This window comes from Prevotella sp. ne3005 (genome assembly GCF_900110085.1).
Taxonomy (GTDB): Bacteria; Bacteroidota; Bacteroidia; order Bacteroidales; family Bacteroidaceae; genus Prevotella.
In genome coordinates this window covers 230,568-288,238 of record NZ_FOCK01000006.1, presented here as the reverse complement: position 1 = coordinate 288,238, position 57,671 = coordinate 230,568, and the positions used below count along the sequence as shown (strand labels likewise).

Annotated in this window: 53 protein-coding genes and 1 tRNA gene (2 of these 54 cut by a window edge); 34 read left to right on the top strand and 20 right to left on the bottom strand. The window is 48.7% G+C overall.

The annotated features are described in order from the left end of the window. Positions 1–986, bottom strand: partial view of a glucuronyl esterase domain-containing protein gene (locus BMY16_RS10990; RefSeq protein WP_091842482.1) — the 5' portion only. The gene continues 172 nt to the left of window position 1, outside the view; 986 of the gene's 1,158 nt are visible here — the first part of the coding sequence; its start codon is at positions 984–986; its stop codon lies beyond the left edge, outside the window. 101 nt (positions 987–1,087) lie between these two features. Here BMY16_RS10990 and BMY16_RS10985 point away from each other — a divergent pair, with 101 nt between their 5' ends. The 5 genes from BMY16_RS10985 to BMY16_RS10965 all read left to right on the top strand — a co-directional run bounded on the left by BMY16_RS10985 (position 1,088) and on the right by BMY16_RS10965 (position 6,167). Further along, positions 1,088–1,840 carry an exodeoxyribonuclease III gene (locus BMY16_RS10985; protein WP_091842415.1) on the top strand — a complete coding sequence of 251 codons (753 nt, stop codon included), beginning with the start codon at positions 1,088–1,090 and terminating at the stop codon, positions 1,838–1,840. A gap of 109 nt (positions 1,841–1,949) precedes the next feature. Then, positions 1,950–2,717 carry a polyphosphate polymerase domain-containing protein gene (locus tag BMY16_RS10980; RefSeq protein ID WP_244513034.1) on the top strand — a complete coding sequence of 256 codons (768 nt, stop codon included), beginning with the start codon at positions 1,950–1,952 and terminating at the stop codon, positions 2,715–2,717. 72 nt (positions 2,718–2,789) lie between these two features. Further along, positions 2,790–3,410 (top strand): DUF4956 domain-containing protein, encoded by a 621-nt coding sequence (locus BMY16_RS10975; protein ID WP_170836092.1) that lies wholly within the window; start codon positions 2,790–2,792, stop codon positions 3,408–3,410. 37 nt (positions 3,411–3,447) lie between these two features. Beyond that, the gene (locus tag BMY16_RS10970) at positions 3,448–4,263 is read left to right on the top strand and encodes a DUF2490 domain-containing protein (protein WP_091842411.1); all 816 of its coding nucleotides are present in this window, start codon (positions 3,448–3,450) and stop codon (positions 4,261–4,263) included. Between the two features lie 95 nt (positions 4,264–4,358). Beyond that, on the top strand, positions 4,359–6,167 hold the full coding sequence (locus BMY16_RS10965; RefSeq protein ID WP_091842410.1) for a sensor histidine kinase: 1,809 nt from the start codon (positions 4,359–4,361) through the stop codon (positions 6,165–6,167). A 15-nt stretch (positions 6,168–6,182) separates the two neighbouring features. On the opposite strand, the gene aldA is transcribed toward BMY16_RS10965, so the two are convergent. The 3 genes from aldA to BMY16_RS10950 all read right to left on the bottom strand — a co-directional run bounded on the left by aldA (position 6,183) and on the right by BMY16_RS10950 (position 9,186). Continuing rightward, entirely contained in the window at positions 6,183–7,625 is a 1,443-nt protein-coding gene (gene aldA, locus BMY16_RS10960) for an aldehyde dehydrogenase (protein ID WP_091842408.1), read from the bottom strand. Between the two features lie 80 nt (positions 7,626–7,705). Then, complete coding sequence (locus tag BMY16_RS10955; RefSeq protein WP_170836091.1) at positions 7,706–8,683, bottom strand: carbohydrate-binding domain-containing protein; 978 nt, start codon at positions 8,681–8,683, stop codon at positions 7,706–7,708. A gap of 5 nt (positions 8,684–8,688) precedes the next feature. Next, a complete protein-coding gene (locus BMY16_RS10950; protein WP_091842405.1) occupies positions 8,689–9,186 on the bottom strand; it encodes a hypothetical protein in 498 nt (165 codons plus the stop codon). A 135-nt stretch (positions 9,187–9,321) separates the two neighbouring features. Here BMY16_RS10950 and BMY16_RS10945 point away from each other — a divergent pair, with 135 nt between their 5' ends. Then, complete coding sequence (locus BMY16_RS10945; RefSeq protein ID WP_091842404.1) at positions 9,322–11,040, top strand: SulP family inorganic anion transporter; 1,719 nt, start codon at positions 9,322–9,324, stop codon at positions 11,038–11,040. Here BMY16_RS10945 and BMY16_RS10940 read toward each other — a convergent pair. From BMY16_RS10940 to nusB, 5 genes are read right to left on the bottom strand one after another with little or no spacing between them, the layout of a single operon-like run. After that, on the bottom strand, positions 11,021–11,461 hold the full coding sequence (locus tag BMY16_RS10940) for a DUF5606 family protein (RefSeq protein WP_091842402.1): 441 nt from the start codon (positions 11,459–11,461) through the stop codon (positions 11,021–11,023). The two genes, BMY16_RS10945 and BMY16_RS10940, sit on opposite strands and share 20 nt — an antisense overlap. Next, entirely contained in the window at positions 11,443–12,018 is a 576-nt protein-coding gene (gene coaE, locus BMY16_RS10935) for a dephospho-CoA kinase (protein ID WP_091842401.1), read from the bottom strand. The genes BMY16_RS10940 and coaE overlap by 19 nt, the downstream gene beginning before the upstream one ends. Then, positions 12,015–12,992, bottom strand: a complete 978-nt coding sequence (locus BMY16_RS10930; protein ID WP_091842479.1) for a CdaR family protein — start codon at positions 12,990–12,992, stop codon at positions 12,015–12,017. Before BMY16_RS10930 ends, coaE begins: the two co-directional genes overlap by 4 nt. A gap of 9 nt (positions 12,993–13,001) precedes the next feature. Next, on the bottom strand, positions 13,002–13,316 hold the full coding sequence (gene yajC, locus BMY16_RS10925) for a preprotein translocase subunit YajC (RefSeq protein WP_091842399.1): 315 nt from the start codon (positions 13,314–13,316) through the stop codon (positions 13,002–13,004). 17 nt (positions 13,317–13,333) lie between these two features. Next, on the bottom strand, positions 13,334–14,332 hold the full coding sequence (gene nusB / locus BMY16_RS10920) for a transcription antitermination factor NusB (RefSeq protein ID WP_091842398.1): 999 nt from the start codon (positions 14,330–14,332) through the stop codon (positions 13,334–13,336). Between the two features lie 257 nt (positions 14,333–14,589). Between nusB and BMY16_RS10915 the strand changes: the two genes are divergently transcribed. From BMY16_RS10915 to BMY16_RS10900, 4 genes are read left to right on the top strand one after another with little or no spacing between them, the layout of a single operon-like run. Next, complete coding sequence (locus tag BMY16_RS10915; RefSeq protein WP_091842396.1) at positions 14,590–15,192, top strand: 50S ribosomal protein L25/general stress protein Ctc; 603 nt, start codon at positions 14,590–14,592, stop codon at positions 15,190–15,192. 28 nt (positions 15,193–15,220) lie between these two features. Next, complete coding sequence (pth, locus tag BMY16_RS10910; protein ID WP_091842394.1) at positions 15,221–15,793, top strand: aminoacyl-tRNA hydrolase; 573 nt, start codon at positions 15,221–15,223, stop codon at positions 15,791–15,793. Then, on the top strand, positions 15,794–16,174 hold the full coding sequence (locus BMY16_RS10905) for an RNA-binding S4 domain-containing protein (RefSeq protein ID WP_091842392.1): 381 nt from the start codon (positions 15,794–15,796) through the stop codon (positions 16,172–16,174). A 24-nt stretch (positions 16,175–16,198) separates the two neighbouring features. Beyond that, positions 16,199–17,191: a calcium/sodium antiporter gene (locus tag BMY16_RS10900; protein ID WP_091842477.1), complete on the top strand. Its 993-nt coding sequence runs from the start codon at positions 16,199–16,201 to the stop codon at positions 17,189–17,191. A 24-nt stretch (positions 17,192–17,215) separates the two neighbouring features. Here the strand turns inward: BMY16_RS10900 and queF are convergent, their stop codons facing one another. Both queF and BMY16_RS10890 read right to left on the bottom strand, forming a co-directional pair. Then, a complete protein-coding gene (gene queF / locus BMY16_RS10895) occupies positions 17,216–17,677 on the bottom strand; it encodes a preQ(1) synthase (RefSeq protein WP_091842390.1) in 462 nt (153 codons plus the stop codon). Further along, positions 17,674–18,366, bottom strand: a complete 693-nt coding sequence (locus BMY16_RS10890) for a queuosine precursor transporter (protein WP_091842388.1) — start codon at positions 18,364–18,366, stop codon at positions 17,674–17,676. Before BMY16_RS10890 ends, queF begins: the two co-directional genes overlap by 4 nt. A gap of 208 nt (positions 18,367–18,574) precedes the next feature. Between BMY16_RS10890 and BMY16_RS10885 the strand changes: the two genes are divergently transcribed. The 4 genes from BMY16_RS10885 (at position 18,575) to BMY16_RS10870 (ending at position 26,131) form a co-directional block, all read left to right on the top strand. Beyond that, the gene (locus tag BMY16_RS10885; RefSeq protein WP_091842386.1) at positions 18,575–20,359 is read left to right on the top strand and encodes an oxaloacetate decarboxylase; all 1,785 of its coding nucleotides are present in this window, start codon (positions 18,575–18,577) and stop codon (positions 20,357–20,359) included. Beyond that, positions 20,359–20,895 (top strand): HDIG domain-containing metalloprotein, encoded by a 537-nt coding sequence (locus tag BMY16_RS10880; RefSeq protein WP_091842475.1) that lies wholly within the window; start codon positions 20,359–20,361, stop codon positions 20,893–20,895. The genes BMY16_RS10885 and BMY16_RS10880 overlap by 1 nt, the downstream gene beginning before the upstream one ends. A 70-nt stretch (positions 20,896–20,965) precedes the next feature. Further along, on the top strand, positions 20,966–23,839 hold the full coding sequence (locus BMY16_RS10875) for a putative LPS assembly protein LptD (RefSeq protein WP_091842384.1): 2,874 nt from the start codon (positions 20,966–20,968) through the stop codon (positions 23,837–23,839). Positions 23,840–23,869: 30 nt separating this feature from the next. Next, complete coding sequence (locus BMY16_RS10870; protein WP_091842382.1) at positions 23,870–26,131, top strand: cation:proton antiporter; 2,262 nt, start codon at positions 23,870–23,872, stop codon at positions 26,129–26,131. On the opposite strand, the gene pepT is transcribed toward BMY16_RS10870, so the two are convergent. Continuing rightward, positions 26,128–27,351 carry a peptidase T gene (pepT, locus tag BMY16_RS10865; RefSeq protein WP_091842381.1) on the bottom strand — a complete coding sequence of 408 codons (1,224 nt, stop codon included), beginning with the start codon at positions 27,349–27,351 and terminating at the stop codon, positions 26,128–26,130. The genes BMY16_RS10870 and pepT overlap by 4 nt on opposite strands. Before the next feature lie 987 nt (positions 27,352–28,338). On the opposite strand from pepT, the gene BMY16_RS10855 reads away from it, so the two are divergent. The 8 genes from BMY16_RS10855 (at position 28,339) to BMY16_RS10815 (ending at position 36,040) form a co-directional block, all read left to right on the top strand. Continuing rightward, complete coding sequence (locus tag BMY16_RS10855; RefSeq protein WP_091842377.1) at positions 28,339–29,688, top strand: DUF389 domain-containing protein; 1,350 nt, start codon at positions 28,339–28,341, stop codon at positions 29,686–29,688. A gap of 230 nt (positions 29,689–29,918) precedes the next feature. Then, positions 29,919–30,344, top strand: a complete 426-nt coding sequence (locus BMY16_RS10850) for an Hsp20/alpha crystallin family protein (RefSeq protein ID WP_091842375.1) — start codon at positions 29,919–29,921, stop codon at positions 30,342–30,344. Positions 30,345–30,945: 601 nt separating this feature from the next. After that, positions 30,946–31,164: a DUF6633 family protein gene (locus BMY16_RS10840; protein WP_139207207.1), complete on the top strand. Its 219-nt coding sequence runs from the start codon at positions 30,946–30,948 to the stop codon at positions 31,162–31,164. A gap of 89 nt (positions 31,165–31,253) precedes the next feature. After that, positions 31,254–32,633 (top strand): sel1 repeat family protein, encoded by a 1,380-nt coding sequence (locus tag BMY16_RS10835; protein ID WP_170836090.1) that lies wholly within the window; start codon positions 31,254–31,256, stop codon positions 32,631–32,633. 5 nt (positions 32,634–32,638) lie between these two features. Beyond that, entirely contained in the window at positions 32,639–33,421 is a 783-nt protein-coding gene (locus BMY16_RS10830; RefSeq protein WP_139207206.1) for a DUF2971 domain-containing protein, read from the top strand. A gap of 32 nt (positions 33,422–33,453) precedes the next feature. After that, positions 33,454–34,326 carry a leucine-rich repeat protein gene (locus BMY16_RS10825; RefSeq protein WP_091842367.1) on the top strand — a complete coding sequence of 291 codons (873 nt, stop codon included), beginning with the start codon at positions 33,454–33,456 and terminating at the stop codon, positions 34,324–34,326. 470 nt (positions 34,327–34,796) lie between these two features. Further along, positions 34,797–35,198: a DUF3127 domain-containing protein gene (locus BMY16_RS10820; RefSeq protein WP_091842366.1), complete on the top strand. Its 402-nt coding sequence runs from the start codon at positions 34,797–34,799 to the stop codon at positions 35,196–35,198. Positions 35,199–35,209: 11 nt separating this feature from the next. Further along, positions 35,210–36,040, top strand: coding sequence for a tetratricopeptide repeat protein (locus tag BMY16_RS10815; RefSeq protein WP_091842364.1), 831 nt, complete (start codon positions 35,210–35,212; stop codon positions 36,038–36,040). Positions 36,041–36,551: 511 nt separating this feature from the next. On the opposite strand, the gene BMY16_RS10810 is transcribed toward BMY16_RS10815, so the two are convergent. From BMY16_RS10810 to BMY16_RS10800, 4 genes are all read right to left on the bottom strand, one after another. Continuing rightward, entirely contained in the window at positions 36,552–37,241 is a 690-nt protein-coding gene (locus BMY16_RS10810) for an Abi family protein (RefSeq protein ID WP_091842363.1), read from the bottom strand. A 230-nt stretch (positions 37,242–37,471) separates the two neighbouring features. Beyond that, positions 37,472–37,621, bottom strand: a complete 150-nt coding sequence (locus BMY16_RS15550; protein ID WP_170836089.1) for a hypothetical protein — start codon at positions 37,619–37,621, stop codon at positions 37,472–37,474. 6 nt (positions 37,622–37,627) lie between these two features. Beyond that, the gene (locus BMY16_RS10805) at positions 37,628–38,386 is read right to left on the bottom strand and encodes a site-specific integrase (RefSeq protein WP_091842361.1); all 759 of its coding nucleotides are present in this window, start codon (positions 38,384–38,386) and stop codon (positions 37,628–37,630) included. 208 nt (positions 38,387–38,594) lie between these two features. Then, positions 38,595–38,668: transfer RNA gene (locus BMY16_RS10800), tRNA-Arg, on the bottom strand. A 222-nt stretch (positions 38,669–38,890) separates the two neighbouring features. Here BMY16_RS10800 and asnA point away from each other — a divergent pair. The 11 genes from asnA to rodA all read left to right on the top strand — a co-directional run bounded on the left by asnA (position 38,891) and on the right by rodA (position 53,531). Beyond that, a complete protein-coding gene (gene asnA, locus BMY16_RS10795) occupies positions 38,891–39,928 on the top strand; it encodes an aspartate--ammonia ligase (protein ID WP_091842360.1) in 1,038 nt (345 codons plus the stop codon). Between the two features lie 183 nt (positions 39,929–40,111). Next, positions 40,112–43,252, top strand: a complete 3,141-nt coding sequence (locus BMY16_RS10790; protein ID WP_091842358.1) for a SusC/RagA family TonB-linked outer membrane protein — start codon at positions 40,112–40,114, stop codon at positions 43,250–43,252. A gap of 42 nt (positions 43,253–43,294) precedes the next feature. Continuing rightward, entirely contained in the window at positions 43,295–45,436 is a 2,142-nt protein-coding gene (locus BMY16_RS10785; RefSeq protein WP_091842357.1) for a RagB/SusD family nutrient uptake outer membrane protein, read from the top strand. Positions 45,437–45,523: 87 nt separating this feature from the next. Further along, a complete protein-coding gene (locus BMY16_RS10780) occupies positions 45,524–46,708 on the top strand; it encodes a rhamnogalacturonan acetylesterase (RefSeq protein ID WP_091842355.1) in 1,185 nt (394 codons plus the stop codon). 23 nt (positions 46,709–46,731) lie between these two features. After that, a complete protein-coding gene (gene rhaM, locus BMY16_RS10775; RefSeq protein ID WP_091842354.1) occupies positions 46,732–47,049 on the top strand; it encodes an L-rhamnose mutarotase in 318 nt (105 codons plus the stop codon). A gap of 137 nt (positions 47,050–47,186) precedes the next feature. After that, positions 47,187–47,783, top strand: coding sequence for an IMP cyclohydrolase (locus BMY16_RS10770; protein ID WP_091842352.1), 597 nt, complete (start codon positions 47,187–47,189; stop codon positions 47,781–47,783). Positions 47,784–47,819: 36 nt separating this feature from the next. Continuing rightward, positions 47,820–48,842 carry a rod shape-determining protein gene (locus tag BMY16_RS10765; protein ID WP_091842351.1) on the top strand — a complete coding sequence of 341 codons (1,023 nt, stop codon included), beginning with the start codon at positions 47,820–47,822 and terminating at the stop codon, positions 48,840–48,842. 10 nt (positions 48,843–48,852) lie between these two features. Beyond that, positions 48,853–49,722, top strand: a complete 870-nt coding sequence (gene mreC / locus BMY16_RS10760) for a rod shape-determining protein MreC (protein WP_091842349.1) — start codon at positions 48,853–48,855, stop codon at positions 49,720–49,722. Between the two features lie 8 nt (positions 49,723–49,730). Then, a complete protein-coding gene (gene mreD, locus BMY16_RS10755; RefSeq protein ID WP_091842348.1) occupies positions 49,731–50,231 on the top strand; it encodes a rod shape-determining protein MreD in 501 nt (166 codons plus the stop codon). Then, positions 50,228–52,081, top strand: coding sequence for a penicillin-binding protein 2 (gene mrdA / locus BMY16_RS10750; RefSeq protein ID WP_091842346.1), 1,854 nt, complete (start codon positions 50,228–50,230; stop codon positions 52,079–52,081). Before mreD ends, mrdA begins: the two co-directional genes overlap by 4 nt. Next, positions 52,062–53,531 (top strand): rod shape-determining protein RodA, encoded by a 1,470-nt coding sequence (rodA, locus tag BMY16_RS10745; RefSeq protein WP_091842345.1) that lies wholly within the window; start codon positions 52,062–52,064, stop codon positions 53,529–53,531. The genes mrdA and rodA overlap by 20 nt, the downstream gene beginning before the upstream one ends. Here the strand turns inward: rodA and BMY16_RS10740 are convergent. The 4 genes from BMY16_RS10740 to metF are packed head-to-tail and all read right to left on the bottom strand — an operon-like array spanning position 53,517 to position 57,246. After that, positions 53,517–53,999 carry a gliding motility lipoprotein GldH gene (locus BMY16_RS10740; RefSeq protein WP_244513033.1) on the bottom strand — a complete coding sequence of 161 codons (483 nt, stop codon included), beginning with the start codon at positions 53,997–53,999 and terminating at the stop codon, positions 53,517–53,519. The two genes, rodA and BMY16_RS10740, sit on opposite strands and share 15 nt — an antisense overlap. Next, complete coding sequence (locus tag BMY16_RS10735) at positions 53,968–55,119, bottom strand: PSP1 domain-containing protein (protein ID WP_091842341.1); 1,152 nt, start codon at positions 55,117–55,119, stop codon at positions 53,968–53,970. Before BMY16_RS10735 ends, BMY16_RS10740 begins: the two co-directional genes overlap by 32 nt. A 45-nt stretch (positions 55,120–55,164) precedes the next feature. After that, positions 55,165–56,277, bottom strand: coding sequence for a DNA polymerase III subunit (locus BMY16_RS10730; protein ID WP_091842339.1), 1,113 nt, complete (start codon positions 56,275–56,277; stop codon positions 55,165–55,167). Positions 56,278–56,289: 12 nt separating this feature from the next. Further along, on the bottom strand, positions 56,290–57,246 hold the full coding sequence (metF, locus tag BMY16_RS10725; RefSeq protein ID WP_091842337.1) for a methylenetetrahydrofolate reductase [NAD(P)H]: 957 nt from the start codon (positions 57,244–57,246) through the stop codon (positions 56,290–56,292). A 92-nt stretch (positions 57,247–57,338) separates the two neighbouring features. Here metF and BMY16_RS10720 point away from each other — a divergent pair, with 92 nt between their 5' ends. Next, positions 57,339–57,671, top strand: the start of a protein-coding gene (locus tag BMY16_RS10720; RefSeq protein WP_091842335.1) for a bile acid:sodium symporter. The gene runs 621 nt beyond the window's last position; the window shows 333 of its 954 coding nt (coding positions 1–333); its start codon is at positions 57,339–57,341; the stop codon falls past the right edge of the window.

Below are 57,671 nucleotides of genomic sequence, written 5' to 3'. Positions count from 1 at the left end.
TAGCCGATGCGGTCGGCGATGCCCAGCTGCTGCCATACCTTACGGGCTGCGTTCATCGAGACGTAGGCAGCCTCGTCGGCCAGCCAGCGATAGTCGGTGTTGCCCAGCATCAGCAGGGCACGGGGGCAGACCATGGAGACGAGCTCGTGGTGGTCGTAGGGCATGAGGTAGACGCTGTCGCCATGAAACTGCTCAAGCTGTGACTCGAGGAACCAGTGGTAGTCGGTGCGGTCGAGATTCTCCACGCTGTCGACATGACAGTTGTATCGCCACGAGGCCGCACCGCCTCCGCCCGGCTCCTGGGCGATGGTGAGGGCTATGCGCTCGTCGAAGGCTCCACAGAAGAGGGCCATCTTACCAGCATAGGAACAGCCAGAGACGCCGATGCGCTTGACGTCGATCTTCGTCTGTTCGGGGCCCAGCTGCTCCAGTCCGTCGATGAGGCGGCTCATGCCCCATGCCCACTCGCTATAGGCACCATTGGCTTTGAGCTCTGGATAAAGACGGTCGAAGGGGTGCTCGCCACGCTCGTGGTGAGGGCGCCACTGAGAGTAGTCGTTGACCTGGTCTTCGTGGAAGTTCATCACGGCGATGGGGCGATTCTCGAAGAGGGCCTTGGGCAGTGAGAGGCGGCTGGTGCCGATCATGAGGGCATAGGGAGGCTGACCAACGGTAGGGTAGTGGAGGCATGACTTCAGGGTGAGCGACTCGCCATGGACGGTGACGTCGACGATGAGGGTGTCGCCCTTCATGCGGGCTTTGACGGCCTCGGGGGCCACCTCGGGCTTCTGGCCTATGCCGTATTGCTGGATCATCTGGCTGATCTCCTGGCGGCGCACCGTCCATTGGCTGAGGTCGGAGACCAGCGTCAGGCCGTCGTTCATCAGCAGGGGATTGGGCAGGTCGGTCTGAGGTTTCGACAACTGGGCTGAGGCTGAAAGCGAACAGCCGAGAAGGAGTAGCGATAATAAGTGGCTTCTGTTCATTATAATAATGGTTTTTGTTTGTTTATGATACATTTCTGCTGCAAAGATACAAAAAATAAAAATAAATTCGTAACTTTGCGCCCAAAATATGAGGAAAGCGTATGAAATTTGTGAGTTGGAACGTGAATGGCCTGAGGGCTTGTGAAGGCAAGGGGTTTAGTGACATCTTCCGTGAACTGGATGCCGACTTCTTCTGCTTGCAGGAGACGAAGATGCAGGCCGGACAGCTTGACCTGCAGTTTGAGGGCTATCAGAGCTACTGGAACTATGCCGAGAAGAAAGGCTACTCGGGTACGGCCATCTTCACGAAGCACCAACCCCTGAGCGTGGCGTATGGCATCGGCATCGATGTGCACGACCATGAGGGGCGCGTGGTGACGCTCGAGATGGAGGATTTTTTCCTTGTCTGCTGTTATACGCCTAACTCGCAGGACGGACTGAAGCGCCTGGAGTATCGCATGTCGTGGGAGGATGACTTCCGCAGTTACCTGAAGCGCCTCGACGCCAAGAAACCCGTGATCCTCTGTGGCGACCTGAACGTGGCCCACGAGGAGATCGACCTGAAGAACCCCAAGAGCAACCGCATGAATGCCGGCTTTACCGACGAGGAGCGCGAGAAGTTCAGCGACCTGCTGGCCTGTGGCTTTACGGATACGTTCCGATGGAAGTATCCTGAACAGGTGACGTATTCGTGGTGGAGCTACCGTTTCCAGGCGCGCCAGAAGAACGCAGGGTGGCGCATCGACTATTTCGTGGTGAGCAATCGACTGCAGGAGCGCGTGGTGGATTCGAAGATCCATACGGAGATCATGGGCAGTGACCACTGTCCAGTGGAGCTGATTATTGAAGATTGAAGATTGAAAATTGAAGATTGAAGGGTTTGACTGAATGAAGAGGGCTGTTCGCTGAAAGAATTTGGCTGCCATCAGGAAAGATACTACCTTTGCCGCAAAAATCAAAACAATGACGGATATACTGAATCAATTTGACCCCATTACGCTGGATGAGATGAAAGCCATCCGACTGATGAACAGAATCGACACCAAGTTTGTGACGACGGTGCCGATGCTGCGGAGGCTGCTGAGTCTGGCCAAGGATCAGTATTTCGTGCAGGAGCAAGGCGGACTGCGGATTTCACCTTATTATACGCTCTATTTCGACACAGAGGATTGTAAGATGTATAATCGCCATGAGGCAGGCCATCTGGCCCGTCAGAAGGTGAGGGTGCGCTCTTACCTGAACGCTGGGCTGAATTTCCTCGAGGTGAAGACGAAGAACAACCACGGGCGCACGAAGAAGAAACGCATCGAGGCACAGGGCTTCAACCCGGAGAATATTTCTATTTTCAATGTTCATTCTTCCATGTTCACCGACTTCCTGCAGACCTATCTGAAGTACGACCAACAGGCGCTTGTAAGTCAGGTGGAGAACCGCTTCGACCGTATCACGCTGGTGAACAAGGCCAAGACCGAGCGTCTGACCATCGACACCAACCTGCGATTCCACAATATCGCTACGGGGCTGTCGCGAGAGATGGACAACCTCGTGGTGATAGAACTGAAACGCGACGGTCTGCAGCCTTCGCCCGTATTGCCGATGCTCTCGGAACTGAGGATCTTCCCTCACGGTTTTTCGAAGTATTGCATAGGATCGGCTTTGACCAACGAGGCCCTGCGACGCAATCGCATCAAGCCGAGGCTGCACAGTGTGGAGAAAATGATGAGAAAGTAAAAAAGGTAAAAAGGTAAAAAAGTAAAAAGGTAATAGAATATGGAGTTTTTTGAATTATCGAATGATTTTGCGATGATGTTTGTCAGACTGCTGATCAACATTGTGTTCACATGGCTCATCATCGACAGGTTGTATTTCAAGAAGAGTCAGCGACGTGATTTCTACTTCACGTTCATGCTCATCGCGATGGCCATCTTCTTCATCGTGTTCTTCATGATCTTCGTGCTCGAGGATATGAAGGGTAAGACCTCGATGGGTGTGGGTATCGGACTGTTTGGTATCTTCTCGATCATGCGTTATCGTACGGACACGATGCCTGTGCGCGAGATGACCTATCTCTTCGTGATCATCGCCCTCTCGCTGGTGAATGCCGTCTCCGTGAATGTGCCCCTGTTTGAGGTGCTGCTCACGAACGTGATCATGGTGATTGCCGTATGGCTCTGTGAGATGCATCTGAAGTCGCGCCCCTCGAAACTGATCCAGTACGACCGTATCGAGCTGATCACCCCTGAGCGCAGGCCAGAGCTGATTGCCGACCTCGAGAAGCGTCTGGGTGTGAAGGTGAAGAATGTGGAGATTGGCTCCATCGACTTCCTGCGCGATATGGCGATGCTGCGCGTGAGCTATGAGGGAACGTCGAATAGTGTAGACGAGATTCCCAAGTTTTCAAAGGATCAACTGAAAGAGTTTTGATGAAAGGTAAAAAGGTGAAAAGGTAAAAAAGTAAAGGATGATGGATTATATATGGAATAAGGTAATGGTAATGGGGAAAAGGTTTTTGCCTTTCTTCCTTTTTACCCTTTTACCTTTAACAGCAGCAGCGCAAAAGGATGATTTCGGTCTGGACTTCTCGCTCGAGGCGCAGAAGAAACTCTCGAAGGAGTGGAGCCTCAGTCTTGAGGGCGAATACCGTAGTCGTAACAATGCCAAGACCAACGACCGTTGGAGCATAGGACTCGGCGTAGACTATAAGGTGGCCAAGTGGTTGAAGGCTTCGGCTGGCTATACGCTGCTCTACGACAACAATGAGAAGACCTCGTATTACGAGGCTACCGACGACGATGTCATCGATGGTGATGCAGAGGTGGGTGATCCCAAGAAGTGCGCCCAGTACTGGGCTACGCGCCATCGTTTCAACGTCTCGCTGACGGCGAGTCAGAAGTGGGGCAACTGGAAGTTCTCACTCCGTGAGCGCTGGCAGTACACCTACCGTCCGGAGTATACCGTCGACAAGCGCTGGAGTTATCTGAATCAGGCCTACGACGGCAAGGAACATACGTATGCGGGCAAGGGTAAGAACGTGCTCCGCAGTCGACTGCAGGTGGAGTTCGACAAGAAGGGCTGGGCTGTGACACCTTATGCCAACGTGGAGTTCTTTAATGCCTGGAGTCTGCAGAAGACGCGCTATACGGCTGGCATCGACTGGAAACTCTCCAAGCAGCACGCCATTGGCGCCTTCTATCGCTATCAGAGCGTGCGCAACGACGATGACGACAACGAGCCTAATATCCACTTGATAGGCTTAGGTTATCAGTTCAAGTTCTAAGGGTGCCGATTGGCACCCTTTATTCATAATTAGTGTTAATTCTGTTGCTGATTTCTTGTAAAATCTCCAATTAATATATAAATTTGCCACTAATTATGAATAAGATATTGACCTTACCCTTCCGAATGTTGTTGATCGTGGCCTTTTTTGCGTTAAGTTTCGTGGCTTACGCTGAAAAGACCGTGGCCGACCTGACTGGTAAGGACATGGAACAGTACGACAAGTTTCGTTATCTCCTGATGAAGGGTTCGCCTGCCGAGTTCTATGACTATACTGAAAAATATGGCCGCGACCTGAAAGAGAAGGGCTATATGATGCTGTATTACAAACTTCTGAGCAACAAGGGGTTCTTTGCGCTCAGGCATAATCAGGTGTTTCGCGCCATCCAGTTTGCTGAGGCTCTCGACAAGGAGGTAAGAAACGACAAGGCGACTGAATACTACTATCTGGCTACGGGACTTTACGGCGATATCTACAGCAGTAGCCATGACATGACGCGAGGCGAGAAATACTTCATGCAGGCTCTGCAGGAGGTGGGAGATGCCGATGTGAAGTTCACGATGCGCGTCTATCTGAGACTGGCCGAGATGCTGTGTCTGAAGGAACCGCAGAAAGCCCTCCAGTGGGTTGAAAAATCCATCACGACCTCCAAACGGGCTGACAATACTGACTATCTCTCCGTGTCGCTGGCCATGAAGGCATACATCTATTTCATTATGGGCAAGCAGCAGGAGTTCTCACAGGCCTATCTGGCCTATCTGGAACTGAGGAATATGGGGAAAGCCGATTTCAACCATCGGTATGATAATATCCTGGAGGTGGCCAGTCTCGCGTTCGACAAGCGCTATGATGCTGCCATCAGCAAGATCAGCGATGGCAATCTGGCTGTCGACAGCCTGCTGGCCGTTGCCCGTGTCTATGCCTTGCAGGGTAATGTAGAACGTGGTTTCGAGGTGATGAAGAAGCGCTATATAGAATTGGACTCTGTCTATAGTGCCATTCAGGATGTCAATTTCAATCAGATGGCAGCAGAAACCAGCCTGATACGCTCGCGTGAGGAGGCAAAGGCCAGCAAGAGCAAGGTGAAACAGCAGACCAACTGGCTGATAGGCCTGACGGTCGTCTTCCTGTTTGTCTATGTCATGGGGCGTCGTAGGCTGGTGAAAAAGATATGGGCACAAAACGAGGAGCTGAAAACAGCGCTTGCTCGTGCTGAGGAGTCCGACCGCATGAAGTCTGTCTTCATCAAGAGCATGAGTCACGAGATCCGAACGCCTTTGAATGCTGTGGCAGGATTCGCCCAGGTGATTTGTTCGTCAGACTATTATCTCTCTGACTCAGAGAAACGTGACATGCAGGCGCGTATCTCGAACAATGTGGACCAGATTGCCAACATCATCAACGACCTGCTGGAACTGTCGAAGACAGAGAGTGAGTATCTCGTTAAGGAATGTGATAAGACTGATGTGTGGGTCAACATCATTGGCAGGGCGGTTGTCAAAGAGGTTGAGGGCAGGCAGAATACGGATACGGAACTGCGTTTCGAAACGGAACTGGCAGACGACTTCAAGATCCGCACCAATTCCTACCGTCTGAAGAACGCCTTGAAACATCTGGTCGACAATGCCGTGAAATTCACAAAGCAGGGCTATGTGGAACTGCGTTGCGAGTGTAAGGACGGCCATGTGCTCTTTATCGTGACCGATACTGGCTGTGGCATCAAGAAGGAAGATCAGGAGCGAATCTTCGAGGTCTTCCAGAAGGGCGACGACTTCAAGGTCGGTGTGGGCTTAGGGCTTCCCATTAGCCGCAGGCTGATAAACTCCCTTGGAGGAGACGTCACCCTCGATACGTCTTATACCGAGGGTGCCCGTTTCATCATCTCCATTCCCAGCGGCGCTTAGCCGCCGGCATTTCGTTTACATATCCTCGTAGGTGTCGAGGTAGGTGACGTGGGTGACGAGGTATTCCTCGACGCCATGCTTACCATCAGCACCGCCGATACCACTCTTCTTCACACCAGCATGGAAGCCCTGGATGGCCTCGAAGTGCTCGCGGTTGATGTAGGTCTCACCAAACTCCAGCTCGCGGCAGGCTTTGGTGGCGATGTTCAGATCCTTCGTGAAGATGCTGGAAGCCAGACCGTATTCGCAGTCGTTAGCCCAGGCGATGACCTGGTCGATGGTGTCGAACTCTACCAGAGGAATCACAGGACCAAAGGTCTCCTCATGGATGATGTCCATCTCCTGCGTGCAGTTGTCGAGGACGGTAGCGGCATAGAAGTAACCCTTGGTGCCTACGCGCTGACCACCACAGAGCAATTTGGCACCCTGCTTGATGGCGCGCTCCACCTTCTCGGTAACACTCTCCAAGGCGCGCTCTTCTACCAGCGGACCCATGTCGACGCTCTCATCGGCACAGGGATCGCCCACCTTGACGGCCTTCATCTTCTCTACGAGAATCTTCGTGAAGGCTTCCTTGACCTCCTTCTGGACGTAGACACGCTCGGCATTGTTGCAGATCTGACCATTGTTGCCGATACGGCTGTCGACAATCCACTGGGCTGCGCGCTCGAGGTCGGCATCCTTGCAGACGATGGCAGGAGCCTTGCCACCGAGTTCGAGACTTACCTTCGTGATGTTCTTCGAGGCAGCGGCCATGATGCTGGCACCTGCGCCTACGGAACCTGTGACGCTGACGATATCAATCTTCGGTGAGCCCGCCATCTCGTTGCCGATGACGGAACCCTTACCAGTGACGATGTTGATGACACCTGCAGGCAGGCCTGTCTCAGCCACGACCTTGGCAAACTCGGTACAGTTCTCGGGGGTGAGCTGTGAGGGCTTGATGACGATGGTACAACCAGCAATCAGCGCAGCACCAGCCTTACGGGCGATGAGGAAGAAGGGGAAGTTCCAGGGCAGGATGCCTGCTACCACTCCAATAGGCTTCTTGGTGAGCAGGATGGTCTCGTTGGGACGGTCGGAGGGGATGATCTCACCCTCGATATGACGGGCAAAGGTGGCCATATACTCGAAATAGGCAATGGTAGCGCCCACCTCGATAGAGGCCCAATTGCGGGTCTTTCCCTGCTCGCGCATGATGATCTCCGTGAACTCCTTCTCGCGCTTCTTGATACCCTCGGCTATCTTCAGCAGATAGCCTGCACGCTCGATGGCTGGCGTCTTGGCCCAGGCCTTCTGCGCTGCACGGGCTGCATCGAGGGCACGGTTCACGTCCTCGATGGTGCCTTCGGGCTGGCGGGAGATCACTTCCTCGGTAGAGGGGTTTAACACGTTGATCCACTGGCCATTGCTGCTGTTGCAGAACTGACCGTTGATGTACATCTGTAAATCTTTCATAATAGTTTGTTTTGTTTGTTTGTTTTGATAATGTAGATAAGTTTATGTGATTTTGAGAGTCAACGACTATTCCGTCCTAATCAGCGGATCACTTTCCGGGTGGCGCCTTTCTCTCTAATGATGACGATACCCTTGGGCTGTGCACCCTTTGGCAGCTGACGGCCCTGCAGATCGTAGAGGATTCCCTCAGCATCGTCGCTGGGCAGCAGGGTGGGGGCGATGCCAGACGCGGCGTTCTGCTCGACATTCTTCGTGTCGAAATCCTGTGTGCCGCCTGTATAGGTGATGGTGCCGTCGGTCTTGATGCATTTGTCGGCCACGCCATTGATAGTCAGCGTACCACCTGTCATATAGAAGTTGCCTGTGTCTTCGTCTTCATCGCCAGTGCCTGCTGTAGGCGTCTCGCCCTTCAACTCCACCTGGACGCCGTCGTCGTCGGCCTGGCTGATGTTCACCACACCACTGGCCATACGGAAGTACTGCTGGCAATGGATGGCATCCTTCTTGGCACCTTTCACGTTGATGGTGCAGTTCTTCAGTTCGATATACTCCTTACTGTAGATGGCGTGGTTGAAGTTGCTCTTCACGTTGAGCGTGCCCTTGCCCACGAACTCGGTGTGGCCCTTGCAGCGAAAACAGCCTTTTGAGTCGGCATTACCCGTGCCGTCCTCGATGGTGTTCTCCGTGCCGTTGGCGATGCTCACCTTGATGCGCTTGCCGTCTTTGATATTGATGGCTGTGGAGTCTGGATTGGTCAATGTGAGGCCGCTGAGCTGGACGGTGGCCTTGAACTCGCCCTCCATGTAGAACTCGCCATCGGAGCTGGAACCACTCAGCTGGTAGATGATCTCGCCAGGATTCTTCGTGGTGGTGGAGCTCTGGATCAGTTTGACGTGCGACGAGGTGCCACTGGTGCAGTTGACGTAGCTGGCGACATTACTGGCTATCTCGATGGTGGCTGTGCTACCATTATAGGTGATGGCCACCACATTGTCCTCGACGGCATGGGCAGAGAGTGTCGCCATCAGCGTGGCGATACTGAGTAATAGTTTCTTCATCGTCATTAAATGCCAAGTCCTTCCTTAACCTTACTGGCCTTGTCTTCCAGAGCCTTCTTGGTATCGTCTTTCAGCTCGTCGGCTTTTTCCTTGGCCTTGTCCTTGGCGTCTTCGAAGGCTGAACTCAGACTGTTGACGATGCTCTCAGCAGGAGCGGCTGTCAGCGAGTTGATGGCATTGTTGATAGTTTCGTTGTCACCTGCGAAGGCCTTGATCTTGTCGGCATTCTCCTTCAGGAACTCCTGAATCTTCGTGACATACTCTTTGGCAGCCTCAGGGTTGGTGGTGATGAACTCCTTCACCTTCTCTGTGACGGTGGCCAGAATCTCCTGGAACTTGCTGGCATCCTGAGCCTCGATTTGCTCGGAGAGGGCAGCGGTTGTCTCATTGACAGCAGCTTCTACATCGGGAGCCTGTCCGTCGGCAGGAGCCTGAGTCTTGTTAGTACAGGCTGTGAAAAGCACAACCATCATAGCCATCATGGCGAATAAAACCTTTTTCATAATGCTTCCTTTCTTTAAAAATTGATATTTGGCAACAAAATTACGTCTTTTTTCATTAAGTCATCGCATACATTTGCGCTTTTTTGTTTTTTTTAGTATTTTTGCAGCACGTTTTCATGATAACAGATTTAAAAGATGACATCGTTGACATTTAAGCCGAAACTGTTTTCGACACTCAGACATTACGATCGCCGCCAGTTTACGACTGACCTGCTGGCTGGTATTATTGTGGGCATTGTGGCCCTGCCGTTGGCTATCGCCTTCGGTATCGCGTCAGGTGTGACGCCAGAGAAAGGTATTATCACGGCCATCGTGGCAGGACTGATCATCTCGCTGTTTGGAGGCAGCAAGGTGCAGATCGGAGGTCCTACGGGCGCGTTCATTATTATTATATATGGCATCATCCAGCAGTATGGCTTCGAGGGTCTGACCATTGCCACGCTGATGGCTGGCGTGTTCCTCATCATGTTTGGTGTGCTTCATCTGGGAACGATCATCAAATATATCCCTTATCCTATCGTGGTGGGCTTTACGAGCGGTATCGCCTTGACCATCTTCACCACGCAGATCAAGGACCTCTTCGGACTGACGATGGCTTCCGTGCCCTCTGATTTCATTGAGAAGTGGATAGCCTATATAGGCTCATTCCCCACCATCGACTATTGGAGTGCGGGCGTGGGTATCGGTTCTGTAATTGTGATTGCCCTGTGGCCGAAGATTGCGAAGTTCAACGGGGTGCTGAAGAAGTTGCCAGGGTCGCTGATTGCCATCATTCTGATGACGATAGCGGCCTTGTTGCTGAAACAATATGCTGGTGTGACCACCATCGAGACTATCGGCGACCGTTTCTCTATCTCCAACCAGCTGCCAGGGGCTCAGGTGCCTCAGTTGACATGGGATGTGATCAAAGGCCTGGTGTCGCCAGCCATTACCATCGCCATCCTTGGCGCCATCGAGTCGCTGCTCTCTGCCACTGTGGCCGATGGTGTCATCGGTGACCGTCATTGCTCGAATACGGAGCTGATTGCCCAGGGTCTGGCTAATCTGGCCTCGCCCATCTTCGGTGGTATCCCTGCTACTGGCGCTATTGCCCGTACGATGACAAACATCAACAACGGTGGGCGTACGCCTGTGGCTGGCATCATCCATGCTGCCGTATTGCTGTTGATTTTCCTGTTCCTCATGCCGTTGGCACAGTATATCCCCATGGCTTGTCTGGCTGGTGTGCTGGTCATCGTGAGCTATAACATGAGTGGCTGGCGCTCGTTTACGAGTATCCTGAAGAATCCCAAGAGCGATGTCATCGTGCTGTGGGTCACTTTCCTGCTAACGGTGATCTTCGACCTGACCATCGCCATCGAGGTGGGTCTCATCTGCGCCTGTCTGCTGTTCATGCGTCGTATGGCTGAGACCACTGATGTCAAGGTTATCAGTCAGGAGATCAACCCTGAGGAGGAAGACAGCGATTTCCAGATGGGTAACCTTGAACACCTTACCATTCCTGAGGGTGTGGAGGTCTATGAGATCAACGGTCCGTACTTCTTTGGAGCTGGTAACCGCTTCGAGGAGATTATGGGTGCCCTGCGCCATCAGCGCCAGAAGCCCCGTGTGCGTATCATCCGAATGCGTAAGGTGCCATTTGTGGACTCTACGGGTATCCATAACCTGACAAACCTCTGCCTGATGTCACAAGCAGAGGGTATTCAGGTGGTGCTCTCAGGCGTTAATGAGCGGGTGCAGGCTGTGCTTCACAAGGCTGGCTTCGATACCATGCTGGGTGAAGAGAATATCTGCAGCCACATCAATTCCGCCCTTGAGCGAGCTAAGCAGTTGGTTATTCCTCAGAAGCTTTAGAAGCCTCAGAATCCTCGGGATTCTCTGGCTCCTTGAAGTCGGTGATGCCGGCCTCTACAAGGATATTGTACCAGGTGATGAGTTTCTTAATGTGACTGTTCTGCACACGGTCCTGATCCCACTCGGGCAGTACCTTGGTGAAATAGGCACGGAGCTCCTCACCTGATGCTTTTTTCTCATTGATGCTGGCCTTCTGGCCATTCTCCAGGTTCTTCAGGTTCTCCAGAACGTCCATCAGGGGCACGTCGTCTGTCTCAGTGAACATGGCAATATCGTTCAGAGAGGTGATGCGCTCGGTAGCGAAGGCAGGCATGCGCTTGTGCGTACCATCGAGAGCTTCTACAATCAGGTTGTTGTTACCTCTTGAAACGAGTTTATACAGGCCGGGCTTTCCGGCGATAGCTAAAATGATCTGTTGCATTGTCTTATAATATTTTCTAATTGTTGATCGATATCTGTTTCTCCATCGTTGATGATGACGTAGTCGGCCCTGTGGATAATCTCTTTCTGATCCATCTGGCGATTCATCCACTCCAGTACCTTCTCGCGACTGATATGGTCGCGCTCCATGACACGACGGATGCGTATCTCTTTGGGAGCCACGACGGCTACCACCTTGTCGACAAGCCTGTAGATGCCTGATTCAAACATAAGGGCGCTTTCCATCCACTGGAGTCCGCTTTCTATGAAGTCCTTGAATACGGCAGGGTGGACGATACGGTCGATGGCTTGGGCGTTGCTTTCTGAGGTGAGCAGGAATTTCGCCACGACAGCCTTGTTAAGAACAGCCTCGCCTTCGACGTCTGTATAGACTTCCGGGCCAATGAGGGCTGTCAGCTGTTGCCTGATTTCTAGCGACGTGCGGATGAGGCGTTTGGCTGCATCATCGCAGTCGTAGACTTCAAAGCCCTGTTGCCTGATTCTTTGGCATACATAGCTCTTCCCACTGCCAATGCCTCCTGCAATCCCTATCTTCATTCTGATTCAGACTCTACGAGGTAGTCCACAGTGGTTGTTTCCAACCTGGTCCGTGAGATGCCTGAAGGCACTTCCTTGAGGTATATGTGGCACTTCTCAGAAGGATGCCGCTTGATCTCATTATAGTCGGCAATGACCTTGAAATCCTCGCGTTTCAGTTGACGGAAGGTGCTCACACCTGTCACGAAACTGACGGAGACCTTGGCAGGGAACGTGCGCAGGATTAAGCCTTCTGGCATGTTGATGCCTTGTACGGGGATGCCGTCAATCTTCTCCTCTGTCAGCACATCGGTAAAGAAGGTGACCTTCACCTTATCAGGCACCATCTTCACACCCTTGATCTTGTTGAGTTCGCAGGTGGCTATCAGGGTATCGCGGAAGTTGGCGTAGTTCAACTGTTCCGTATAGACCATGCTGATACTGTCGAGCTTCTCTTCCGGAGCATAGATAGTGATGCTGTCTGGCGAATATTCTACACGTGAGATGAAGAATAGCTCTTCAGGAATCACGCGTCCGCTCCATCTGACAGGCACCAGCTTCTTGGCACCGAAATTATAGAAGAATTCGAGCTTCTCGGGCTTGACACTGGTGATTCTCGAACCACTGGCCAACTGCTGGTAGACCATCTTCTGCAGGTCTTGGGATGAGATGGAACCAGAGCCGTTGTTCTTGGAGTAGGTACGGAAGTTGACGTTGACTTTCTTCAGAATGTCGCCATACATATAGGTCAGCAGGGTGAAACCTTTGTCGCGGATGGTCATCTTGACGGTATCCACCTCACTGGATGTCAGCACGACATTCTTTGGTGCACCAACTACGGAGACGGGGATGGAAAATTCTTTCTCATAGGTCTCGTTCAGGGCCAAATTCAGCCAGAAGATGCCTGCGAGTATCAGAAAGAAAACGAATATCAGGACTTCCTTGTTCGTTTGACTGAACAAGAAATTCCTGATAACCTCCCACATCTTTTTCATGAATAGCACTTACTTTGTGGCCTGCTGCTGGGCAGAAGCAAAGACAGAAGTCTTTTCAACGGTGATCACCACATCTTTGGCAATCTTCACGTCAACCGTGTTCTTGGCCAGGTCGATACTCTTCACCGTACCGTGAATGCCTCCACCAGTAACCACCTCTGTACCTTCCGTCAGCTCGTTCTGGAACTTCTGGATCTCTTTCTGCTTCTTCTGCTGGGGCTTAATCATGAAAAACCACATAATGGCGAAGATGGCCACCATCATGATGATCATGCTCATGCCGCCTCCCTGTGCTGCTTGCGCAACTAATACTAAACTTTCCATTTCTTATTGTTTTGTTTTTAATCTTTCTTGATTCTGGGTCTTTTGCCAACCTTCTCTACCTTTATGGCCTTGGGTCTCTCCTTGGCAGGGTCGATGTGCTTCATCAGGCGGCCTGTCTTCACGAGGTTACGTGCGATGGCATCCAACATACCGTTGATGTAGCCACCACTCTTGTGGGTGGAGTAGAACTTGGCAATCTCCACATACTCGTTGATGGTAACGCTGACGGGGATGTTGGGCAGGGTCATCATCTCTGCGATGGCAATCTGCATGAGGATGATGTCCATATAGGCCAAACGGGAGAAATCCCAGTTACGGGAAGCCTCGCTCATATAGTGCTGATACTCGTCGGCATTGAGGATGGCTGCACGGAACAGCTTGCGGGCAAAATCCTTTTCCTCGTCGCTGTCCCATTCGGGCAGCAGCTCCTGCTTGGCACCGTCCTGTTCGTTGAAACGCTTGATAGTCTTTACTACAAAGGTGTCAACCACCTCCTTGTCGTCGTTCCAGTAGAGGCTCATGTCCTCAAGGATGCTGTCGATCTCGTCGTTTTCCTGGATAAAGGCCTTATACAGTTTGCGCCAGAGTTCGCGGTCGGCTTCGTAGCTGTCCTCCTCGCTCTCCATATATGTCCGATAGATCTCGCTCTGCTCAATCTTCTCAAACAACTGTCCGATGAAGGTGGCTGAGTCCTCCCAACTGAGTTTCTGTGTGCTCAGGAATTCGTTCAACTGCTTGTTTTCGCTCAACTGCAGGGCGAAGCGGTTGAAGACAAACTTCCTCGATGGCTCCTTCATGCCCTCGCGCTTGGCTCTGGTCTGAACCAGATCCAGACGGCGCTCTGCCTCTTTGGTGATAGCCACGATGAGAGCTAATAAATAATTATAAAGGTCATAAGCTTTTGATAGGCTGAAGAAAAGCTCTTTCTCAGCCGAGTCGATGTTCTTGTTACCGTTTTGATAGTAAGCATAGGTTAACTGAACAATCTTGATTCTAATAATTTCTCTGTTAATCATCTCACTTGATGCTGTTTATGTTCATATTAATATATTATTGTAGCTGCAAAGGTATGTATTTTCTGGCGAATATGCAAGAAAAAGCATCTTTTTTTCGCATAACACTTGACTTTTATCATTTTTTTGGGTTTTTGTTTGCACGAAATCAAAAAAAGTACTACCTTTGCACCGCTTTTTCGGCAAGTAGGCCGAGATTCGTGTGATGGCGAATTAAGCAAAAGGTATTTTTAACAACTTAATTTAGAGTAACACAAGTTATGAAAGAAATCAGCGTAAGTGGCCAGAAGCGTGCCACAACTGGTAAGAAGGCATCTAAAGAGATGCGTAAGGAGGGACTCGTTCCCTGTAATCTGTATGGTGAGAAGAAGAGTGAGAAGGGTCTCCCCGAGGCTCTCTCGTTTGCAATCCCCGCAGCCCAGCTGCGTCGCGTTGTGTATTCTCCCGATGTTTACGTGGTTAACATTTCAATCGACGGTGAGGCTCACAAGGCTGTCATCAAGGAGCTTCAGTTCCATCCCACAACGGATGCTCTGATGCATGTCGACTTCTTCGAGGTTAACGAGACGAAGCCCATTACCATTGGTATTCCCGTGAAGCTGTCTGGTCACGCTCAGGGTGTTCGCGATGGTGGTCGTCTGAGTCAGGCTGTTCGTCAGCTCAACGTTACCGCTCCTTACAAGCAGATTCCTGAGGTTCTCGATATCGACGTTACCGAGCTGAAGCTGGGTAAGGCCATCAAGGTGGCTGAGCTGAACTTCGAGGGTCTTGAGATTGCTACTCCTGCACAGGTAGTAGTTTGCTCTGTGAAGGCTACACGTGCTTCTCGTTCTGCAGCTGCTGCAGCTGAGGAGAATGCTTAATCCGGCTTGCGGCTAAAAGCTTGACAGCATGGATAAGTTCTTGATTGTTGGATTGGGAAATGTCGGCGACGAGTACGAGATGACCCGCCACAACACAGGCTTTATGGTATTGGATGCTTTTGCTAAGGCATCCAATATTGTTTTCAGCGACCGTCGCTATGGTTTCGTGGCCGAGACATCGTTGAAAGGCCGTAAAGTGTTCCTGCTGAAACCCTCCACTTTCATGAACCTCAGCGGCAATGCCGTGCGCTATTGGTTGAATAAGGAGAATATCGATCAGTCTCGTCTGCTGGTCATCAGCGACGATGTGGCCCTTCCCTTAGGTGCCTTCCGCCTGAAAGCGGGAGGCTCTAATGGCGGTCATAACGGCCTGGGGCATATCCAGCAGTTGATAGGGCAGAACTATGCCCGACTACGTATGGGTATCGGCAATGAATTCCCCCGTGGCATGCAGGTCGACTGGGTGCTGGGCAAGTACGACGAGGAGGAACTCAAAACCCTCCAGCCATCCATCGATACGGCTGTCGAGATCATCAAGTCGTTCGTCATGGCTGGCATCGATATTACGATGAATCAATTTAACAAACTGGGAAAGAAGTAGATGGAAGAGGCTAGGATTGATAAATGGCTGTGGGCTGCCCGGATCTTCAAGACCCGTTCCATTGCTGTGGATGCCTGCAAGAATGGGCGCGTCACTATTGAAGGCGTCTGCGTGAAGCCTTCCCGTATGGTGAAGGTGGGCGAGACTGTCAGCGTGCGCAAGCCTCCCGTCACTTACTCTTTCCGCATCCTGAAGACCATCGAGATGCGTGTGGGAGCCAAGCTCCTCCCCGAGATTTATGAGAATGTGACGGCTCCAGAGCAATACGAACTCTTGGAGATGACGCGTATCAGCGGTTTTGTGGATCGTGCTAGGGGTACAGGCCGTCCCACGAAGAAAGACCGCCGTTCGCTTGATGCGTTTATCAACGAAATGGATTAAACAACAAAACTATATAGGCTTATGATGTTACTGCTCAATGTCGTTTATATCGTAGTAGGTATCGCCCTCGTCTTGTGGGGGGCCGATCGCCTTACTGAAGGAGCCTCTTCGCTGGCTCGTGGTATGCGTGTCCCAGAAATAGTCATCGGTCTGACCATCGTAGCGGCTGGAACTTCTGCCCCAGAGCTGTTCGTCAGTCTGATGTCGGCCCTTAAGGGTACTCCTGACATGGCTGTCGGTAACGTTATCGGTTCGAATATTTTTAACACGTTGCTCATCGTCGGCTGTTCTGCTGCCATCGCACCGATGGCCATCCAGCCCACTACGGTCAAGAAGGATATCCCCTTCGCTGTGGGAGCCTCGATGCTGCTCTTCATGCTCTGTTTCGACGATATGGACTCGCCCCACCTTTGGGGAAATGAGATCAGCCGTTCCGATGGCATCGTCCTGCTCATAGCGTTTTTAGGGTTCATGTTCTATACCTTCCAGATGGCGCGTAGGGATGGTCTTTTGCCAAAGAATGAAGAAGAGCTTGGTGTTACGCCTGTGAAGGAGCCACGCGACTTTACTGGCCTTTGGAAGCACCTCTCTTTCATTGTCATAGGTCTGGCATGTCTTATCATTGGTGGTAATTTCTTTGTCGATGCAGCCACCTATATCGCCCATCGCTATGGTGTCCGTCAGAGTGTCATCGGCCTGACCATCGTGGCTGGTGGTACATCACTGCCCGAGTTGGCCACGAGTGTCGTAGCTGCCTATAAGGGCCGCTCTGCCATTGCCATCGGAAACGTTATCGGCTCCAATGTGATGAACATCGTATTGGTGCTGGGCCTGACTTCTGTCATCCATCCCTTGCGTATCATGGGTATTACCATCGTCGACCTGACGATGATGCTGGTAAGTGCTGGTTTCCTCTGGCTCTTCGCCTTTACGAAATATTTCGTATCCCGTCGCGAAGGCTTCCTGCTGATAGGCTTCTTCGCCTGCTATATGGCCTGGCTGCTGTATCTGCTCTAAGTAAACCCCTTTCTAATTGTCAGTTTATTGGAATGTGTGGTTCAGGAGGCGCTGCTCGGCGAGTTGTTCGTACTTGGTGCCGGGGCGGCCGTAGTTGGCATAGGGATAGATGCTGATGCCACCACGAGGGGTGAACAGACCGACGACCTCGATATACTTGGGGTCCATCAGGCGAACCAGGTCCTTCATAATCACGTTCACACAGTCCTCGTGGAAGTCACCGTGGTTGCGGAAGCTGAAGAGATAGAGTTTCAGGCTCTTCGACTCGACCATGCGCTCACCAGGGATATACATGATCTTGATTTCCGCAAAGTCGGGCTGTCCTGTGATAGGACAGAGCGATGTGAACTCTGGGCAGTTGAACTGTACCCAGTAGTCGTTCTCGGGGTGCTTGTTCTGGAAGGTTTCCAGCACCTCTGGCGCATAGTCCATCCTATACTCGGTCTTCTTGCCGAGATTCTTCAGTCCTTCTTGTTCTCTGTTCATAGTTCCTTGACTTTAAAAATATTATATGCCACATCCTTATCAAACACGTCCTCATGGTCGTGTTTCTTGGTGAATGCCACCACGCGGATGGTTACTGGCAGTACCAGAATTTCGTAGAGGGTCTTCAGCGTCACCTGCGTAATCACCAGCGAGGGCATCTCTTCCCAGGGAATCACGCCTCCGAGGGCTAAAGGGAAGAAGATGATGGAGTCGGTGAGCTCTCCAAAGACGGTGCTGAGCACGGCACGATAGGAGAAGTTCTTACCTGCCGACGAGAGCTTCATGCGGCTCATCACATAGGCATTCATGAACGATCCGCAGATGAAGGCCAGGAACGAGGCGCCTGCAATACGGGGTGCCAGACCGAAGATCTGATGGAACCCCTCTTGACCGTCCCAGTAGGATGCGCCAGGGATCCAGTCGGCGATAGCGCCGAAGAGCACGAAGAGGAAGTTCATGGCGAAGCCTAGCCATATCAGCAGGCGGGTGCGGCCATAGCCCCATACCTCGCACACCACATCGTTGATGATGTAGCTGACGGGGAACACAATCAGGCCAGCCGTCATGTTGGCAGGACCAAACGAAATCTGTTTTGTCTCGAGTACGTTTGCCGTTATCAGACAAACGCAGAACAGCACGCTGTAGAACATGAACAGCACGCTGATTTTCTGTTCTTTCTTATTTTCCATTTTCTTGTTTTGTTAAAGGGGGTTGGCCTTCCGGACCTTGCAAGTACCCCTGTGTTTCGGGCCGCAAAGGTACGATGTTTTTTGCAGACTTCCAAATTATTTATAAAAATAACATAAAAAATGGTGGCTTTTTGCGATAAATCCAAGAAAAATGACTAAATTTGCAAGTCTGATGACTAAAAAGTAAGGAAACACATTATTATATATTATGGCTAAAAAGAAAATCCAATTCAGTCTCGTGTACAGAGACATGTGGCAGAGTTCAGGCAAGTTCCAGCCCCGCAAGGACCAGTTGGAGCGCATTGCCCCCGTTATCATCGACATGGGCTGTTTTGCCCGAGTGGAAACCAATGGTGGTGCCTTTGAGCAGGTGAACCTGATGGCAGGTGAGAATCCTAATGCGGCCGTGAGAGCCTTCTGCAAGCCCTTCAACGAGGTGGGCATCAAGACCCACATGCTCGACCGTGGTCTGAATGCCCTGAGAATGTACCCCGTGCCCGATGACGTGCGTGCGCTGATGTATAAGGTAAAGCACGCCCAGGGTGTCGACATCACCCGTATCTTCTGCGGTTTGAACGATACACGTAACATCATCCCGAGCATCAAGTGGGCCAAGGAGGGCGGCATGACGCCTCAGGCTACGCTCTGTATCACCACATCGCCCGTTCACACGGTGGACTACTATGCTGCCATCGCCGATGAGGTGATTGCTGCAGGTGCAGAGGAGATCTGCTTGAAGGATATGGCCGGTATCGGACAGCCTGCCATGTTGGGTGCCCTGACAAAGGCCATCAAGACCAAGTACCCCGATATCATCATCCAGTATCACGGCCATTCCGGTCCGGGTCTCTCCATGGCTTCAATCCTCGAGGTCTGCAACAATGGCGCCGACATCATCGATACGGCCATCGAGCCACTGTCGTGGGGTAAGGTGCATCCAGACATCATCTCCGTCCAGTCGATGCTGAAGAACGAGGGCTTCGAGGTGGCCGACCTGAATATGAATGCCTATATGCAGGCTCGTACGCTGACTCAGGAGTTCATCGACGACTGGCTGGGCTACTTCATCAATCCTGCCAACAAACACATGTCTTCACTCCTCTTGGGTTGCGGACTGCCTGGTGGTATGATGGGCTCGATGATGGCTGACTTGGGTGGCATCCAGACCATGATCAACAAACTGCGTGCCCAGAAGGGTGAGCCTGAGTTGACGATGGACGACATGCTGGTGAAGCTGTTCAACGAGGTAGAATACGTCTGGCCGAAGGTGGGTTATCCCCCATTGGTAACGCCGTTCTCTCAGTATACGAAGAACATCGCCCTGATGAACCTCCTCACTATGGAACAGGGCAAGGGCCGCTATGTGATGATGGACGATGCCATCTGGGGCATGATCCTCGGCAAGAGCGGCAAGGTGCCTGGCGAGATTGCGCCCGAACTGAAGGAGCTGGCTGCCAAGAAGAACCTGGAGTTTACCGATGTCGATCCCCATACACTCCTGGAGAATGCCCTCGACGGATTCCGCAAGGAGATGGACGAGAACGGATGGGACTATGGACAGGACGACGAGGAACTCTTCGAGCTGGCCATGCACCCCGAGCAGTATCGCCCCTTCAAGAGCGGTCAGGCCAAGAAGAACCTTTTGGCCGACATCCAGAAGGCCAAGGACGCCAAGTTGGGCGGTGGCAAGAAAATCTCTCAGGAGGAGATCGACGCCATCAAGCACGCGAAGGCCGATGCCGTGAAGTCGCCTCTGGCTGGACAGCTCATCTGGAGCTTTGGTGGCGAGGGCGTACCTGCTGCCTGCATCGAGCCATTCATCGGGCAGACTTATAAGGAAGGCGACATCTTCTGCTATCTCCAGACCAAATGGGGCGAGATAGTGGAGATTCCTGCAGCCCTCGGCGGCAAGCTCGTGGACATCACCGTGAAGCCTGGTCAGAATATCCGTCAGGGTGATACCATCGCGTGGATTGAGAGAAGTGCGAAATGATGGACTATCAGTCGGTCATAAATAAGTATTATCCGTCGGAGAATGAACTCCGACGGATACTCATGGTGCACAGTCGTCAGGTGGCCGACCGTTGTCTGAAGATAGCGAAGGCCCATCCGGAGTTGAAGCTCGACGCGGAGTTCCTGGAGGAAGCCGCGATGCTGCATGACATCGGTATTTTCGAGTGTAATGCCCCAGGCATCCAGTGTTTCGGGGAGGCACCCTATATCCAGCACGGCATCATCGGGGCACAGATTCTGCGAGAGATGGGGTGGGAGCGTCATGCCCGCGTGTGTGAAAGGCATACAGGTACGGGCCTAACTAAGTGGGACATCGAGCAACAGCAGCTGCCCTTGCCCCATCAGGACTTTATGCCCGTGGAACTGGAGGAGCAGGTGGTCTGCTATGCCGACAAATTCTACTCCAAGACCCATCCAGGCAGCGAGCGGACGGTGGTGGAAGCCATGCGCAGTCTGGAGAAATTCGGATGGGATGGTGTGAAGCGATTCCAGAAATGGGTTGACTTATTTGAATAATAAAAGGTAAAAAAGTAAAAAAGTAAATGGGGAATTTTGTAATTCCCCTATTTTGTTGTATTTTTGCAGCGTGAAAAGAAAATCGGCCATCATCCTGATGCTCTTCGTTATCCTGTTTGTGATGGCGGAAGTACCGATGCGGTTTGTCTCTGAAGCCATGCGGGCTGCGGAGGCAAATGATAGTATTGTGGCCGATAGCGTGGTTGCAGTCCCCATCGTTACGGACACTATTGTCGAGGGAGATGCCGCTGCCAAGATCAAGCGCGACACAACGACGATGGACTCCATCGAGCTCGCCATCTACAAGCATAATAAGGCTGTGGACGACTCGCTGGCCAAGGACAGCATCAACCGCAGCCGTAAGAATGGTATCGACTCGCCCGTAGAATATGTGGCCAACGACTCGTTGACCTATGATGCCGCCTCGGGGCTGGCACATCTTTATGGAGAGTCGAACGTGAAGTACCAGAATATGGACTTGCAGAGTGCGGAAATCTATATGAGCCTCGATAGTAATCTCGTACATGCCACGGGAAAAATGGACTCTGCCACCCACGAGTTGGTGGGAACGCCAGTTTTCAAGATGGGCAGCGACCAGTATGAGAGCGATACGATGGCCTTCAACTTCAAATCCAAGAAAGGACTTATTTCTGGTGTCTATACCCAGCAGGATGACGGATTCCTGACCTCAGAACTCTCCAAGCGAGGCGCTAATGGCGAGATGTTCCTTCATCATGGCCGTTATACCACCTGCGATGATCCCCATCCCGACTTCTACCTCGCTCTCTCTCGTGCCAAGGTGCGACCAGGTAAGGATGTGGTATTCGGTCCTGCTTATCTCGTGGTGGCTGACGTGCCTCTGCCACTGGCTGTGCCATACGGCTTCTTCCCCTTTACGAAGAGCTACTCCAGTGGTCTGATCATGCCTACCTATGGTGACGAGATGGAAAAGGGCTTTTATTTGCGCGACGGTGGATACTATTTCGCCATCAGCGATAAGATGGACCTGAAACTGCTGGGTGAGATCTACACGAAAGGCTCGTGGGGACTCTCTGCTGCCTCGAATTACAGAAAGCGCTATCGTTACAGCGGTCAGTTCTTTTTCAACTACCAGAATACCGTCCATGGTGAGAAGAATACACCCGACTATGCGAAAGAAACCAGTTTTAAGTTACAATGGAGCCATAGTCAGGACCAGAAGGCTAATCCTTTCTCGTCGTTGAGAGCCAGCGTGAACTTCGCTACTTCGAGTTACGAGCAGAACAATCTCACCTCGATGTATAATCCTCAGACCAGGACCCAGTCGACACGAACCTCTTCAGTATCGTGGAGTACCAATTTCTCGAGTATTGGCATGAGCATTAACGCCGGCATGCGTGTGAACCAGAACATGCGCGACTCCACCATTGGCATGTCGCTGCCTGAAATGACCATCTCCATTGCCCAGTTTTATCCCTTCAAGCGGAAGAAGCGTGCAGGTGACGAACGCTGGTATGAGAAGATCTCCATGAGCTATACCGGTAACATCGTTAATGAGATCAACACGAAAGAAGACAAGCTGCTCCATTCCAGTTTCAGTAAGGACTGGAAGAACGGTATGCAGCATCAGATACCTGTCAAGGCCAATTTCAACCTCTTCGGCTATGTGACCCTGACGCCTGGCTTTAACTTCACAGACCGAACGCTCTTCAGTAAGGTCAACAAGTCATGGGATCAGGTGAAACAGCGGGAGGTGGTCGATACGATTAGCGGTTTCTATAATGTCTATAACTGGAACATGAGCATTGGTGTGACAACGAAGCTCTATGGCTTCTGGATTCCTAACCGTAAGATCTTTGGCGACAAGATCCAGGCCATCCGTCACGTCCTGACCCCCTCGGTAAACTTCAGTTATGCCCCTGACTTCGGGGCGTCACGCTATGGCTATTGGAAGGAATACCAGAAGACCGATGCCGAAGGTAATGTGACGATGGTGTCCTATAGTCCTTATAGCGTTGGAGCCTATTCTGCTCCATCATCAGGAAAACAGGGAACGTTGAATTTCGAATTGGGCAACAATCTTGAGATGAAAATCAAGTCGGACGACGACTCCACGGGTTTCAAGAAGATATCGCTCATCGATGAGTTCCGACTCTCAACCTACTACAACTTCGCTGCCGACCGTCAGCCAATGGGTCCTGTGAGCGCCACCCTTCGTCTGAAACTTACCAAGAGCTATACGCTGAACCTTTCAACATCCTTTGCCTCCTATGTCTATGAGGTCGACAAGAATGGTAACATCGTGGAGAGCGACCATACCACCTATTGGCAACAGGGTAAGTTGGGCCGTTTCTCAAATATCTCGCAGAACCTTTCTTATACCCTTAACAATGAGAAGGTCATGAACTTCATCAAGCGCCTCAGAGGTGAGAAAGTAGAGAAGAAAGACGACAAGAAAAAGCGTGGTGAGGATGATGACTGGGATGATGGTATGGAGACCAACATCGATAAGGATATGGAAAAGGCCAAGCATGCCAGTCGCCGACAGAGTAATGAAAAGGCTGAGACTGATGAAGACGGCTATATGGCCTTTAAGATGCCTTGGAACCTGAGCATTGGCTATAATATCAGTATAAATGAGAATAAAGATAAGGAGAAGTTCAACTATAAGACGATGCGCTATCCCTACTCGTTAACCCAGGGCCTGAACGTCAGCGGCAGCCTCGCCATCAGCGATGGCTGGAACATCAACTTCTCCTCGGGCTATGACTTCGAGTACAAGAAAATCTCGATGACCACAGCCTCACTTTCGCGCGACCTCCATTGCTTCAATATGTCGTGCTCTATCGTGCTGGCACCTTATACGAGTTATAACTTCTCGTTCAGGTGTAATGCCGCGACTCTCACCGATGCGCTGAAATACGATAAGCGATCGGGCTCCACCAATGCTGTTCAATGGTATTAACATTATAATCGCTAAAAACTAAATTACTACATGGCAGAACTTCCAACAATGATTCAAGACCTAGCACTGATCCTGATGGTGGCTGGTATCGTGACTATCATCTTCAAGAAGCTGAAACAACCCCTTGTACTCGGTTATATCGTGGCAGGTTTCCTGGTGAGCCCGCACATGCCTTATACGGCTTCGGTGGCTGATATGGAGAACGTGCACCTCTGGGCTGATATCGGTGTGATGTTCCTACTCTTCTCTCTGGGCTTGGATTTCTCGTTTAAGAAGATTCTCAAGATGGGTGCCTCGCCCATCATTTCCACCTGTACCATTATCTTCTTTATGGCTATGCTGGGCGTGTGTGTAGGCCAGCTCTTCGGGTGGAGTAAGATGGACTGTATCTTCTTGGGTGGTATGCTCGCCATGTCGTCGACCACCATTATCTATAAGGCTTTCGATGACCTCGGTCTTCGTGAGCAGCAGTTTGCTGGTATGGTGATGAGTGTGCTCATACTGGAGGATATCCTTGCCATCGTGATGATGGTGATGCTGAGTGCCATTGCCAGCGGAAATAATCCCGATGGCGGACAGATGCTCGGCTCGGTGATGAAGATCGGTTTCTTCCTCATCCTCTGGCTTGTTGTGGGTATATTTGTTGTTCCCCTGTTCCTGAAGTCGGTGCGCAAACTGATCAATAACGAGGTGTTGCTCATCATGGCCCTGGGTCTTTGTTGCGCCATGGCTGTGTTCTCCTCGGCAGTAGGATTCTCCTCAGCCTTCGGTGCCTTTATCATGGGTAGCATCCTGGCAGAGACCATTGAGGCAGAGCGTATTGAGAAACTCGTGGAACCCGTTAAGAACCTTTTTGGTGCTATCTTCTTTGTATCAGTAGGTATGCTTGTCGATCCAAAGATTCTGGTGGAGTATGCTGTGCCCATCGTGTGTCTGGTGCTTACCATTCTGATTGGTCAGGGCGTTCTTGGCACGTTCTCATTTATGTTAGGAGGTGAGTCGCTCAAGTCGGCCATGCGTTGCGGTTTTTCTATGGCACAGATCGGTGAGTTCTCGTTTATCATTGCCTCATTGGGCCTCTCGCTCAGCGTGATTAGCGATTTCCTTTACCCCGTGGTTGTGGCTGTATCCGTCATCACCACCTTCCTGACGCCGTATATGATTCGTCTGGCCACGCCGGCCTATAACCATCTGGAGCATCACTTGCCTAATAAGATCATCAAGTCGCTCAACCATCTCAGCATGAACAATACCCACACTCAAGAACAGAGCCTGTGGAAGAAGCTCCTGAAGCAGATGGCTGTCAATACGCTGATCTATAGTATTCTTACTTCAGCCGGCATCGCTGTGATGTTCACGTTTGTGTTGCCTTTCTTCCGCAGGCTTCTGCCTGGTTGGGAACTTCATTGGTATGCCAATGCTATTACAGGCCTGCTCACCGTGGTGCTCATCTCCCCCTTCCTCAGGGCCATGGTCATGAAGAAAAACCATAGCAGCGAGTTCAAGGCCCTTTGGGCAGAGTCCAACCGTAACCGCCTGCCCCTGATCTTCACCATCATTGTGCGTGGAATCATTGCTGTATCTTTTGTGTTCTACATCATCAATTACCTCAGCCGCTTCACCAATGCGCTTATGATCACGATTGGCCTGGTGGTTGTGTTGCTGATTGTCTTCTCGCGCTGGGTCAAGCACCGTAGTATCCTGCTTGAGCGCCTGTTCATGCTGAACCTGCATTCGCGTGATATCGATGCCCAGGTGCATGGTAAGAAGCGTCCGCTATATGAAGGTAAGCTGTTAGACCGCGATATCCACATTGCAGACTTCCAGGTGCCTTACAACTCAATGTGGATGGGTTCCACGCTCAAGGAACTGAATCTCGGACAGAAATACGGGGTTCATGTCAGTAGTATCCTTCGAGGTGGCATGCGTATCAACATCCCCGATGGCGACTATATGATCTTCCCTTACGATGTGTTGCAGGTGATTGGTAGTGACCAGCAGTTTACCGCTTTCCGCCAAGCGCTGGAAAAAGAGGTGCTGGGTCGTGACTATGAGTGGGAGAATCGTGAGATGAAACTTCGTCAGCTGATTATTGGAGAAGACAGTCCGTTTGTGGGTAAAACGCTCATCGAGAGTGGCATCCGCGATATCTACAGTTGTATGGTGGTAGGTATCGAGGAGGGAAAAGAAAGCCTCTCGCGCTTTGCACCTACCCGTAAGTTCCAGGCAGGTGATATCATCTGGGTGGTAGGTGAGTTAGACGCGCTCCACACTCTGTTGAATAATCCCTAATTATTGAAATCCGCAACAAGTTTGCAGATCTCTATGATGACCTGCTGGGCCTTCTCCATGCTTTGGATGCTGACAAATTCGTAAGGTCCGTGGAAGTTTACGCCTCCTGCAAAGATGTTGGGGCAGGGTAGGCCCTTGAAGCTGAGCTGGGCCCCGTCGGTACCGCCACGAATAGGCTTTACCCTCGGAGTAACCCCGCATGTCTGCATGGCATGTAGCACGACGTCGATGACGTGCATCTGCGGGTCGATCTTCTCCTTCATGTTATAGTACTGGTCCTTGATTTCGGCCGTTATGCTGCCCTCGCCATACTTCTGGTTCAATGCCTTTACCACGCCCTCTATGGTGCGCTTGCGGTCTTCAAACCTGTCGCGGTCGTGGTCTCGGATAATATAGGACATCGTGGCACTCTCCACGTTGCCCTTTACATTCAGCAGGTGGAAGAATCCCTGATAGGCCTCAGTAGTCTCGGGGCGCTCGTCCTCAGGCAGCATGGCTGCTAGTTCCATTGCCAGCAGGTTGGCATTCACCATTTTGCCTTTTGCATAGCCAGGGTGGACACTCACTCCTTTTATATTGATGCGTGCACTGGCGGCATTGAAATTCTCAAACTCCAGTTCGCCCACGTCGCCTCCGTCCATCGTGTAAGCCCAGTCGCATCCGAACTTCTCCACATCGAAGTAATGGGCTCCCATGCCAATCTCTTCGTCGGGGTTGAAAGCAATGCGGATATCGCCGTGCTTCACTTCCGGATGGTCTCTCAGCCAGCACATCGCCTGCACAATCTCTGCGATGCCCGCCTTGTCGTCGGCTCCTAAGAGGGTGTGGCCATCGGTCACAATCAGGTCTTCACCAACATGCTGCAACAGCTCTGGGAATTTCTTGGGCGAACTCACGATACCCTCAGACAACAGGATGTCGGAGCCGTTGTAGTGGTTCACGATATGGGGCTTGATGTCTGCTCCCGAGCAGTCGGGGCTGGTGTCGTAGTGCGAGATGAAGCCAATCGTAGGGATATCGCCTTTCGTGTTGGCCTTCAGCGTGGCGTAGATATAGCCACGGTCGTCCATCTCCACGTTGCTGAGCCCCTCATGTTCGAGTTCTTTTTTCAGGTATTCAGCGAATATCAGCTGTTTTGGGGTACTGGGCACACTGTCGCTGTCTTCAGTCGACTGTGTGTCAAACTGTGTATAGTTCAGAAATCTTTCGGTAATATCCATAATTCTTATTTTGCGGCTACAAAGATACGATAAAGTGGACAGAATACCAAATTTATTAGCTTTTTTTCTAATTGATAGTCTAAATACTGTACATTTTTCAGTTTTTCTGTTTAAGTTCTATCAATAGATGTATTATTTGCTGAATATCAAATGTTTATATCTCATTTGTAATTCTACTAAACATCTACTAATGTTCTACTTTAGTTCTACCAATCTTCTACTAATGGATGCGTTGCCCTATACCTCTTTACTACATGTTTAGACGTACTTCTCTCTACTTTTATTCGCCATTAACCATCATCGATATACGTCTTCACTCTCGAATTCTCTAGAGAATTTAGAGGTTTGTGACGACCTTTCTTTCACTTTGCAGGGAGTAAACTCTTGAATTCTCTAGAGAATTCAAGAGTCACATTCCGGTAGAATCCCAGTCACTTCGTAGTGAAATGCCAGAAAGGTCGTAGTAAACTGGCACAAAAGTAGTACTTTAGTAGAATATTTGTAGAACTAAAGTAGAACATTAGTAGAGGTTGTATTTTGTTTAACTATTTGAAAACAAAGAGAATATCATGGATTATGTAGAAGATGACGTTTATCTGCAGCTTTGCTTGCAAAGAACTCCTCCACAGAATGCTCGATGATTCGTATCAGTTCATCACGCCTGAAATCATCAGACTGTCCAAAATGCGCCGTAGACTAATACTTGGTGAAGTTATACTTCTCCCTCAACTCAGTTTTCTTTTCCTCGCTTTGGGAGGTAAAGTAACCTTTCCAGCCTGGGCAAAAGTTAATGTGCCAGCGCCAGAACTTACCTAACATCGAATTGGGCTTCTTGTCATAGTGTGCCCTAAATTTGCAGTTTTCGCAATTATGTGCCATATCAAATTTCCTAAACTATTTTAATAATTGCTGCAAAATTAGCAAATTTGTGGCAAATTAAGTAACTTTGCCCTTAGTTTTAATATGTTTTGTGATATATAAAATGATATGACTATAAGCAAATTTATCGAACATGCAGGCTACTACTTTAATCTGATGCCCGACAAAGAGGACGAACAGGCGATTATAGCTCAGATTACCGAAGGGGTGAGTTTCAGGGGAGCCAACCTTTGGGTGCTTATCTTTGCCATCTTCATTGCTTCGCTGGGCTTGAACGTCAACTCGACAGCTGTCATCATTGGTGCCATGCTTATCTCGCCACTCATGGGACCCATCGTGGGTTTGGGGTTGGCTGTTGGCACCAATAATCTTGACCTGCTGAAGCGTGCAGGCAAGAACTTCGGTGTAGCAACCCTCATTAGTGTACTGACGGCCACTGTCTATTTTCTCTTGACACCACTCAGCGAGGCACGGTCGGAGCTGCTGGCACGCACGGCGCCCACACTCTATGATGTACTTATAGCCTTCTGCGGCGGTGCGGCGGGCATCATCGCCCTGTGTACACGAGGCAAGGGCAACGTTATCCCAGGTGTTGCCATAGCCACAGCCCTGATGCCCCCACTGTGTACAGCTGGCTATGGACTGGCAACGGGCCATTTGCTCTATTTCCTCGGAGCATTCTACCTGTTTTTCATCAACACCGTGTTTATTGCCCTTGCCACCTATTGCGGTGTACGGCTGATGAATTTCCAGAAGCATGAATATCAGTTGAACGGAAGGGCGGTCAGGGGGCGTCGCATACTGATGTCTATCGTCATCCTGACCATGCTGCCGGCAACCTACATGACCGTCCGAATCGTGCAACAGAGCATTTTTGATAACAATGTAAGGAAATTTGTCAAGACTGAACTGACGCAGCGCGGTACTCAGATTATTTCGAGCGTTGTAGACAAGGACAGTTTAAAGTTGCGTGTCGTTGCCGTAGGTCGCGAAATAAGCAATCTGACCCAGGCCGAAGCCCAACGCAGGATGAATGAATACGGACTGGGGGACTATACCCTTCGCATCATCCAAGGCACGCAAAGCGACAGCGTGCTTGCACTAAGTCATCAGATAACCTCGCTGACCACCAGCCAGGAAGCCGAGCACAGACAGCTTTTACAGCTCTCTGCGGAGAATGTCCTTCTGAACCAGCAGCTAAATGAATATAAGCGATACGAGGCTCTTGCAACCGAAATCCGCCCGGAAATAGCTTCACTCTTCCCGCAGGTCAGCAAGATTGCACTACAAAGAGTTGTTGAAGTGAACAGGGATTCCACAGGCATACATCAATATGTGGCAGCTATCATAGAATCCGACAAGAAAAAGTCTTTCTCTGAAGCAGAAATCAAGAAACTACATAACTGGCTGTTGGCCAGAATAAAGACAGATAGCCTGATTGTTATTAAACGTGAGTGAAATCAATTATCCAAATATGATGACAATGTTTAAGCGAGTTTAATAAATTGTCAGCATAGTTTAAGCGAGTTTAAATTCCGTGCCAGTTTGACTTCAGCGATTGTCATTCTGGCATGGATTCTTTCTATTGGCACGCAACTTGCACTGTCCTTAGTGAAAGCCGAAGCAAACAAGCCGAGGCGATCAGAACAAATAAGTTAAACTAAAAGTATAATTAGGAGGTATTGATTATGTTGAACGGATTAATGAAAAGCAATGGTTGGTTCCCAACAATGTTTGATGATTTCTTTAACACTGATTTTATGCCTCGTGCCAACAGTACAGCACCCGCAGTCAATGTCAAGGAGAGTGAGAAGGCCTACACAATGGAACTTGCAGCTCCAGGCATCAAGAAAGAATATTGCCGCGTAGCCATCAATGACGAAGGCAACCTCACCATCGCCATTGAGAACAAACAGGAACACAAGCATGAGGACAGTCACCGTCACTATCTGCGCCGTGAGTTCAGCTACTCTAACTACGAGCAGAACTACGTGCTGCCAGACGATGTGGTGAAAGACCAGATTTCTGCCAAGGTTGAGGACGGCATCCTGACCATCACCATGCCGAAGACCGAGCCGAAGGAGAAAGTCACCAAGGCCATTGAGATCTCGTAAGATAAAGATGGTTCAAAAAACTAATCAAAGCCCGACCTGCAATTTGCAAGCCGGGCTTGTTAGTATGGCAAAAACATAATTCCACGTCCATCCCCTTTGGGACTGTAACCATTCTCAGTTCACATCAATTATTATCGTACCAATTTTTTTGCCTCTTTTTTCTTTGCGAAGCCCCTTTTCGGATTGAAACCAAAAAATCGGCAAGCGGTTGATAATCAATCATTAGCCGATTTTTAAAAGTGATCCCGTTGGGATTCAAACCCAAGACCTTCAGAACCGGAATCTGTCATTCAATTTCTTTGAGTATCCCTTTGTTTATGGGCATCTTCGGCATTCCTCAAAAACGCATTTGCGCCGATTTTGCGCCGATTCGGCATTGTTAATACTCTCCTGTCGGTTGCAAAGGTACGAATAAGCGAGCAAAAAGCCAAATTAATTATGGACTTTTTCGTGTGAAAGTGCTTCGTATGAGCACAAATTTGGAAGATTGTACTGTCAATTTGGAAAATTTTCCATAAAATCTTCACTTTTCTGGATAAAAATCCTATCATTGCTCTATCTGAGCACTGATGCCAGTCTGGGTTGTGGATTAAAGGAAGATGTGACAAAGGATCAACTTCAGTTCACAGCTATGGCAATCTTCAGCAGATACCGCTGGCTAAAGGCCAGTGAAGTGATGTTGTTCTTCTTCAATTTCAAGGCTGGCTTCTATGAACGTTTCTATAGCTACTTCGATACGCAGACTATCATTAGGAGTTTCAAGGCATTTCTCGAAGAACGGGCATTAGCTATTGCTGCACGTGAACGAGAAGTTAGATGAAATAGGAATACCCCAATTCCACATAATTTCATATTGAAATTACTCTTCTGTTCGTTTACAAGCCTTGCAAATGGAGTTTTTTTTATAAAATGGTTGTTCTGTCGAAAAAAACATCTATCTTTGCATCCATGAATGCCAACGATCAAAATGTTACATATACCTTTTATGGTTTAGGACCAGACTTCATTACCTGGTTCTATCCCTTGGACACTACACCCATTGACCAAGAAATACTTGATCCAAATGGGCAGATCGGGCTTGAGTATTATGAAGACATCCCTGGTGCTATTGAGCATCTGAGCCCATTTGATAGTGAATGGTTTATGCAAAAAGGGAATGAAGAAGCATTGGGCACTCTGCGAGAAGACTTGGTATTCTTATCTACTGTCTTCGGAATGATTGGCGCCCACTCATTGCTTGCCCAACTGGTAGGCTCTGCTGAAGAAAGACTGTTCCAATATAAACTCGGTGCAGAAGGCGGCAGTCCTGAGTGTATGGTTGGCTTTGGACAGATGATGTGCTTGAAAAATCATGTGTCTGATGGCTGGCAATGGATAGAGAAAGGTGCAGAGAAAGGATGCGAGATGGGAATGCTGCTGGCTGGAATCTCTTATCAATATGGAACGCTTTCTGAAATAGACTACAAGAAAGCAGCCTACTTCTATCGACGTGCTATCAAAGAGTTTCATAACTTCTTTGCTTTCATCAATTATGGTGTGATGCTTGTAGATGCCAATTGCTGCCATACGGCATTATACACTTTTGGGCATGCTATGAAACGGAGTGAAAGCCAGATGCAGCTTCTGAAAAGAAAAGGCATGACCAATATTTTAAGCAACATCGATTCATGTGAGGCCCTGCTCCAATTACCATACGAAGTTAGACCTAAACATATTGCATTTGAGCATCATAGCCCAGAACTTGACAGCTCTTTCTGTCAAAAGGGTGAATCGCCCAGACCAGTGGGAGCATACGGGCAGAAACCTCAACCTTGGCAACCAGATAATAGTAGGATGGTTCCCAAAGACATAGAAGAACGTGACAACTATCTGGCAAAGATTAAGTCAAGGGAGGTAATGATGGAGATCGATGAAAAATATCGCATCTTCCTGAAGTATGATGACGGAACACCAATTGCAGAAGTCAAGATGCCAGCATTGCCAAAGGCTCTCTACTTCGTTTTCCTTAATCATCCAGAGGGCTTCCCGCTTAAACACCTCATCGATTATCGCGAGGAATTGCTCTTGTGGTATCGAAAACTCTCAAATCGCAAGGATGTAGAGAAGTATATTGATAAATTGGTAGACTCTACAGATAATTCTGCTAACGAAAAGATCTCTCGTATTCGTGAGGCATTTGAAAAGATCAAAGAAAACATAGAAATGAAATCCTATATCCCTATGGGGGCGAAAGGGGAATGTTTTTATGTTTCTGTTGATAAGAAAAGAATTATTTGGAAATTAAAATAGGGAATATGGAAAAAGACGAATTTAACAAACTTGAGAAATTGTATCATTATACTTCATTTGATAGTTGCATTAAAATATTGCTATCAAATACGTTACTTCTTGGAAAACTATGCGACTTAAATGACATTAATGAGTTATATAGGCCTCTTTTCTCAAAGACTCTTGAAGGAACAGATTTTGATTACGTGAGAAAAGAATTAGGCAAATATCAACAATTATCTTTAACGCAGGATGATAAAAGTATTGATAGGTTGGGATTTGATATTCCTGCAATGTGGGGACATTATGCCGATAAAGGAAGGGGAGTCTGCTTAGTTTTCAATAAAGCAAAATTATTGAAGGCAAAACCATCTTTCGTTTTACAAACAGCAAGTGTTGATTATGATAAAACATATACTCCTGACATTCATTTTTCTATAAACGAGAATGGCACACTTGTCCCATTTACTGAACAAGAAATAGTGGATTTGTTTTTTAAGAAAACAAATGATTGGTCATATGAACAAGAATATCGCATTATAGCAAAGAATGATATTAATGATCTTAGGTTATTATATGAAATAGGTGATTCCCTTGAAGGAATAATACTACGTAGAGCTGATGACATTACGCCAGAAAAAAAGATTTTCTCATCAATAAATTTCACTATATTAAAACAACTATTGGGTGAAAAGATAATCAATAGCGAGTTGTTCTGGGAAAAAAGAATTTGGGAATATAATTCGTTTATTAATGAGCGTAATTTATGTGATTTTGAGGGTGATTCACCATGGAGCGTATACATTTAAGTATTTATTAGTATTAACCGAACACTAGTGATATGGACAAGAAACTGTTGATAGAAAAAGAATACGGAAAAGAAAACGAAACAGCTGTTTATGAACGAATATCTCGCTCTATTTTGGATTTCTGGGGAATTAAAGATGAGAATATAACAAGTTATTCAATATTAGAAGGAACAAATATCATTTATAGAATTTGTTATGATAATCCGTTATATGAAACTTTGTCTGTCCCCAACAAAAACTATCAGTTGGAAACATTAATTATCCCTTCATCAGTAAAGGAAATTAGATATGCAGATCTGCCATTGGCAATATGCAATGTCATCTGTTATTCGCCTTTTTTTGAAGTGGAGAATAAAACGCTTTTTTCTAAAGATAAAAAAGAATTAATTAGGTGTTTTGATTATTTCAATCAAGAGGAATATATTATTCCCAATGAAGTAGAACATGTTAGAAGGGATGCCTTTTTTTCTTGTAGGTTTAGAAAAATAATAATTGGAACTTCTGTGAAGTTTTTTGAGGATAACCCATTTATGAATATGGCATCACCTAATAAATATATTGAATTAGAGAGTCAGTCAGATGATTTCTTTGTTGACGGGGAAGGTGGGTTATATAGCAATAATAACGAACTTATTGCATATGTGGGAAAAGGGTCTGAATATCAAGTTTTAAGTGGAACCTCTTCAATTCAAGACTATGCGTTTTCAGGAACTAGTGTACGAATAATATGGCTCCCTTCATCTATTAAGGGCTTCAACATAGACAAATACCACCCTATAGATAATTTGCTCTTCATTATTCCAACAATTTTAAAGTATGATTATAGTTCATATTCTCCACATATAATGGACGAAATTACATATCGAAACTCCTTTAAACCCCCAAAGTATCCAGGTAATTATTAGTTACAGTGGTAAACACAGAGAGTTTAACATAGCATAAATACTTATATTTCTTGCAAGTAAGAAACATAAATCTCGCCTAATCGTTTTATTATCCATTTACAAGCCTTGCAAATAGATTTTGCTTGGTGATTTCTTTTATTTTCCGTACCTTTGCACCAACAAACTTTATATCAGATGGCAGAACACCTATTATACAAATGTAAGAATTGTGGCTGGGAAATAACTGCCCCGTCAGAAGGGTCAGATATGTTGATGGATAGTATTGTGGCATATTTCGTATGCCATGATTGTAAGCACGTTTTCAGTCGGTACTTTGAATTAGGAACCGTTTTTGAGGGTACTCTTCCTTGCCCCAAATGCAAAGGGCGACATACTGACGACTGGAAACCTGCAGACAATTGCCCAGAATGTGGTGGAGAACTCGAGAACCAAGGGCTTTATTGTTTAGAAGATTAATCATAAGAAGGAATATGGAACTAACAGGAAAGATTATTGTAGTACAGGAACCTAAGAGTGGGACATCATCGAAGACGGGGAATCCCTGGATGATGCAGGAGTATGTGATTGAGGTGCCAGGCCAGTATCCGAGGCATTGTGCATTCACTGTGTTTGGTGAAGATAGGATTAAACAGTTGAATATACAAATGGGTGAAGACCTCACTGTGCAGTTTGATATAGATGCACGAGAATATAATGGGCGATGGTTTAACGATTTTAGAGCATATAATGTAATTCGAAACCAGGCAACAGTTCAGGCCCAGACTATACAGGCGGATCCAAATCCGCCTTTCAGCAATCTGCCTTTTGATGCACCTACTCCTGGCGCAGATGATCCTTTCAATACTAATGATGGGAGTGAATTGCCCTTTTAGTTTTAGCGCGGATGAAAGAGATATATGATAAGGAGCAGTTCTACAGCCATCTGGTTTATGACAAAATGCAGATGCTGATGTATGAGAGACCTTTAACTGCTGAGCATCTGAAGCCTGTAGAAGATGTCTTGTTTCAAGGGCAAGAACTTTCACCCTTTAGTCACGAGCTGTTTACCTATCAGGAAGCCAGACAGTGTGTGCTCGATTTTAATATCTACACACTATCGGAATACTACGACAAATATCCGAATGTAGTGGATCTCGTGATTGATTGCTACAGATTGGCGGCAAAAGAGGGAGTCACCGAAGCCTATAATAATATAGGTGTGTTTTACACGATGACTGGCAAGGTAGATAAAGCTGTCCCCTTTTTCATGGAAGCTGCCAATGCCGGTTTGGCTACTGGCTTGACAAATATGATGGGATACTATGGTATGCTTGAGGACAATGAGCACATGATGGAGTACGTGAAGAAACTGGCAGATATAGGTGATGCAGCAGGTATGTGGAACTATGCACTAGCTTATCACTTTGGTTACATCGGAAGAAAGCCTGACATTTCGAAAGCAAAGGATATGTACCAACGTTTGCTGACTTTGCCATTCAGGGAAGGCAAGGTACTGTCTGACGAAACAGAGATTATGTTGCTGAAGATAAAAACAATGGCTTGCTATAATCTAGCCCAAATTCTCTATCTTTCAGAAGAACCTAACGATGAAAACTTGTGTGGTATCATTCGTTTGCTGGAAGAAACACCTTATGTGATTATTGATAACAAAAAGATAAAAGATCTTAAAGAGGAAATCTATCAAGGCTATGGTGTTGAGTATAAATACCATTGATTGAGTTACTGAATTTCCTAAGTGTGTTAACCTGTCATTCCAAAGAATGTCGACGCAGTGAGTCGACAATTTTGTAATAGAAATTGTAATGTGAGCCAACTAACAATCTAGAATAATGGCCGCAGTGGGGCCACTTTCTGTTGTATTTGACGATTATCGTCAATAAAAACAGACCCGACAGCTTGATAAATCAGAGGCTGCCGGGAATCAACGGTGTAAAGGTAGGGAATAATTCTGAATAATCCAAGAATTGAGTGAGTTTTGATAGCAAAATATGTAAGATTCTACTGAGAATGTGAAGATTCTCCGTATGATTTTACATATTTGGTGGGTGTGATGGGTTCGCTTATGGGCAAAAAAACACCTGATAGTTTGAATTGCTTCAGGGACTACCAGGAATGAACGATGCAAAGATAGGGATTTATTACGAATTATCCAAATATTTCTGCATATATTTACATAAATCGCATCATTTTTTCTCTTTTCTTGTCAATTGTAGGTCATGTTATGGCTAAATGCACATTATCTTACCGCATTCTCTTCCAACATGGTCTATACCATAAAGGAAGTCATTTGCATCTATACCCATCCATTGAAACAAAGTCATCATCCTCGTATAGTTGTTGAGAGCATAAGTCGTGTCAATACATATAGGATAGCCAAAGCATATTGGCTCATGATGGGCAATGCGGTTCCGAATATTATTGATGTAATCCAATTCCAGAAAGATTCTAGAATTATCAATGCGATTGGTTCTTGTTGACGTTGGCTTGTTGGGAAATATGTGAAGTAAGTGTCTTCCGCACAGACCATATTGAAGGTTGTTGAACATATATTTCCATACCCCAAACTCCATTTCAGAAAGTAGTTTTGAATGGGAATAAGTACCTGCTGCATTCAGCCCATCGTATGCTTTCTTGATGATTTTGTAAGTCTTGTCAACACGGGGATTTGCGTAAAAAGCACCTCCTGGCAACACTAAGTCACGTAACCAGTCATTGCCGAAATGGGCTTTCATTTCCTTATCGATACGATTACGCAATGTGACCTCGAAACAGCTGATGAGGGCAAACATTTCCTGAGACAATTTCAGGTTGTAACGATAGAGCGTCATTGCTCTTTTGCTTTCATTGTTGCATGCCAACAAGTACTTGCGCATGCGTTGTTGTGATATAATATCTTCGAATTTTGAATACTTCATGTGCTCTATATTTTAGTGCAAAGTTACTAATAATTTGGCAAATATTGGCCGTCTTTTCAGATTATTTTTCTGTCTAATGCCGACTTTCTTGTTTCGAAGGAATGATACATCAGACTGATTGGCGGAAATGCCTATAAACACAGGGCAGAGCTTGCTCTTTAACAGCCCGGTCCAACCCTGAAATGTTACTTTCAGGGGTATTAGGCTGCCCCAACGGAAAAACGATACACTCAAGCAAGCTCTTTTTTGAAGACTCGTTTGATGAGCTTAAAGTTGTTGTCGTTGATGATGGAAAAGTCCTTCGCAATGTAAATGTCTGCCACTTCAAAACTACCAACGTGGTTGAGTGCTTCATCAACGTCGCCTTTGCTGAACTTCATCAGGTTTCAGGATAGGGTGGCAAAAGTGTGGCGCGCCTGATAAAATTCGAGGTCGCTAATGCCCACAGCTTTGCCAATAGTTTTCAGACCGATGTTCAGGTTCTTGTTGAAGCCTTCGTAGTCGTTGTAACGTGAGCAGAAATTGAAGACGGTTTTGGCGCCCGCATATTTCTTCATAAGTGGCTTGATAAACGGGTGTACTTTTACCTCGATGTAGGCTTCATCGTTTCTGCGGTCTTTGGTCTTCGTTCTGTTATACTTGATGAAGCCGTTTTTGTAGTTCGTTGCCGAGAACAAATCTACTGAGTTCATTCCCATCAGGCAGAACGATAGTATAAAGGTATCACGCGCAAGTTGGGAACGGCTTCCTGGTTTGCCTCGATAGTGATAGACTTTCATCAGCTCTTCCAAGGTGAGTGCACGGACACCTTTCTTCATTACTTGTTTAGGTACTTTGTAGCGGATGAACGGATCACTTTTGATAATGGTCTTTTCTTCTGTGTTGAATTCAAGCATCGCCTCACGGAACAAATGACGTAGTTCGCCTAAGTAAAGCGACTGTGCTCTGGGCTTCTTTGACAGATGATTCTCGAACTCTTTCAGTAGAGTGTAGGTAATCTTTTTGGTGCGAGGCGAGATCTCGGATTCCAATACTTTGACTTGCGTGTTGATACGCTTCTCTGTCTTGCCACTTCTGATTCTCAGATAGACGGTTCTTGTCTTGTTGCTACTTAGCTTTCCGTACTCAGTTGTAATCGTTGCCATTTTAACTAAAAATTTGCGCCGATTTTGCGCCGATTTTGGCATTTTGCGCTGATTTTGCGCCGATTTTTCACTCTAAAAGTTGGACTCAGACCGAAAAGTAGGAAGTCCATACCCCCCTGAATGAAAATTATCGAGAAGCCCTTTGTTTACTGGGATTCTCGATAATCAAATGATTTTTCAAATCTGGATTGGCTTCGCCTATCCCTCGTGATCCCGTTGGGATTCAAACCCAAGACCTTCAGAACCGGAATCTGACGCTCTATTCAGCTAAGCTACGGGACCTGTTCTCGTAAATTCTTTGCAAAGGTACAAAAAAGAAGTGAAAAGAGAAAATTGAAAAGTGAAAAGTTTCGATAATTAAAATCTTTTAAGGAATATGTGCGTGTGCAAAATGTTAGCGAATATCAAGGATTTGCTGCAATTTTGCAAAATAATTGTTATTTTTGATTGCATTTTGATTATAATTGTGTATCTTTGCAGCCAAAAATCGTCATAAACTATATTATGGGACAAGTCATAAAACCTGTGATGTATGAGCCGCTGCTTGATATGAAGCAGACGGAACAGGGTATCAAACTGATTAAAGAGTTCTTCCAGCAGAACCTCTCAACGGAGTTGCGCCTGAGGCGTGTAACAGCTCCGCTGTTCGTGTTGAAGGGCCTTGGTATCAACGACGACCTGAATGGGGTGGAACGTGCTGTTAGTTTCCCCATCAAGGACTTGGATGATGCGCAGGCTGAGGTGGTGCACTCGCTGGCCAAGTGGAAGCGTCTGTCGCTTGCAGAGTACAAAATCGAACCAGGCTATGGTATCTATACAGATATGAACGCGATACGCGCGGACGAGGAGTTGGATAATCTCCACTCGCTGTATGTGGATCAATGGGACTGGGAGGCAGTTATCAAGCGTGAGGATCGCACATTGGCATTTCTGAAGAATATTGTGGAGCGTATCTATGCGGCCATTCGCAGAACGGAATATCTGACGTGCGAGACGTATCCTCAGATAAAACCCTTCCTGCCTGAGAAGATTCACTTTATACATGCTGAGGAACTGCTGAAGATGTATCCTGACAAGACTCCGAAAGAGCGTGAGGATGCCATCTGCGAGGCTTACGGGGCTGTATTTATAATAGGTATAGGAGCCAAACTGTCGAATGGCGAGAAACACGATGGTCGTGCGCCGGACTACGACGACTGGTCTACAGTCGCAGAGAATGGTCTGAAAGGACTCAATGGTGATATCCTGATCTGGTATCCTGTCCTGGGCCGTTCATTCGAACTTTCTTCGATGGGTATCCGTGTAGACAAGGAAAGTCTGTTGCGCCAGCTGAAGATAGAAGGTAAGGAAGAGCGCGAACATCTCTATTTCCATCAGCAGCTGTTGAACGACAAGTTGCCGCTGAGTATCGGCGGTGGAATAGGGCAGAGCCGTCTCTGTATGGTGCTGTTGCATAAGGGCCATATTGGTGAGATACAGGCTAGCATCTGGCCCGACGAAATGCGGAAAGCCTGCAAGCAATTGGGCATGAACTTGATTTAAATCATTATTTTTGGGTATAGAAGGGGTCGATTTTAACGAATCGACCCCTAATTTTTGATATTCGTCTTAGATTTTTGATAAATTTAAGAAATTCTGCTTGATTATTGTACAACTTTCACTAAAAAGGCCTAACTTTGCATCACAAACTTAATCAAATTTAAATTCACTAACTGTTAAAACTGTATGAGAAAAAATCAAGTTACAGAAAAGTTGTTGTCGGGTACTAATGTACTTCGACGACTGATGTTCTTGGCTCTGGTGGCTCTTTGTACCAGTGGTGCATGGGCCCAGAAACAGGTGTCAGGAACTGTAGTTGACGCTGCTGGTGAGTCAATCATCGGTGCCAGTGTCATGGTAAAGGGAACCACTACAGGTACGGTTACCGATTTCGACGGTAAGTTCGTACTTCAGAATGTTCCTGAGAACGGAAGCGTGGTGATTAGCTATGTGGGCTATCGCACCCAGACGATTTCCATTGCCGGTAAGAGCCAGCTAAGTGTCACCCTCGAGGAGGACAAGCAGTTGCTCGACGAGGTGGTGGTTGTAGGTTATGGTGTACAGCGCAAGAGCGACGTAACCGGTGCTCTGACTCGTGTGGGTGAGAAGGAACTGAATGCCAAGCCAGTGAGCAACGCCTTCGAGGCCCTGCAGGGTAAGGCCGCCGGTGTGGACGTGACCACCAGTGAGCGCCCAGGTACCGTAGGTAGCATTACAATCCGTGGTAACCGTTCTATCTCGGCTTCCAGCGCTCCTCTGTATGTTGTAGATGGCGTGCCCCTTCAGGCAGGCGGTATCGAGACCATCAACCCTCGTGACATTGAATCAATCGACATTCTGAAGGATGCCTCTTCTACCGCTATTTATGGTAGCCGTGGTGCCAATGGTGTCGTTTTGGTAACCACCAAGCGTGGCCAAGAGGGTAAGATGCAGCTCACTTATAACGGTTCAATGACTTTCGAGAAGATCGTTGACAAGAGTCCAGCAATGAGTGCCAGCGACTATATCACTTGGCGCCGCTGGGCTTACTACAACTCAGCCCCCGACAAATATACCCCAGGCGACCAGCCCACACAGGAGCAGGATAAGGCCTTTTTCGCAGGTGATGAGACTGCGCTTGCCAACGTGATGAAAGGTTGGGCAGGTGGCTCATGGGATGGCTCAAAGGTGACAGATACCGACTGGACAGACTACGTGACTCAGACAGGTATCACTCAGGAACACACCATTAGTGCTCGTGGTGGTACGAAGAACCTTGCAGGTTTCGTCTCATTCGGTTACCTTAATAATAAAGGTACGCAGAAGGGTCAGAGCTATGAGCGCTATAATCTCTCTGCCTCAGCCGACATCAAGGGTACCAAGTGGTTCAAGGCCGGTGGCTCTGTCAACGCTTCTTATGGCGTCCAGAAGTACGGCTACTCTGTACCTTATGGCACATCTACAGGTGCGAGGGAGCTCTACAGCGCTGCAAAGAACATCCTGCGCTATACACTTCCTTACGATGAGAATGGTGAGATTATCACCCAGCCTGGTGGATCAACAACCAATACATATTCAGTTATCGATGAGTGGGACAAGTCAACTGATAACCGCGAGACCTTCCGCGCTCTCGGTAGCTTCTATGCCCAGATCGACTTCGGCCAGATCTTCGAGCCCCTGCAGGGCCTGCAGTGGAAGACCCAGTTCGGTCCTGACTTCCGTTACTACCGCCGTGGTAACTTCCTCGACAGCAGTTCTATCAGCCGCGCAGGCGGTAACAATAGTGCCAGCCGCAGTGACGAGCGCCACTTTGCATGGACTCTCGACAATATGCTGCTTTACAACAAGAGCATTCTGGATCATACCTTCGGTCTGACCCTGTTGCAGAGTGCCTCAAAAGTAAACAATGAGAGCAGTTCTATGAGCGGACAAAAGATTTCCGTCCCCTCATTCCTGTGGAACAACATGGGTTCACTAGACGTGACTGACTCTCAGTATCAGGCTTCTATGGGTACCGGTCTCTCTGAGAATGCCCTGAGTTCTTACATGGTCCGTCTCAACTACTCCTTCAAGGACCGTTACCTGTTGACAGCCTCAGCCCGTTGGGATGGTGCCTCTGTACTTGCCGAGGGCAACAAGTGGGATTTCTTCCCCTCAATGGCTTTAGGTTGGCGTATGGAGCAGGAGAGCTGGCTACGTGATGTGACTTGGCTCGACCAGTTAAAGCTTCGTTTAGGTGTGGGTGTGACAGGTAATGCTGCCGTCTCTCCTTATGGTACTCTCGGTGTAATCAGTTCTTACTGGATGCCGTTCAGCACCGGTAACTCAGAGATCTTCGTTACCAACGAACCTTATTATACATCTGGTTCTAACGCAATGCCTAACAAAAACCTCGGCTGGGAGAAGACCACGCAGTGGAACTTCGGTATCGACTTCAGCTTCCTGAAGGGCCGTATCGGTGGTACTATCGATGTCTATACTTCTAAGACAAAGGATCTGCTGCTCTCAATGAGCGTTCCTTCACTCTCCGGTTATCCCTCAATGATGGCCAACATCGGTCAGACCAAGAACAAGGGTATCGAGGTTACAATCAACGCCATTCCCGTGATGACCAAGGACTTCATGTGGAACTCTAACCTGAACTTCGCTTGGCAGAAGGACGAGATCGTCGAGCTTGCCAATGGTAAGGAGGATGATATCAACAATGCATGGTTCATCGGTGAGTCTATCGCTGTCCACTATGGCTATGAGGCCAATGGCCTCTGGCAGGAGAGCGATGCCGCAGAGATGGCTAAGTTCAATGAGAATGGTCAGAAGTTTACTGCTGGTAGCGTGAAACCCGTTGACCAGAACGGAGACTATAAGATTGATGCTGATGACCGTGTCATCCTTGGCAACAAGAATCCTCGTCTGACAGCAGGCTGGACTAACAGCCTCTCTTGGAAGGGTATTGAGCTCACTCTTGAACTTCAGGGTCGCTTCAAGTATATGATCAGCACCGGAGGTGAGGGACAGCTTGGTATGTACCAGCAGCGTGAGATCAGCTACTGGCGTCCCGACAATACTGGCGCTGACTGGCAGAAGCCTGTCTACAGTCAGGCTGGTGGCGATCCCTATGCTGGTCTGCTCGGCTTCAAGGATGCCTCATTCATCAAGATCCGCAACCTCTCTCTGGGCTATAACTTCGATAAGAGCATTTGTCAGGCAATCGGTATCAACGGTGCCAAGCTCTATATCCAGGGCAAGAACCTCGGTATGCTCTACTCTTCAATCGACTTCATGGACCTCGATACTGGTGCAACCTTCTTCAACCGTGGCTTCACAGTAGGTCTGCAGGTAGAGTTCTAAGAGTGAATAGTGTATAATGAATAATGAAAAAAGAAATATATTATGAGATATATCAGTAAAACATTAGTTTGCGGTGCGCTGTCGATGCTTGCTTTGCTGGGTACGACCTCTTGTGGCGAGGACTTTCTGAAGGAGGATGCCGGCCATAAGGTGACTGACGCGCTGCTTGAAGACGAGACAGGTGCCCTGAAGATGGCTGCCGGTCTTTACGGAAACATCCGCTGGCACTTCGGTTATGAGTGGGCTTACGGTATCACGCTCTATGGTTGTGACGAGTTCACCAACGGTGCTGACCTCACTTCTGAGCCTTGGAATACCTACGATAACCGTCTGAACCCCCTTGACTGTACACCTGCTCTTGGCGCAGCCAACAAGAACTGTCCTGCTGTGTCAGCCCTTTGGGATGAGATGTACTATGGTATCGCAACGGCCAACCTTGTGATTGACAAGGCTGTTAATGTTAAGAACGAAGAATCTCGCAATAAGGCCCTCGGTGAGGCCTACTTCCTGCGCGGCTATAACTACTACCGTCTGTTCTGTCAGTATGGCGGCGTTGTCCTCCAGACTGAGCCCAGCAACGGTGTCGTGAAGAAGAACTTCACCCGTGCCTCAGAGGAAGAGACTCTCGCTCAGGTTATTTCCGACTTCGAACAGGCATATCTGATGCTTCCCACGAACAAATGGCGTGGCAATGGTACTTGGACGAAGTATACGGCTGCCCACTTCCTGGCTAAGGCCCTGCTGTATCGTCAGTCAGAGCGTTGTGCCTCATGGGCTGGCAAGTATGACAAGAGTACCGATTTGAACCGTGCAGTTTCCCTCTGCGATGAGGTTATCTCAGCTTGCCCGCTGGCTCCGGACTATTGGGACCTTTATGCCAAGTGGACTGGTGTCGACTGTAAGAACGAAGGCCTCTCTGAAATCCTGATGGCAGCCGAGCACAATGAGGACAATACGACTCAGGGTCGTTTCGGTAACCGTACCTATAACTATTTCGATCCTCAGTTCTCCAACTTCTCCGGTGGTTGGGTACAGCGTGGTCAGTACATCGGTGGCATGGACTTCCAGCGCTGCCGTCCTACAGAGTACACCTATTCGGTATTCGACAATGTGAATGATGCCCGTATGTGGAAGACCTTCAAGACCGTCTATGGTCTGAACCATGCTCAGGCCACCACAGAGAAGGTGGTTGCTGATAATGGTATCAAAGCCGACCAGATGCCTGGTATCGGTGACGAGGGTATCATCTTCATCCTTAACAAGAAAGACGATCATCGCTTTGATGGCGAGCCTTATGGTACCTTCGGCCGTGGTGGCCAGCCTCACAGCTTTGTGAATCCTCTGACAGGTAAGTGGGTGCCCAATGCATTCCCCACCTTCATGAACGGCAAGTATGTGCTTTATAACTACGGTGTCAGCGGTAACACAGCCACCTCTAACGTATTCTGTGGCATCAACAAGACTGCTGACGGAAGCCGTACAGGTGAGAAGGGTGATGCTCACCGTGACGTTATCATGGCTCGTAGTGGTGAGACCTACCTTGTAAAGGCAGAGTGTCAGGTTCGTCAGGGTGACTATGCCGGTGCCATTAAGACTATAAACACTCTCCGTGCTCGCGGTCAGTGGAAGGATGGTGAGGATCGCTCTTACTACACCGACGGTTCGATGGCCTTCCTGAAGGCTGACGGCGGCGACAAGGACAACTCTACTGCTAACAACACACCACCAAAGAAGAATAAGGACTTCAGCGGCAAAGGGCTTACCAATGCAGAGGCCTACTATGCTTCGATGACCCACAAGAACACTTATTATCTCTCTACAGGTATTGCTGAGACCAAGGCTGCTTCTGACCTTCAGATTAAGAGCTACACGCAGCTGCCCGCAGAGGATGAGGCCATCCTGTCTGCTATCGGTGCTTCTGGCGACTATGACCGTATGCTGAATTTCGTCTTCAATGAGCGTACCCGTGAGCTGCTGGGTGAGTGGAACCGTTGGGATGAACTGGCTCGTACAGGTCTGCTGGTAAAGCGCGCTAAGGCTTTCAATCCTGAGGCTGCTCCTAACGTGCAGGATCGCCACATGTATCGTCCTATCCCTCAGAAGTTCATCGATACTCTACAGCATGAGGACGGAACCAACCTGAGCGATGACGAAAAGAAGGCATGGCAAAACCCTGGCTATTAAGTTAGCGATTCATACATAATTTATTGATTAGAAGCCCTGCACTCTTGCGGTGAGTGTAGGGCTTTTTGATAAAAACAGTCTACTAAGATGAAAAAAAATTGTTTATTGCTGGCGGTCTTTGGGCTTTCCTTACTGAATTCACAGGCGCAAATCGTTGACACGGTGCTTAATCGCACTTCCGACAAGCCCTTCTACTTCTCTGTACCCGTGGCCGACGGCAACTATAAGGTAACGGTGACTTTAGGGGCAAAAAGACATGCTGCTCACACGGTGGTCCGAGCTGAGTCGCGACGACTGATGGTGGAGGATTGTGTGACAAAGAAAGGTAAGTACTCTACCTATAGCTTTATCGTCAATAAACGCTCAGCAGAGATTCCTGGTGGAAAGAAAGTGTCATTGAAACCTCGGGAGCATGACTACTTGAACTGGGACTCATTGTTGACTTTGGAGTTCAATGGCGCCAGTCCTGCCGTGAAGACTATCCGTATCGAACCTGATACGACGGCGCTTACCGTATTTCTTTGCGGCAACTCCACCGTTGTTGATCAGGAACTGGAGCCTTGGGCTTCGTGGGGGCAGATGATTCCTCGTTGGTTTACCGATCGTGTGGCTATCTCCAATCATGCTGAGAGTGGGCTTACGGCTCGTACTTTCATCAATGGGAACCGTCTCGAGAAGATATTGTCGATGTTGAAGCCAGGCGACTATGTGATCTGTGAGTTCGGCCATAATGATCAGAAGGAGAAACGTCCTGGCGATGGTGCCTACTATCATTTCGCTTACCATCTGAAGATTTTCATCGACCGTGTGCGGGCTGCTGGCGGTAATATCATCTTTATTACCCCCACCCAGCGCCGATTCTTCGACGAGGCTACTCATACGAAGATACAGGAGACCCATCTCGACTATCCCGACGCCATGCGGGCTGTGGCACAACGTGAAGGAGTGCCCGTCATCGAACTCCACGATATGACTCGTGATTTCTTCGAAACGCTTGGTTTTGAAGGCAGTAAGCGGGCACTCGTCCATTATCCAGCCAATAGCTTTCCTGGACAAGATAAGGCGTTGGCAGATAATACGCATTTTAATCCCTATGGCGCCTATGAGGTGGCAAAGATGGTTGTGATGGGCATGAAACAGTTGCAGTTGCCAATGGTCAGTGGATTACGTACAGATTGGTCCGACTTCAATCCGAAGCAACCAGATGATCCTGATACATTCGTGTGGTATCCTGCTCAGAAACAGGATGTGACTAAACCTGACGGGAACTGAAACATATTAATAGTATAAAAGATATGAAGAGATTTGCATTTAAAATGTACCTGAAACCAGGTTGTGAGAAAGAGTACGAGAAGCGTCATGCGGCCATCTGGCCAGAACTTGTCAAGATGATTAAAGATGGTGGCGTGAGCAACTATAGCATCTATTGGGACAAGGATACAAACATCTTGTTCGGCTATCAGGAATGTGATGGTGAAGGCAACTCACAGGATACCGAGAATGTCGATCCCATCACTCAGAAATGGTGGGATATGATGGCCGATATCATGGAGGTGAATCCAGACAATTCACCTGTCACCATTCCACTTCAGGAAGTGTTCCACCTAGATTAAAATGATGGTCGTAGATTGACCTATCTTAGCTTTAACACGGATTAATCAAATTTTTCTTTGCGAAAATGAAGATTAATCCGTTTTCTTTTTGTATCTTTGCAGCCTGATTCGAATTTATAACGTTATAAAGATTAGAAATGGCTGAAACAAAGAAAATTAAGACCGCCTTGGTGTCGGTATTCCACAAGGATGGTCTCGACGAGTTGCTCAAGAAGTTAAATGAGGAGGGTGTAAAATTCCTGTCTACTGGTGGTACCCAGCAGTTTATTGAGTCGTTGGGTTATGAGTGCCAGAAGGTAGAGGATGTCACCACTTATCCCTCTATTCTCGGAGGTCGTGTGAAGACTTTGCATCCGAAAGTGTTCGGAGGAATTCTGGCCCGTCGTGAGAACGAGGGTGACATTGAGCAGATGAAGCAGTACGAGATTCCTGAGATTGATCTCGTCATCGTAGACCTTTACCCCTTTGAACAGACTGTAGCCAGTGGTGCTGGAGAGGCTGATATCATTGAGAAGATTGATATCGGTGGTATCTCTCTGATCCGTGCCGGTGCCAAGAATTTCAAGGATGTTGTCATTGTGCCCAGCAAGGCCGAGTATGGTGTGCTGTTGGATATCCTGAACAAGAAGGGTGCTCAGACGGACATTGAAGACCGTCGTATGTTTGCAACCCGTGCTTTTGGCGTAAGTTCTCACTATGACACAGCCATCCACTCATGGTTTGTTAGTAAGTAAGATTGAAAGGTATATAATATTATTAAGGTAAAAAGAATGGGATTTTTCAGTTTTGTGCAAGAGATTGCAATGGACTTGGGCACAGCCAACACTATTATCATCAGCGATGATAAGATTGTGGTTGATGAACCCTCCGTCGTTGCCTTGGATCGTCGTACCGACAAGATGATAGCTGTTGGTAATGAGGCGAAGATGATGTATGAGAAGACACATGAGAATATTCGTACCATCCGTCCGTTGCGCGACGGTGTGATTGCCGACTTCTCTGCTTGTGAGCAGATGATGCGTGGACTGATTAAGATGGTGCATACAGGAAGCCGCCTGTTTTCTCCCTCGCTCCGTATGGTGATTGGTGTCCCCTCTGGTTCTACAGAGGTGGAGCTCCGTGCTGTACGCGACTCAGCGGAGCATGCTGATGGCCGCGATGTATATCTGATTTTCGAGCCGATGGCCGCTGCTATTGGTATTGGCATCGATGTAGAGGCTCCTGAGGGTAATATGATTGTTGACATCGGTGGCGGTTCTACCGAGATTGCCGTTATATCACTCGGTGGTATCGTTTCCAACAACTCCATCCGTACGGCTGGAGATGATCTGACAGCTGATATTCAGGAGTATATGTACCGTCAGCACAATGTGAAGGTCAGTGAGCGTATGGCTGAGCGTATCAAGATTGCTGTAGGTTCTGCCCTCACGGATTTGGGTGAGGATGCTCCCGAGGACTTTGTGGTTCATGGTCCTAACCGCATCACAGCCCTGCCTATGGAGGTCCCCGTATGCTATCAGGAGATAGCACATTGTCTCGACAAGACCGTGTCCCGCATTGAGACAGCCGTTCTCTCTGCTCTTGAGAGTACGCCGCCAGAACTTTATGCCGATATTGTTCAGAACGGTATCTACCTCACAGGTGGTGGTGCCCTGCTCCGTGGCCTTGATAAGCGCCTTACTGATAAGATGCACATTGAATTCCACGTGCCAGAGGATCCCCTCCATAGTGTTGCCAAGGGTGCTGGTGTTGCCCTGAAGAATGTCAACCGCTTCTCGTTCTTGATGAGATAATTGTCCGTAGATGCGTAACCTGCTGGACTTTCTTATAAAGTATCATCACTGGTTTATCTTCATCCTGTTGGAGGTGGCCAGTGGTGTTCTGTTGTTTCAGTACAACAGCTATCAAGGGAGTGTCTGGCTCTCATCATCCAATGCGGTGGTGGGTAAGATTTACCAATGGGAGAGCAGCGTCCTGTCTTATTTCAACTTTGGACGCCTGAATGAGGAGCTTACTACTCGCAATTTCTATTTGGAACGTCAGGTAGACCAGTTGCGACGCCTCTATGGTGACCTGACGAAGGACACCACACAAATAGAGCGTAAAGGCTTGCAGTTCCTTAGTCAGTATCAGTTGATTCCTGCAAAGGTGATTGACAATACTGTGCATAAGGCAGATAATCTGATGACCATTGACAAAGGACGTGTTGATGGGGTGGAGGTCGACATGGGTGTCGCTTGTGGTAATGGTATTGTGGGCGTGGTTTATCTTGTCTCCGATCATTACGCAGTTGTCATCCCTGCCCTGAATGCCTCTTCTTCCCGCATCAGCTGTGCCATCCGTGGACGTGGCTACTTCGGTTATCTCCATTGGTATGGAGGTGACGCTTCCGTGGCTTATGTTGAGGATGTCCCTCGTCATGCGAAGTTCAAGCTTGGCGAGTGGGTGGAGACAAGTGGTTTCTCCAGCATCTTCCCTTCTGGGGTGCTCGTTGGGCAGATAGAACAAGCTTATAACTCCAGCGACGGATTGTCGTACAAACTTAAAGTACGCCTGAGCACAGATTTCAGTTGTGTCCGCGACGTTGTGGTGATTAGTGATAAGAGTATTGCTGAGCGTGCTGCTCTGATGCAGGCCGCCCGTGACTCTATCAGTATTAAAAAGAATAAGTAGTATCAGAGATGGCATTAGTTTTACTTCATCGTGTGACGATGTTCCTCATTTTGTTGGCAGCTCAGGTGCTCATCCTGAACCACGTCCATTTGTTGGATGTGGCCATGCCGCTACTCTATATCTATTTTGCCATCACCTTCCGTCGCGGTTTTCCACGCTGGATAATCCTGCTTTCATGTTTCTTTATGGGACTCATTGTTGACATGTTTTCCAGCACCCCCGGATTAGCAGCCGGCACGATGACGTTGGTAGGCTTTATCCAACCCTTTTTGGTGGAAAGAACTGCGCCTCGTGACTCTGCAGAGGATATGGAAATCTCCGTGGCAACTATGGGCTTTGGTGGTTTTGCATTCCTCAGTGGCGTGATTACAACCCTTTATTGCTTGGTGTTTTTCACGCTAGAGGCCTTCTCCTTCTTCGAGTGGTTAGTCTGGCTGGAGCGTATCATTGCCAGTTCTCTGCTGACGTGGATTCTGATCTTGGCTATTGAAAGTGTTCGCTCGAAGTGAAAGATTACGGACTTGAATATCGGAAATATGTGATTGCAGGGGTGGCTATTCTGATCGTGGTCATCTATATCATCCGTCTGTTCATGCTCCAGATTACCAGTGATGACTACAAGAAGAGCGCCGACTCCAATGCTTTTCTCAAAAAGATTGAATATCCTTCTCGTGGTGCCATCTTAGACAGAAACGGTAAGTTGTTGGTTTATAACCAGCCTTCTTATGATGTCATGGTGGTGATGAATGAAGCCCGTGGTCGCCTTGATACCCTTGACTTCTGCCAGTCATTGGGCATTACGAGGGAAGAATTCGACCGTCGAATGGCCACCATGCAGGACCGCTCCAAGAATCCTGGCTACAGCCGTTTCACAGAACAGTTATTCATGAGCCAGCTTAGTGACAAGGATTTCAGCGTGTTTCAGGAAAAGATGTTCCGTTTCCCCGGCTTCTATGTCCAGAAACGCAGCGTGCGCCAGTACACTTATGACATGGGTGCCCATGTGCTGGGTGATGTGGCAGAGGTGTCGCCTGCCGATATTGAGGAAGACGATTACTACCAGCCAGGCGACTATATTGGCAAGCTAGGCGTGGAACGTTACTACGAGAAGCAGCTACGTGGCGTCAAAGGTGTGCAGATCCTGCTGCGCGATGCCCATGGTCGTATCCAGGGCCGATATAGGAATGGTGAGCTCGACCGTCGTGCTCAGGCTGGTAAGAACCTGACACTGGGTATTGATGCTGAACTCCAGAAACTCGGCGAGCGTCTGATGGAAGGAAAGATTGGTAGTATTGTGGCCATCGAACCCTCTACGGGCGAGGTTCTCTGTATGGTGTCGTCTCCCTCCTATGATCCCCGTATGATGGTGGGACGTTTGCGCTCGAAGAACCACCGTTTACTCTCACAAGATGTATGGAAGCCCTTGCTCAACCGTAGTATCATGGGCCAGTACCCTCCGGGATCCACCTTCAAGACTACTCAGGGACTTACCTTCCTCTCCGAAGGTATCATTACTCCCTCGACGATGTATCCATGTGGCCATGGCTTTAACTTTAAGGGCCTTCATGTGGGATGTCATGGCCATGCCGCCCCATTGCCGCTGGTACCTGCACTGAGTACCTCATGCAATGGTTTCTTCTGCTGGGGACTCTACCACATGATTAATACCCACATCTCGAAATATGGTACTGTGCAGAATGCCATGGATGTTTGGCGTGACTATATGGTGTCGATGGGCTTTGGTTATCGACTTGGTATCGACCTTCCAGGTGAGAAGCGCGGTTTGATTCCCAATGCACAGTTTTACGACAAAGCGTATAAAGGTTCGTGGAATGGTCTGACTATTATTTCTATCGCCATTGGACAGGGCGAGGTTAATGCCACACCTCTTCAGATTGCCAATCTCGGCGCTACCATCGCCAATCGGGGTTATTATTATGTACCCCACGTGGTGCGCAAAGTGCAAGGCGAACCTCTTGATACGACTTTCACAAGGAAACACTATACGAAGGCCGGACGCGAGGCTTATGACTATATTGTCCAGGGCATGCGCTCCTCTGTTCTTGGAGGTACTTGTAAGGCTTTGGGTAAGTATGATTTTATGGCTTGTGGTAAGACGGGTACGGCGCAGAACCGTGGCCACGACCACTCCGTCTTCATGGGTTTTGCACCCATGGATCACCCGAAGATTGCTGTAGCGGTCTATGTGGAGAACGGCGGCTGGGGTGCCACCTATGGTGTGCCCATTGGCGGCCTGATTATGGAACAGTATATCAATGGAAAACTCTCTGAGGCTTCCGAGGCAAAGGCTCGTGAGTTCCAGGAACGCAGAATCAACTATGGTACAACAGACAGGTAATCCCAAAGGTGTCATCCGCTCGCTCGACTGGTGGACCATCGCCATTTACATCGCCTTGCTCGTCTTCGGATGGGTGAGTGTGTGCGGTGCGAGTTATGACTATGGTGATACTGATCTTTTCAGTCTTAACACGCGATCAGGTATGCAGGTCATTTGGATTGGCACATCCATCATGCTGGGCTTTGTCATCCTTCTGCTCGACGACCGTTACCTCGACATGTTTGCCTATATCATCTTCGGTTTCATGCTTTTGCTACTTTTCGGCACCATCTTCAATCCGCATAGTATCAAGGGTTCGCGTTCGTGGCTCGTTCTCGGTCCGTTGCGCCTACAACCTGCAGAGTTCGCAAAATTCGCTACAGCCCTGGCTTTGGCGAAGTTTATGAATACCTATGGTTACAGTATCTCGAGGTGGAAGGATTTTGCAATCTCTTTGGCCATCGTATTGTTGCCTATGCTCTTCATCGTCTTGCAGCGAGAGACGGGCTCTGCACTGGTCTATTTGGCTTTTTTCCTTATGTTTTATCGTGAGGGCATGCCTGGCAGTATCCTTTTTACGGGTGTGGCCATGGTAATCTATTTTGTGGTGGGCATCCGATATGCTGATACGATGCTGTTCTATACACCTACATCCGTAGGAAAACTCGTGGTGTTACTGCTCATCCAATTCTTTTCCATCGGACTTATTTATGTCTATTGCCGTGATAAGCGCGAGGCTATCCATCTATTGATGGTAAGCCTTGGTAGCATGGTAATCTTGTTACTTTTCTCATTCTTTGTCATCCCCTTCGACATTGTCTATGTAGAGATGGTTATTTGTGGCCTGCTCATCCTCTATCTTGTGTGGCGCTTCCTGATGACGCGCTTCCACAACTACCTGTGGATAGCCGCCTTTACCTTAGGCTCCATACTCTTCTTCAATTTGGCTGACTATGGCTTGAATCATGTGCTAGAGCCTCACCAGCGTGTACGTATTAATGTGTTGTTGGGTTTGGAGGAAGACCTGAAGGGTGCTGGATATAATGTGCATCAGAGTGAGATTGCCATTGGCTCGGGTGGTCTGGGAGGCAAGGGCTTCCTCAATGGTACTCAGACTAAACTGAAATATGTACCAGAGCAGGATACCGACTTCATCTTCTGTACCGTTGGTGAAGAAGAGGGCTTCTTGGGTTCTGCGGGTGTGCTGCTGCTTTTTCTGGCTTTGATCTTACGGCTGATACATCTTTCAGAGCGCCAGCCACGTCGTTTTGGACGTGTCTATGGCTATAGCGTGCTCAGTATCTTCCTGTTCCATGTGTTTATCAATGTGGGCATGGTGTTAGGTCTGACACCTGTCATCGGTATCCCCTTACCGTTCTTCAGCTATGGAGGATCGTCATTATGGGGTTTCACGTTCCTGTTGTTCATCTTCCTGCGTATCGATGCAGGTAGAAACTTATTGCGCCGTTAGACGGATGCCGATGTCTGAAATGCCGGGCATGATTTCCCGTTTCATGTTATGAACGATATTAATCTGAATCGAGTCTCCCTTATTCAGGTCCAAATTCATTAAAGGAAACTCGTAATTGTAATAGCTTACACCCGATCCTGTGGGGTGCCCATTGTTGTTTATCATACTACACTCAATGCTTTGGCGCTGGGTCACTCCTAAGGGATATACAGTCTGCTCTACCTTCAGTGTTAGCCCCATGAAAGGAAAGGTGTTGTCAATGCGTATCTCCACCACTTCCAAATAGTTGTCAGCTGTTTGAATGGGGGCCACAGAGAATTTTAGAGTGTCGTTCTTGTCCCAGCCGTCCATCGTTATGTGTTCGTAATGATGATACACCGTCTGGTTGTCGCATGCTGCGACAACCAGCGCGAGGACTGCCAGCAGTATGAATATTTTATCCTTCATGCTGATTCTTAGCGTTGGCATGCCCTTCTCCGTTGCGATTGTTGTTGTGCTTCTTCTTTTTCTTTTTCTTGGCTTTGTCAAAGCGGTTGATGTCGCCTCCTGCCAGATCAACGCTGTGCTTTTCTTCTTGGGGTTTCTTACCACCCTCCTGTAGCGAGATAGGTTTCTCCCCCTGGCGGTTCAATTCAATCACCTCCTTGGCTCTTTTTGCACTGATAGTCTCCAGATTGGCAGCAATGTTCTTGTCAGTTGAGTAGGTCACGAGTCCTGCTAAGATGTCACTCTTGAACAGATGGTAGTCGGCATCTTGTGTCTGTAGGATAATATCCTTTCCAGGCAGTTTCTTGCCAGCTTCCACATAGTCGTCCACCTCGTAGTTCAAGCAGCACTTCAGCTTGGCACACATGCCTGCCAGCTTCTGCGGATTCAGCGAGATATCCTGGAATCGGGCTGCATTGGTGCTTACGCTTGAGAAGTTCTTCATCCAGGTGGCACAGCAGAGTTCACGTCCACAAGGACCTGTACCGCCAATACGTCCAGCCTCCTGACGGGCACCGATTTGCTTCATTTCAATCCTCACGTGGAAAGCTGCTGCCAGATCCTTGATCAGCTGACGGAAGTCCACGCGCTCGTCAGCGATGTAGTAGAAGATGGCCTTGTTGCCGTCGCCCTGATATTCCACATCGCCAATCTTCATCTGCAGCCCCAGACCTTTGGCAATCTTACGGCTCTCAATCATCGTTGAGTGTTCCCTGGCTTTGGCCTCTCGGAACTTCTGCATATCCGTCTCACGGGCAATGCGATAGACGCGCTTGATATCATCAGGTGATTTGATGTTGGCCTTCTTAAGCTGCAACTTCACTAGTCGTCCTGTCAGTGTCACCACACCGATGTCATGGCCTGGACTGGCCTCCACGGCTACCACATCGCCTTTGTTCAGTTCCAGGTTGTTCACGTTGTGGTAATAGCCTTTACGGGTATGCTTGAACTGCACCTCTACGAGGTCAGTAGTGTCCACGTTGCCAGGCACGTCGGCGAGCCAGTCGTAGGTGTTCAGCTGTCGGTCTTGCCGGCCTACAGCCTGGTGGCACAGGCCTCTGTCGCAGCCCACCATGATGTTATGTTCGTTACTTTTCTCCATATTCTCTTTTTATTAGGATTATCTATGATTACCTATGGTTATCTATTATTTTTGCAATAGTAGCACAATCATTTGCAGCGCCAAATCGAAGAATACAATCTTTGCATTGGCATTCTGCCCGATGTCTCGAGTAGCGAGATTTGCCAGCTCACTAATGGGCACCACGTTGGCCTCGTTCACGAAACGGGCAAAGTTCTTGGCGAAGTCCTCTTCCTGCTGCGTCATATAGCAGAGTTCTTCGTTCTGGAAGTTATACATGAAGTTCTCCCTCGTCATCCTGAGGAAGTAGCTGAGCCATCGCCTCTGTTTCTCACGCCCCAGAGCGGCCATCTGCTCACTCCATTTGCGCAAGTCCTTGATTTTACGCTGGTAGGCCAGACGCATCAGCATCTTATACATGTCGAGGAAGAACTCGTTCTCCGAGCCCACCTGCAACTCCTCCATCGCCTTCAGCCAGTTGCCGTTGGCCAAGCGGGCGATGCGTCGCGCATCTTCCTCGCCGATGCCTCTACGCGCCACGAGTGCCTGTTGGATATCTGCCTCGTCGATGCGTTTCACATCGATGCGCTGCACACGGCTGCGGATGGTTTCCAGCAGCTTGTCGGGCTCTTCGCAAACCATGATGAACACCGTCTGCAGAGGCGGTTCCTCGATGAGTTTCAGCAATTTGTTGGCACATTCGATGTTCATCCTCTCTGGCAGCCATACCACGCTTACCTTATAACCACCCTGACTCGACTTCAGACTCAGTTTGCGGACCAGGTCGTCGCTCTCACCAGCGGTGATGATGGCCTGCTGGTTTTCGCCGCCCATGGCCTGCATCCACTCGTCCATAGTGATGTAGAGTCCCTGTGCAATTAGCGTGTGCCACTCCTTGGCAAAGTCATCGCTCACGGGCTTATGGTCAGCTCCCATGGAGGGCAGTTTGATGGTAGGGTAGGTGAAGTGTAGGTCGGGGTGCTCCAGCTTCTGCAGCATGGCTTTGGCCGAAGGTGTGCCGTTGTCCAGCAGATGACAGGCGAATGCTACCGCCAAAGGCAGTTTCCCGCTTCCCTGCGGGCCGCAGAGCATCATGGCGTGTGGCAGACGGTCTTCCCTGACCATCTGTATCAGCCGCTCCTGCGCCTCTCGCTGTCCTATCACCTCGTCAAAACTCATCTCCCTTAATCCTTAAAGCAGTCGCTTGGCGACCTCTACTACGCTGTCCACAGCTGAGACGGTATAGAAATGTATGTTGTGTACCCCATGCTGGTAGAGCTCCTGACATTGCTGTGTGGTCCACTCGATACCTAACTGCTTGGCGTCTTCATCGGTCTTGCATTTCACGACCTCCCTGGCTAATGCTTCGGGTATATCGCAGTGGAATGTCTTGGGCACCACCGTCAACTGACTCAGCTTTGCCATCGGCTTGATGCCTGGGATAATAGGTATGGTGATGCCCATCTGGCGTGCCTTCTCTACAAAGCTGAAGTATTTCTCGTTGTCGAAGAAGAGCTGGGTCACGGCATATTGCGCTCCTAATTCCTGCTTCTCTTTCAGATACTGCATGTCCATCTCCAGATTAGGCGCTTCCTCGTGCTTCTCGGGGTAGCAGGCCACACCGTAGTCAAAGCCGCGCCCGGGGTTCTTGATGGGGGTGCCGTCGGCAAAGAACCCCTCGTTGAACCGCTTCACCTGAGCCATCAGTTCTGTGGTGTGGGCATGGCCTCCAGGTGTGGGCACAAAACGGCTGTCCTCCTTCGCCTTGTCGCCACGCAACAGCAAGAGGTCGCTGATTCCTAAAAACTGCAGGTCGAGCAACTCGTATTCGATATCCTCAACGGTACATCCGCTGCAGATGACATGGGGCTGAACGGGAATGCCGTAGCGTTGCTGGATGGCGGCAGCGATGGCCACCGTCCCAGGCCTGCGGCGGATGCGCTGGCGCTCGAAGTTGCCGTTCGCAAGTTCACGATACACGAACTCCGAGTGGTGGGTGGTGATATTGATGTAGGCAGGATCGAACTCCCGCAGCTTGTCTATATCGGCAAACAATTTCGCAGTTCCCGTGCCTTTCAGCGGTGGCAGTACCTCAAACGAGAACCGTCTTGCTGCCTTATCTTGATGAATAAATTCAGTTACGCTCATTGATATAAGTGCATATTTGGCTGCAAAATTACAAAAAATCCCTGTAATCCGTGCCATCCATGCCAAAAAAATATTAATTTTGCACTCGTTTTATGAGTATTAAGCAATTTCTAAAAGACTGGACGCTGCCTGTGGCCATTGCCGTGGGTACGGTGGTCTATCTCACGTTCTACTTCGTGCCCCAGCTCGATGCCCTTGGCGACAGTCTTGGTCGCGTGGTCGATACCATCTTCCCCCTGATGGTGTTTTCTACGCTCTTTTCCACCTATTGCCGCATCGATTTCCATCAGATGCGCCCCCATCGCTGGCACATCGGCATCCTGCTGTCGCAGCTGGCCCTTGTGGCGCTCAATGTGTGGATTATCTTTCGTGTCGAGGGCAATCCCGAGCAAAAGCTCCTTTGGGAGAGTGTGCTCACCTGCATC

Excerpts from the sequence above, each read along its gene's own strand:
- BMY16_RS10985 (WP_091842415.1), top strand. The coding sequence starts at position 1,088 with ATGAAATTTGTGAGTTGGAACGTGAATGGCCTGAGGGCTTGTGAAGGC.
- BMY16_RS10980 (WP_244513034.1), top strand. The coding sequence starts at position 1,950 with ATGACGGATATACTGAATCAATTTGACCCCATTACGCTGGATGAGATG.
- BMY16_RS10975 (WP_170836092.1), top strand. The coding sequence starts at position 2,790 with ATGATGTTTGTCAGACTGCTGATCAACATTGTGTTCACATGGCTCATC.
- BMY16_RS10970 (WP_091842411.1), top strand. The coding sequence starts at position 3,448 with ATGATGGATTATATATGGAATAAGGTAATGGTAATGGGGAAAAGGTTT.
- BMY16_RS10965 (WP_091842410.1), top strand. The coding sequence starts at position 4,359 with ATGAATAAGATATTGACCTTACCCTTCCGAATGTTGTTGATCGTGGCC.
- aldA (WP_091842408.1), bottom strand. The coding sequence starts at position 7,625 with ATGAAAGATTTACAGATGTACATCAACGGTCAGTTCTGCAACAGCAGC.
- BMY16_RS10955 (WP_170836091.1), bottom strand. The coding sequence starts at position 8,683 with ATGAAGAAACTATTACTCAGTATCGCCACGCTGATGGCGACACTCTCT.
- BMY16_RS10950 (WP_091842405.1), bottom strand. The coding sequence starts at position 9,186 with ATGAAAAAGGTTTTATTCGCCATGATGGCTATGATGGTTGTGCTTTTC.
- BMY16_RS10945 (WP_091842404.1), top strand. The coding sequence starts at position 9,322 with ATGACATCGTTGACATTTAAGCCGAAACTGTTTTCGACACTCAGACAT.
- BMY16_RS10940 (WP_091842402.1), bottom strand. The coding sequence starts at position 11,461 with ATGCAACAGATCATTTTAGCTATCGCCGGAAAGCCCGGCCTGTATAAA.
- coaE (WP_091842401.1), bottom strand. The coding sequence starts at position 12,018 with ATGAAGATAGGGATTGCAGGAGGCATTGGCAGTGGGAAGAGCTATGTA.
- BMY16_RS10930 (WP_091842479.1), bottom strand. The coding sequence starts at position 12,992 with ATGAAAAAGATGTGGGAGGTTATCAGGAATTTCTTGTTCAGTCAAACG.
- yajC (WP_091842399.1), bottom strand. The coding sequence starts at position 13,316 with ATGGAAAGTTTAGTATTAGTTGCGCAAGCAGCACAGGGAGGCGGCATG.
- nusB (WP_091842398.1), bottom strand. The coding sequence starts at position 14,332 with ATGATTAACAGAGAAATTATTAGAATCAAGATTGTTCAGTTAACCTAT.
- BMY16_RS10915 (WP_091842396.1), top strand. The coding sequence starts at position 14,590 with ATGAAAGAAATCAGCGTAAGTGGCCAGAAGCGTGCCACAACTGGTAAG.
- pth (WP_091842394.1), top strand. The coding sequence starts at position 15,221 with ATGGATAAGTTCTTGATTGTTGGATTGGGAAATGTCGGCGACGAGTAC.
- BMY16_RS10905 (WP_091842392.1), top strand. The coding sequence starts at position 15,794 with ATGGAAGAGGCTAGGATTGATAAATGGCTGTGGGCTGCCCGGATCTTC.
- BMY16_RS10900 (WP_091842477.1), top strand. The coding sequence starts at position 16,199 with ATGTTACTGCTCAATGTCGTTTATATCGTAGTAGGTATCGCCCTCGTC.
- queF (WP_091842390.1), bottom strand. The coding sequence starts at position 17,677 with ATGAACAGAGAACAAGAAGGACTGAAGAATCTCGGCAAGAAGACCGAG.
- BMY16_RS10890 (WP_091842388.1), bottom strand. The coding sequence starts at position 18,366 with ATGGAAAATAAGAAAGAACAGAAAATCAGCGTGCTGTTCATGTTCTAC.
- BMY16_RS10885 (WP_091842386.1), top strand. The coding sequence starts at position 18,575 with ATGGCTAAAAAGAAAATCCAATTCAGTCTCGTGTACAGAGACATGTGG.
- BMY16_RS10880 (WP_091842475.1), top strand. The coding sequence starts at position 20,359 with ATGGACTATCAGTCGGTCATAAATAAGTATTATCCGTCGGAGAATGAA.
- BMY16_RS10870 (WP_091842382.1), top strand. The coding sequence starts at position 23,870 with ATGGCAGAACTTCCAACAATGATTCAAGACCTAGCACTGATCCTGATG.
- pepT (WP_091842381.1), bottom strand. The coding sequence starts at position 27,351 with ATGGATATTACCGAAAGATTTCTGAACTATACACAGTTTGACACACAG.
- BMY16_RS10855 (WP_091842377.1), top strand. The coding sequence starts at position 28,339 with ATGACTATAAGCAAATTTATCGAACATGCAGGCTACTACTTTAATCTG.
- BMY16_RS10850 (WP_091842375.1), top strand. The coding sequence starts at position 29,919 with ATGTTGAACGGATTAATGAAAAGCAATGGTTGGTTCCCAACAATGTTT.
- BMY16_RS10835 (WP_170836090.1), top strand. The coding sequence starts at position 31,254 with ATGGTTGTTCTGTCGAAAAAAACATCTATCTTTGCATCCATGAATGCC.
- BMY16_RS10830 (WP_139207206.1), top strand. The coding sequence starts at position 32,639 with ATGGAAAAAGACGAATTTAACAAACTTGAGAAATTGTATCATTATACT.
- BMY16_RS10825 (WP_091842367.1), top strand. The coding sequence starts at position 33,454 with ATGGACAAGAAACTGTTGATAGAAAAAGAATACGGAAAAGAAAACGAA.
- BMY16_RS10820 (WP_091842366.1), top strand. The coding sequence starts at position 34,797 with ATGGAACTAACAGGAAAGATTATTGTAGTACAGGAACCTAAGAGTGGG.
- BMY16_RS10815 (WP_091842364.1), top strand. The coding sequence starts at position 35,210 with ATGAAAGAGATATATGATAAGGAGCAGTTCTACAGCCATCTGGTTTAT.
- BMY16_RS10810 (WP_091842363.1), bottom strand. The coding sequence starts at position 37,241 with ATGAAGTATTCAAAATTCGAAGATATTATATCACAACAACGCATGCGC.
- BMY16_RS15550 (WP_170836089.1), bottom strand. The coding sequence starts at position 37,621 with ATGAAGTTCAGCAAAGGCGACGTTGATGAAGCACTCAACCACGTTGGT.
- BMY16_RS10805 (WP_091842361.1), bottom strand. The coding sequence starts at position 38,386 with ATGGCAACGATTACAACTGAGTACGGAAAGCTAAGTAGCAACAAGACA.
- asnA (WP_091842360.1), top strand. The coding sequence starts at position 38,891 with ATGGGACAAGTCATAAAACCTGTGATGTATGAGCCGCTGCTTGATATG.
- BMY16_RS10790 (WP_091842358.1), top strand. The coding sequence starts at position 40,112 with ATGAGAAAAAATCAAGTTACAGAAAAGTTGTTGTCGGGTACTAATGTA.
- BMY16_RS10785 (WP_091842357.1), top strand. The coding sequence starts at position 43,295 with ATGAGATATATCAGTAAAACATTAGTTTGCGGTGCGCTGTCGATGCTT.
- BMY16_RS10780 (WP_091842355.1), top strand. The coding sequence starts at position 45,524 with ATGAAAAAAAATTGTTTATTGCTGGCGGTCTTTGGGCTTTCCTTACTG.
- rhaM (WP_091842354.1), top strand. The coding sequence starts at position 46,732 with ATGAAGAGATTTGCATTTAAAATGTACCTGAAACCAGGTTGTGAGAAA.
- BMY16_RS10770 (WP_091842352.1), top strand. The coding sequence starts at position 47,187 with ATGGCTGAAACAAAGAAAATTAAGACCGCCTTGGTGTCGGTATTCCAC.
- BMY16_RS10765 (WP_091842351.1), top strand. The coding sequence starts at position 47,820 with ATGGGATTTTTCAGTTTTGTGCAAGAGATTGCAATGGACTTGGGCACA.
- mreC (WP_091842349.1), top strand. The coding sequence starts at position 48,853 with ATGCGTAACCTGCTGGACTTTCTTATAAAGTATCATCACTGGTTTATC.
- mreD (WP_091842348.1), top strand. The coding sequence starts at position 49,731 with ATGGCATTAGTTTTACTTCATCGTGTGACGATGTTCCTCATTTTGTTG.
- rodA (WP_091842345.1), top strand. The coding sequence starts at position 52,062 with ATGGTACAACAGACAGGTAATCCCAAAGGTGTCATCCGCTCGCTCGAC.
- BMY16_RS10740 (WP_244513033.1), bottom strand. The coding sequence starts at position 53,999 with ATGCCAACGCTAAGAATCAGCATGAAGGATAAAATATTCATACTGCTG.
- BMY16_RS10735 (WP_091842341.1), bottom strand. The coding sequence starts at position 55,119 with ATGGAGAAAAGTAACGAACATAACATCATGGTGGGCTGCGACAGAGGC.
- BMY16_RS10730 (WP_091842339.1), bottom strand. The coding sequence starts at position 56,277 with ATGAGTTTTGACGAGGTGATAGGACAGCGAGAGGCGCAGGAGCGGCTG.
- metF (WP_091842337.1), bottom strand. The coding sequence starts at position 57,246 with ATGAGCGTAACTGAATTTATTCATCAAGATAAGGCAGCAAGACGGTTC.